The following is a 56,925-nucleotide window of genomic DNA, read 5'->3' as shown; positions in this document are numbered from 1 at the left end:
GTGAGGTTGCCGCGGGCGGCGTGGGTCAGCCCCACGGCGAGCTGGGCGAGGCCGCGCCACAGTTCCCGCTCCTGCTCCGGCCCCGACTTCCAGGCATCCTCGAAGACCTCGTGCGCGTGGAACGGCTTCCCCTCGTCCAGCAGCCGCTGCGCCTCGGCGACGGTCTCCTCCGGCGTGCGGACGACGCCCTCGGGCTGCCGGGGGACGCCGTCGGTCCCGTACGGCAGGGGCCGGCCGAGACCGTCCCGCGGCCGGGCGTTGCGCGCCCGCCCCTCGCTGTCGCGGTCCCGCGCGCCGGCCGGGCTTCCCGTGCTGCCACTGCTTGTGCTGCCCATACGCCGATTGTCCCGCCCAGGCCGTTTTCGGCGCGGCCAGGGGTGTGGGGTACAGTGCTGTTCGCGCGATCACGCGGTTCACCGCGGTGGCGCGCACCGGGACGTGGCGCAGCTTGGTAGCGCACTTGACTGGGGGTCAAGGGGTCGCAGGTTCAAATCCTGTCGTCCCGACAGGAGTCTTCTCCGTAGTCGCAGGTCAGGGCCTTGGATCACAGCATGTGAGACGAGGCCCTTGATCGTTCAGGGCACTCGACACACCGCTTCTCCGCCTCGCCCGACCGCTAGAGAGAGAAATTCGACGTCCCTTTTTGCTGGTCTTTCCCTCGCTCCTCCGGCATGGCGACACTCCGTAGCTGCGAACTGCGTGGATCAGGACCTTTTACGTCTGTCCACGAGGATCCAACTGGCCTCGGCGATGGCTGCCGCCATCAGCAAGGCAAACCCGGCCCATCTGATATTTGTCTCTGCTTCAGTTATGGCACGATTCCCGTACTTCTCGGGTGGTGCGAGGAACCCGCACTGGGCGCCAAAGACCCGTATGATGCTTGACATTGACAAGATGAAAATCGCTGCTCCTGGCCAGCGAATGGTCTCCGGAGCTTGAGCGATGACACCCATCAATGCGATAGAAAATCCCGCAAGAAGCGGGGCCGCGGTGCCAGCCATCGATTCAACGGCCGCGCCCCAACGGGGCCGGTCGTTTCCATCTCTCTAGGGACGGGGATTCCTCAGACATGCACCCTCACCGCTGAAGTGCTTGCATCGAGCCAGCCAGGTGTATCCCAGAGGACCGGAACCTGTTCCCAGCGCTCGCAGTGGCCCTTGGACGGTCATCGCAGACAGCTACTGCTGAGGCGCCTCGCATGCACAGTGAGTAAAGTTTCGTTACGCTGTGCATGACCAGGCCCTCAACGGCCGTACTCGGGACCGCAAGCCTCCCCCTCCGAAGGAGGAAGCATGACCAGCACCCCCTTGCTGTCAGATGAGCAGCGCGGACGCGTGGCACTAATGCTGACCGACATGCTGGAGCTCATCAGCGTCGAAGCGGCGCTTGCAGACGGCTCTCCGGATGAAGAGGCGAAGGCGCGACTTCTCGCGCGGCGTGAGGAGGGAGCGGGTCGAATCGACATGGGCCTAGTGCTCGACATCGCCGACCAGCTCGGCGAGGAGGCATTGCGAAAGGCGGCGGAGCAATACTGCCCACCCGCCGCCCGTATGTCCATGGACGCGCTCCTGAAAGGCGAAGGTGGGATGCTGCCCCTCGTTCGGACTCGGATTGCACGGAGCGACGCTTTCGGGTGCGCCCTCGGGGCGGCCGCTGTTGTGGGAGGCGTTGCTTGCGGCGGAGTGATGGGTGGGTGCGGCGCCGTGCTCGGGATTATGCTGATGGCCGAAAGCTGCTGAGCGCTCAGTCGCCAGTCCGAGGCCTATCGGACCCCACCATCCCAGTGTCGGCCGGTACGAGATCGCACCCGGCTTCCTCCATCTGGGCTCGGGTGTCGTCGATCTGCCGCTCGAGCCGATCGGCTTTCTCCAGCAGGACCCGGCGGGCTTCGGCGAGCGGTTCCGTTTTCGCTTCGTTTAGTACTCGCTTCAGCTCCCTGGCGAGAGCCCTGATCCTCGAGCGAAGGTCCCTGCATTCCACTGGCTCAGGCATATTCCGCCATTCCTTCCGCATCTGCGACCCATCGGTCGGTCTACTCCTGGTAGTCCCCTCGTACGAATCTACGCTTGATGCATTCCGGCGGCATTCCGGCGGTCGTACTGCCTGCGTCTCCCGGCTGACCTCACCCTTCACGGGCCGGGTTGTCCTACTGATGATCAGATAACATCATTTCGGAGCCGTGTCCCGCGACGCCCGCTCACCCTCGTCGACGCGGAACGTCGGGCGGTGGTCACTCGCGGTGATCCTGGTGGTCATGGTGGCGAGCCGGCCGACGGCCAGCGCGATCTCCTGTGCCGCCCGGGCGCGTTCGCTGACCGCCACCCCGAGAAGCAGGGCGGTCAGCGCGGCGGAGCCGTTGAACGCCTGCAGGGTGATCATCTTGGTCAGCAGATCATGCCCGGCGAACGGGCCCGTGTTCTGGGCGGCCGCGATGATCGCGAAGGTCGACACCGCGAGGGCGCAGGGCACCGCTCCGGCGAGCTGGAAGCGGAAGGCCGCCCAGATCAGCAGCGGGAAGGCGACGAACAGCAACGGCGTGGTGCTGGTCTCCAGGAAGCCGACGCAGACAGTGGCCGCGAGCAGCAGGAACCCTTCCGCCCACCGGCCCGGCGAGGCGTTCCCGGGCCAGTGTGCCGAGCGGAGAAGGAGCAGGAGCGGTGTGACCGTCAGGACGCCCATCGCGTCGCCGGTCCACCAGACCGACCACGTCGGCCAGAAGTCGCCGGTGTCCAGCACCCCCGTGAGGACGAGCGTCCCGGTGCCCGTCGTGGAGCTGACCAGCATGCCGGTGAAGGCGCCGAGAAAGATCAGCGCCAGGGCGTCACGGAGGCGGTCCAGCTCGTTGTGGAACCCGGCACGGCGCAGCAGGGCGTACGAGCAGACCGGCGCGAGCGTGTTGCCCGCCGCGATGGCGAGGACGGGCAGGACCGACGGTCCGAGTGAGATGTTGGTCAGGAAGGCGCCGAGCGCGATCCCGGGCCAGACCCGCGGCCCGAGCAGGAGCAGCCCGGCCAGCGCGATGCCGCTGGGCGGCCAGACAGGGGTGACCTGGCCGCGCACCAGCTGCTGGAGAAGTCCGAGCTGGCCCGAGCCGTAGTACAGCGCGGCGACGGCGCAGATCTGCATGGCGACCAAGCCCCCGCGCCGGGGCCAGGCATGCCGTGCGACAGTCATCGGGGGCCTCCGCATCGACATCCCCTCGACCATCATCCACCGGAGCCGACGGAACCTCCACGGCGCCGCCGGGCGTCAGGCGGGCGGGGTGCGCAGGGCGAGGACCGCCATGTCGTCATGGCCGTCGCTGGGATGGTGATCGGCCAGCGCCTGTACGAACTCCTGCAGTGGCAGAGCCGCATGGACGGTGGCCAGCGCGGCGAGCTCGTCCAGGCTCTCGTCGACGGAGCGGGCCGGATCTTCGATCAGCCCGTCGGTGAAGAAGACCAGGGTGGCGCCCATGGGGAGGGCACGGGAGTGGTCGGGGCGGGGTTGCTCCTGGTCGACCCCGAGCGGCAGTCCTGGCTCGGCGGACAGGTATTCCGCCCGGCCGCCCGCGGTGACCAGCAGAGGCGGGACGTGGCCCGCGGTGCTCCAGTGCAGTCGCCAGCCCGTTCCCTCCGGTTCGAGGCGGGCCAGGGCCGTGGTGGTGACGGGGTTGGTGGTGATGGCCTGGAGGGTGCGGTCGAGCCGGGCGAGGACCGCACCGGGCGTACTGCCCCGGTCGAACAGCAGAGCCCTCAGCATGTTGCGTGTGGAGGCCATGGCTGCCGCCGCCTTCAGGTCGTGCCCGACCACGTCACCGATGACGACCGCCACGGTGCCGCCGGGCAGCGGGATGGCGTCGTACCAGTCCCCACCGAGCTGGCTGGGCTCCGCGGCCGGGCGGTAGACGGCGGCGGCGGTGAAAGGCCGCAGGTCGGGCAGCGTGGGCAGCAGCAGCCGCTGGAACTGCTCCGCCCCGACCCGTACCCGTTCGAAGAGGCGCACGTTCTCGATCGCGATTCCGGCGGCACTGGCCAGAGCCGTGACGACGTTCTCGTCGTGGATGTCGAAGGGCTGCCCGTCGCGCCGCTCGGCGAGGTACAGGTCGCCGTAGATCTCACCGCGGACGCTGATGGCGACACCGAGGAGCGTACGCAGACGGGGGTGGCCGGGCGGGAAGCCGACGGAGGAGGGATGGGCCGTGATGTCGTCGAGCCGCAGGGGCGCGGGGTGGCTGATCAGGTGCCCGAGGACACCTCGTCCGCTGGGCAGGGAGGTTCCGGCCAGGGCTGCGCGCTCGTGTCCGGAGAGACCGGCCGTGATGAACTCCTTCAGGCGCTCTCCCGACTCGTCGAGCACGCCCAGTGCCCCGTAGCGGGCGCCGACCAGGTCCATGGCGGTGGTGACGATGCGGTGCAGTACCGCGGTCAGCTCCACCTCCCGGCTGATCGCCACCACGGAGTCCAGAAGGCCCCGCATGCGGTCCATGGCCTCCACCAGGGCCCGCAACTGCTCGTCGATCCGGCCCAGCTCGGTACGCAGGCGCACCTGCAGGTCGGGGAGCTGCGGCTGCCTCGGCTGCTCTCGCCGCTCTCCCGCCATCACGAGCGCCTCGTGGCCTGCTGCCATGTCGCCATGGCGTGCCGTCTCACCTGGTCCAGCTTAGTGCCGGGCCACGGCGACCGGTCGTCGAAGCCGGTGGGCCGAGGGGACGACCCGACGCCGCGCGGCGCGATCGTGGGACCGTGGAGGGAACCGGACATCCGGACCTCCAGAAGGAGCACCGGCCATGACCACCCACCCGGCTCACCCCGCCGCCCGGTCGATCAGGACCACGCCCGAGGGCCTCATGTGGGAGCCCAGCGAGCGCTGGGTGCGCGGCCGCAAGGGCGACGTCACCGTCGTCGACAGCCGGCACCCCGTACTCGTCTGGGAGCCCCACCTGCCCGTGCCGCAGTACGCCTTCCCGCGGGCGGACGTCCGCACCGACCTGCTCCGCCCGGCGAAGAACCCGCCCACCGGCAAGCACACCGGCTCCCGCGTCTTCTACGACCTCGACGCCGAGGGCGAGGTGCGCGAGAACGCGGCCTGGACGTTCCCCGCCGACGACCTGGCCGGCCACATCGCCTTCGAGTGGTTCCTGCGCGCCGACACCGGCCTCGACCACTGGTACGAGGAGGACGAGGAGATCTTCGTCCACCCCCGGGACCCGCACAAACGCGTGGACGCGCTGCCGAGCAGCCGCCACGTCCAGGTCGAGATCGACGGCCGGCTCGTCGCGGACACCCGCGCCCCCGTCCTGCTCTTCGAGACCTCCCTGCCGACCCGCTACTACCTCCCCCGCGCCGACGTCCGCCTCGACCTCTTCGACGCCACCGACCACAGCACCGGATGCCCCTACAAGGGCACCGCCGAGTACTGGTCGTGGCGTGGCGGGGGCGACGTGCCGCCGAACGTCCTCTGGAGCTACCCCGACCCGCTGCCCGCGGTGGCGGCGGTCCGGGGGCGCGTCGCCTTCTTCAACGAGGCCGTGGACATCATCCTGGACGGCGAACGTCTGGAGCGCCCGGAGACACCGTTCAGCCGGATGCTGCGCACGAGGTGACCGGCCCCCTCACGGCCTCACCAGCAACTGGAAGTCGAAGGTGTAGCGCGAGGCCCGGTAGATGTGCGTGCCGTACTCGACCGGGCGCCCGGTGTCGTCGTACGCGGTGCGCTGCATGGTGAGCAGCGCCGCGCCCTCCTCCTCGTCCAGGCGGGCGGCCTCCGCCGCGGTGGCCGAGCGGGCCCCGACGCGCTGCCGGGCACTGTGCAGGGTGATGCCCGCCGACCGCATCATCCGGTACAGGCCCGTCGACTCCAGGCGGGTGCCGGCGAGGTCCAGCAGCGACGCCGGCAGGTAGTTGCACAGCAGGGCGACCGGCTGGCCGTGCGTGTAGCGCAGCCGTTCCAGGGCGGTGACCTCGCTGCCCTCGGCGACGCCCAGGGCGGCTGCCACGTCGCAGGAGGCCGGGACGGCCTCGTTGCGCACGACCTGGGTGGTCGGCCCCTGCCCGGCCGCCTCCAGGTCGTCGTAGAGGCTGCTCAGCTCCAGCGGCCGCTTGACCTGGCTGTGCACGACCTGCGTGCCCACCCCGCGCCGCCGCACCAGCAGCCCCTTGTCGACGAGGGACTGGATGGCCTGGCGGACGGTGGGGCGGGACAGGCCGAGGCGCACGGACAGGTCGACCTCGTTGCCCAGGAGGTCGCCCGGGGCGAGGACCCCGTGCTCGATCGCCGCCTCCAGCTGCTGGGCGAACTGGTGGTACAGCGGTACGGGACTGCCCCGGTCCAGGGTGAAGTCCAGCGAGCTGAGTGCGGGCGCGGGCGCGGTGCGGGCCCGGTCACCGGTCTTCGCCATGGACGAACCCCCCTACGGGTGTCAGGAGTTGCTCGGGAAACCGAGGTTGATGCCGCCATCGGCGGGGTCCGGCCAGCGGGTGGTGATGACCTTGCCCTGGGTGTAGAAGGCGATGCCGTCGTTGCCGTAGATGTGCAGGTCGCCGAAGAGCGAGTCCTTCCAGCCGCCGAACGAGTGGTAGCCGACGGGCACCGGGATCGGGACGTTGACGCCGACCATGCCCGCCTTGACCTCCAGCTGGAAGCGGCGGGCGGCGCCGCCGTCCCGGGTGAAGATCGCGGTGCCGTTGCCCCAGCGGGAGTCGTTGACGATCTTGATGGCCTCTTCGTACGTCTCCGCGCGGACCACGCACAGCACTGGGCCGAAGATCTCGTCCCGGTAGGCGTCCGCCGTCAGCGGTACCCGGTCCAGCAGGGAAACGCCCAGGAAGAAGCCGTCCTCGTGGCCCTCGACCGAGAAGCCCGTACCGTCGACGACCACCTCGGCGCCCTGCTCCGCGGCCGAGGACACGTACGACGCCACCTTGTCGCGGTGCTCGCGGGTGATGAGCGGGCCCATCTCGGAGGCCGGGTCGTCGCCCGGGCCGATCCGCAGGTTCCTCGCCCGCTCGGCGATCCTGCCGACGAGTTCGTCGCCCGTGTCACCGACGGCCACGACCACGGACACGGCCATGCAGCGCTCACCCGCCGAGCCGTACGCCGCGTTGATCGCCTGATCGGCGGCGAGGTCCAGGTCGGCGTCGGGCAGCACCAGCATGTGGTTCTTGGCGCCGCCCAGGGCCTGCACCCGCTTGCCGTGCTCGACGGCCGTTCGCTGGATGTACTTGGCGATCGGCGTCGAGCCGACGAAGGAGACCGCCTCGATGTCGGGGTGTTCCAGGAGCCGGTCCACGGCGGTCTTGTCGCCCTGCACGATGTTCAGGACGCCCTCCGGCAGACCGGCCTCGGCGGCGAGCTCCGCCAGCCTGAAGGACGCCGAGGGGTCCTTCTCGCTGGGCTTGAGCACGAAGGTGTTGCCGCAGGCGATGGCCAGCGGGAACATCCACATCGGCACCATCGCCGGGAAGTTGAACGGCGTGATGCCCGCGACCACGCCGAGCGGCTGGCGGATCGAGGCGACGTCGACCCGGGTGGAGACCTGGGTGGACAGCTCGCCCTTGAGCTGGACGGAGATCCCGCACGCCAGCTCCACGATCTCCATGCCGCGTGCGACCTCGCCGAGCGCGTCCGAGTGCACCTTGCCGTGCTCGGCGGTGATCAGCTCGGCGATCTCGTCGCGGTGGGCGTCGAGCAGCTCGCGGTACTTGAACAGGATCGCCGTGCGCTTGGCGAGCGACGAGACCCCCCAGGACTCGAACGCGGCCTTGGCGGAGGCGACCGCGGCGTCCACCTCGTCGACGGTCGCGAACGCGACCTGCTTCTCCTGGGCGCCGGTGGCCGGGTTGTAGACGGGGCCGAAGCGGCCGGAGCCGCCCTCGACGGGCTTGCCGTCGATCCAGTGGGTGATGGTCTTCATCGTGCGGGGGCCTTTCGTGGAGCCTGTGGCAGCGGGGAGTTCGTCAGCGGGGCGTTCAGAGGTGCCGGCGGCGTCCGGCCACCTGGCGGTCGTAGCGCTCGCGGGCCTGGACGGCGGCCTCGCGGGAGGCGGTCTCGGCGACCGGCACGTCCCACCAGGCCTCGGCCGGAGGAGCGGTCGGCGCCGGGTCGGTCTCGACGTACACGCACGTCGGCCGGTCGGAGGCGCGGGCCGCGGCCAGTGCCTCGCGCAGCTCGCGCACGGTCTTGGCGCGCAGCACGTCCATGCCGAGGCTCGCCGCGTTGGCGGCCAGGTCGACGGGCAGCGGGGCGCCCGTGAAGGTGCCGTCGGCCGCACGGAAGCGGTAGGCGGTGCCGAACCGCTCGCCGCCGGTCTCCTGCGACAGGCCGCCGATGGAGGCGTAGCCGTGGTTCTGGAGCAGCACGATGTTGACGGGCAGGCCCTCCTGGACGGCCGTGACGATCTCCGTCGGCATCATCAGGTAGGTGCCGTCGCCGACCAGCGCCCAGACGGGCGTCCCCGGGGCGGCCTGCTGGACGCCGATCGCGGCCGGGATCTCGTAGCCCATGCAGGAGTAGCCGTACTCCAGGTGGTACTGGCGCGGGCTGCGGGAACGCCACAGCTTGTGCAGGTCGCCGGGGAGCGAACCGGCCGCGTTGATCACCACGTCGCAGTCACCGACGGTCGCGTCCAGCGCGCCGAGCACCTGCGTCTGCGTCGGGACCGCGTTCTCGTCACCGGCGCGGTAGGCGGCCTCGACGACCTCGTCCCAGCGTGCCTTGCCGGCGCGGTACTCCGCCTCGTACTCCGCGCTCACCCGGTCCCCGGAGAGCGCCTCGAGCAGCCTCTCGAGACCGGACCGCGCGTCGCACACCAGGGTGCGCGCGGCCAGCTTGTGCGCGTCGAAGCCCGTGATGTTGAGGTTCAGGAACCGCACCGCCGGGTTCTGGAAGAGCGTGCCGGAGGCCGTCGTGAAGTCGGTGTAGCGGGTGCCGACGCCGATCACCAGGTCGGCGGTGCGGGCGAGTTCGTCACTGACCGCCGTGCCGGTGTGGCCGATGCCGCCGAGGTCGGCGGGGTGGTCGTGGCGCAGCGAGCCCTTGCCGGCCTGGGTGGAGGCGACCGGGATGCCGGTGGCCTCCACGAACGCCTTCAGCGCCGCCTCGGCCTCGCTGTGGTGGACGCCGCCGCCCGCCACGATCAGCGGCCGCTCGGCCGACCGGATCGCCTCGACGGCCGCCGTCAGTTCCACCGGGTCGGGTGCGGCTCGCCGCACGTACCAGACCCGCTCGGCGAAGAACTCCTCCGGCCAGTCGTACGCCTCTGCCTGCACGTCCTGCGGCAGCGCGAGGGTGACGGCGCCGGTCTCGGCCGGGTCTGCCAGGACCCGCATCGCCTGGAGCGCGGAGGGGATCAGCGCCTCCGGGCGGGTGATGCGGTCGAAGTACCTCGACACCGGGCGCAGGGTGTCGTTGACCGACACATCCGCCTCGACCGGGTGCTCCAGCTGCTGCAGCAGCGGGTCGGGGGCGTGCGAGGCGAAGTAGTCGCCGGGCAGGAGCAGCACCGGCAGGCGGTTGATGGTGGCCAGGGCGGCGCCGGTGACCAGGTTGGTGGCGCCCGGGCCGATCGAGGTCGTCACCGCCTGCGCGGACAGGCGGTTCAGCTGCCGGGCGTAGCCGACCGCCGCGTGCACCATGGACTGCTCGTTGCGGCCCTGGTGGAACGGCATGACCTGCTCGCCCGCCTCCAGCAGCGCCTGCCCGACCCCGGCCACGTTGCCATGGCCGAAGATGCCCCAGGTCCCGGCGATCAGCCGGCGGCGCACGCCGTCCCGCTCGGTGTACTGGGCGGACAGGAACCGAACCAGCGCCTGGGCGGTCGTCAGTCTGCGGGTGGGGGCGCTCATGCGGGGGTCTCCGGGGCGGTGTAGAGGGGGAGCCGTGGGTCGGCCGGCTGGTCCGGCCAGGTGTCGCGGATCCAGGCGTGGTCGGGGTGGTCGCAGATCAGCCAGGCCCGCTCGGCCTCCGGGCCGGCCATGACGTTGAGGTAGTACATGTGGTGGCCGGGCGTGGCCATCGACGGTCCGTGCCAGCCGTCCGGGATCAGGACGACGTCACCGTCGCGGACCTCGGCCAGCACGTCGGTGTCCCGGCCCGGGCCGGAGGGGGAGACACGCTGGTAGCCGAGCCCGGGGATGCCGTCGTGGCCGGCGAACTCGAAGTAGTAGATCTCCTCCAGCACGGACTCCTCGCCCGGCCGGTGCTCGTCGTGCTTGTGCGGCGGGAACGACGACCAGTTGCCGCCCGGAGTGATCACCTCGACGGCGATGAGCTTGTCGCACTCGAAGACCCCGGCCGCGCCGAAGTTGTTGACCTGCCGGGAGCAGTTCCCGGTGCCGCGCAGCTCCACGGGCACCTCGGAGGCCGGCCCGTAGCGGGCGGGCAGCCGGCGGGTGCAGCGGGCGCCGGTCAGCGCGAACCGACCGCCGGCGGCGGAGGTCACGGTCGCGCGGGCGTCGCGCGGCACGTACGCGAAGTCGCTGACGCCGCTGAACACGTCCGGGCGGCCGTGGAGTGCGAAGGTCTTCTGGCCGAAGTCGTCAGCGGCGGTGACCGTGCAGCCGCCGCTCAGCGGGACGACGATCCACTCGCTGTCGTCGGTGTCGAAGGTGTGGGTGCCGTCCGGCGGCAGCTCCAGTACCCGCAGGCTGGAGTACCCCCAGCCGGCCTTCTCGGGCGTGACGTCGACGGTGTACGGGCCGCCGAGGGCCTTACCCGCGGGAAGGTGATACGTCATCGTGTGCCTTTCGGATCACAGCGGAGCGACTCACATCTGACCGGTTCACAACAGACCGACGGCCGTGTCCACCGCCTCTTCCACACTGCCCCCGGCCGGGTAGAGCAGCGAGCGCCCGACGACCATGCCCTGGACGGTGGGCAGGCGCAGGGCCTTGCGCCAGCGTTCGTACGCGCCCTCCTGGTCGTCGCCGACCTCGCCGCCCAGCAGGACCACGGGCAGCGTGGACGTCTCCAGGACCTCGGCCATGTCGTCCGGGTCGTCGGTGACGGGCAGCTTCAGCCAGGTGTAGGCGGAGGTGCCGCCCAGCCCGGAGGCGATCGCGACGGACCGCGTCACGGCCTCGGCGGACAGGTCGTTGCGGACCTTTCCGCCCACCCGCCGGGAGATGAACGGCTCGACGAACAGGGGAAGTCTCCGGGCCGCCATGGCGTCGACGGCCCGGGCGGTGGACTCCAGGGTGGTGAGCGAGCCCGGGTCGTCGTAGTCGATGCGCACCAGGAGCTTGCCCGCGTCGAAGCGGAGCCGGGCGATGTCCTCGGCGCGGTGGCCGGTGAAACGGTCGTCCATCTCGAAGCAGGCCCCGGCGAGTCCGCCGCGGTTCATCGAGCCCATGACGACCTTGTTCTCCAGCACCCCGAGCAGGAGCAGGTCCTCCAGGATGTCGGCGGTGGCGAGCACCCCGTCGACGCCGGGCCGCGACAGCGCGACGCACAGCCGCTTGAGCAGGTCGGCGCGGTTGGCCATGGCCAGGCTCCGGTCACCGACCCCGAGGGCGCCGCGCGCCGGGTGGTCGGCGGCCACGATCATCAGCCGGCCGCTGTCGCCGATCAGCGGGCGGCGTACCCGGGCGGCGGCAGCCTCGGCGACGGCCTCGGGGTTCCGGGCTCTGACCGTGGTGAGGTCGGGGATGCCGATGTTCAAGGAAGGCTCCGTTTCAGTGGCTCGCGCCAGGTGACGGCACCCCGGCGAGAAGGTCCTCGATCTCGGACTCGGTGGGCATCGCGGAGGAGCAGGCGAGGCGGGAGGCGACGAGGGCGCCTGCGGCGTTGGCGTGGCGCATGGTCTTCTCCAGGTCCCAGCCGGAGAGCAGACCGTGGCAGAGCGAGCCGCCGAAGGCATCGCCCGCGCCCAGGCCGTTGACCACCTCGACGGGAACCGGCGGCACCTCGGCCCGGCTGCCGTCGCGGTGCACGGCGAGCACGCCCTTGGGGCCCTGCTTGACGACGGCCAGCTCCACGCCCGCCTCCAGCAGCGCCTCGGCGCAGGCCTGCGGCTCGCGCACACCGGTGGCGATCTCGCACTCGTCGAGGTTGCCGACCGCCACCGTGACGTGGCGCAGCGCCTCGCGGTAGTAGGGGCGGGCCTCCTCGGGGTCGCGCCAGAACATCGGGCGCCAGTCGAGGTCGAAGACGGTGATCCCCGACCTGTCGCGGGCCTTGAGGGCGGCCAGGGTGGCGGAGCGGCTCGGCTCCTCGCTCAGGCCGGTGCCGGTGATCCAGAAGATCCGGGCCCCGCGGATCGCGAAGAAGTCCAGCTCGTCCGTGTGGATCTCCAGGTCCGGCGCCTTGGGGCGGCGGTAGAAGTACAGCGGGAAGTCGTCCGGCGGGAAGATCTCGCAGAACGTGATCGGCGTCGGGTACGCGTCGACCGGGGTGACCCAGCGGTCGTCGACGCCGAAGGACCTCAGCTCCTCGTGCAGGTAGGTGCCGAAGGGGTCGTCGCCGGTGCGGGTGATCACCGCCGTGCGACGCCCGAGGCGGGCCGACGCGACCGCCACATTGGCCGCCGAACCCCCCAGAAACTTCCCGAACTTCTCCACTTGTGGAAGTGGGACGCCGGTCTGGTGTGGATAGAGGTCGACTCCGACGCGGCCCATCGTGATCAAGTCGAAATGCTGGGCTGACCCGGCCATGCGCGACCTCCTCGGGAAGCTGGGGATGCGGGTCCGAAGGCGCCCTGACACGGTGGGGACGTGGATCCGTGGACCTGCCGCCTCCCAGGTTTAGGCCCGCGAGGGCGGCGCTGTCAATACTTTGTACTTACATTCGGACCTGCTTGTGAAATGATGTCTTAACAAAGTATTGACAGTGGGCGCGGCAGGGACTTGGATCCCGTGGCATCGCAACAGTCTGCTTGCGGCATCATGATCCGGACTCCGTAAGGCTCCGGGACCACGGATCCCTCGTGATCCCCTCTCCTTTCCCCGCAGTAGCACAGTGAGGTGCCAGGAAAGATGGACCGCTCTTCCCACCCCCGCTCCCGCAGGATCGCGCCCGTCGTCGCCGTCGCCGCGGCGGCGGCCCTGACCCTCGCCGGCTGCTCCAGCAGTTCCGGGGGCAAGAAGTCCGAGGAAGGCGCCGCGAACGCCTCCGCCGGCAAGGCCACCACACCGCGCATGACCGTCGCGCTGGTCACCCACCAGGCTCCCGGCGACACCTTCTGGGACACCGTCCGCAAGGGCGCCGAGGCCGCGGCCGCCAAGGACAACATCAAGCTCGTCTACTCCGCCGACCCGAACGCGGGCAACCAGGCCAACCTGGTCCAGAACGCGATCGACCAGAAGGTCGACGGCATCGCCGTGACCCTCGCCAAGCCGGACGCGCTCAAGGGCGTCATCGGCAAGGCCGAGAAGGCCGGCATACCCGTCGTCGGCCTCAACTCCGGTCTGAGCGACTGGAAGAAGCTCAACCTGCTGGAGTTCTTCGGCCAGGACGAGTCGGTGGCCGGCGAGGCCTTCGGCAAGAAGCTCAACGAGGTCGGCGCCAAGAAGGTCCTCTGCGTGATGCAGGAGCAGGGCAACGTCGGCCTGACGCAGCGGTGTGACGGCGTGGCGAAGACCTTCGAGGGCAAGGTCGACCCGCAGAACGTCAACGGCACCGACATGCCGGCCGTGAAGTCGACGATCACCGCCAAGCTGAAGCAGGACCCGTCCATCGACTACGTCGTCACGCTGGGCGCGCCCTTCGCGCTGACCGCGGTGCAGTCGGTCGGCGACGCCGGCAGCAAGGCGAAGGTCGCCACCTTCGACCTCAACAAGGACCTGATCAAGTCCATCAAGGCGGGCGACATCCAGTTCGCCGTCGACCAGCAGCCCTACCTGCAGGGCTACCTGGCCGTCGACGGCCTGTGGCTCTACAAGAACAACGGCAACTACAGCGGCGGCGGCGAGCAGCCCGTGCTGACCGGCCCGGCCTTCGTCGACAAGTCCAACGTCGACAAGATCGGGGAGTTCGCCGCGAAGGGCACCCGGTGATGAGCATGACCCAGCAGGCCACGCCGGCGGTGGAGACACCGCCGGCCTCCGGCCAGAAGCAGTCCGACGGCCGGACAAGGCAGCGCCCGCCGGCGCTGCGGCTGCTCGCCCGGCCCGAGGTCGGCGTCTTCCTCGGCGCCGTCGCCGTGCTCGTGTTCTTCCTGTTCGCGGCCCCGCCGGTGCGCGACGGCAGCTCGATGGCGAACATCCTGTACCAGTCGTCGACCATCGGGATCATGGCGCTGCCGGTGGCGCTGCTGATGATCGGCGGCGAGTTCGACCTGTCCGCCGGTGTCGCCGTGATCACCTCGGCGCTGACCGCGTCGATGCTCAGCTACCAGCTGACCCTGAACGTCTGGATGGGCGTGATCGTCGCCCTGATCGTGTCGCTCGCGATCGGCGCGTTCAACGGCTGGCTGCTGGTCAGGACCGGCCTGCCGAGCTTCCTGGTCACCTTGGGCACCTTCCTCATCCTCCAAGGTGTGAACCTCGCGATCACCAAGCTGGTCACCGGCAACGTCGCCACCGACGACATCAGCGACATGGACGGCTTCACACAGGCGCAGAAGCTCTTCGCCTCGACGTTCGAGGTCGGCGGGGTCAACGTCAAGATCACCGTGGTGTGGTGGCTGGTCTTCGCGGCCCTGGCCACCTGGGTGCTGCTGCGCACCAAGTACGGCAACTGGATCTTCGCGGTCGGCGGCAACAAGGAGAGCGCCCGGGCCGTCGGCGTCCCGGTGACCTTCACCAAGATCTCCCTGTTCATGCTGGTCGGCTTCGGCGCCTGGTTCGTCGGCATGCACCAGCTGTTCTCCTTCAACACCGTGCAGTCCGGCGAGGGCGTGGGCCAGGAGCTCATCTACATCGCCGCGGCCGTCATCGGCGGCTGCCTGCTGACCGGCGGCTACGGCTCCGCGATCGGCCCGGTCTTCGGCGCCTTCATGTTCGGCATGGTGCAGCAGGGCATCGTCTACGCCGGCTGGAACCCCGACTGGTTCAAGGCCTTCCTCGGCGTGATGCTCCTCGGCGCCGTCCTCATCAATCTGTGGGTCCAGCGCACGGCGACCCGGAGGTGACAGCGATGACCAGCAAAGAACCCGGCACCCACGGCGCCGTCCTTGAGGACACGCCGCCCACGCAGGACCGCCCCCTCGTCGAACTCCGCGGCGCCGGCAAGTCCTACGGCAACATCCGCGCCCTGCACGGCGTCGACCTGACCGTCCACCCCGGCAACGTGACCTGCGTCCTCGGCGACAACGGCGCCGGCAAGTCCACCCTCATCAAGATCATCTCGGGGCTGCACCAGCACACCGAGGGCGAGTTCCTCGTCGACGGCGAACCCGTGCGCTTCTCCACCCCGCGCGAGGCCCTCGACAAGGGCATCGCCACGGTCTACCAGGACCTCGCCGTCGTCCCGCTGATGCCGGTGTGGCGCAACTTCTTCCTCGGCTCCGAGATGACCAAGGGCCCCTGGCCCGTGCGCCGTCTCGACATCGAGAAGATGAAGAGGACCGCGGACGAGGAACTCCGCAACATGGGCATCGTCCTGGACGACCTGGAGCAGCCCATCGGCACGCTCTCCGGCGGCCAGCGCCAGTGCGTCGCCATCGCCCGCGCCGTCTACTTCGGCGCCCGCGTCCTCATCCTGGACGAGCCGACCGCCGCCCTCGGCGTCAAGCAGTCCGGTGTGGTGCTGAAGTACATCGCCGCCGCCCGCGAGAAGGGCCTCGGCGTCATCTTCATCACCCACAACCCCCACCACGCCTACATGGTCGGCGACCACTTCAGCGTGCTGCGCCTCGGCACCGTGGAACTCTCCGCCTCCCGCAGCGACGTCAGCCTCGAAGAGCTGACCAACCACATGGCAGGCGGCGCCGAACTGGCCTCCCTCAAGCATGAGCTGGCGCAGGTCCGCGGCGTCGACGTCGAAGAGCTCCCCGAGGAGGGGGACCTCACCGCTCCCGTAGCCACGTCTTCGGAAGGAAAGTCCTGACATGGCCCTCGCGCTCGACCGCATCCGGGTGGGCTCCGCCCCCGACTCCTGGGGCGTCTGGTTCCCCGACGACCCCCAGCAGGTGCCCTGGGAACGCTTCCTCGACGAGGTCACCGAAGCCGGCTACTCCTGGATCGAACTCGGCCCCTACGGCTACCTGCCCACCGACCCGGCCCGGCTCACCGACGAGATCACCAAGCGGAACCTGAAGGTCTCCGCGGGCACGATCTTCTGCGGACTGCACCGCGGACCCTCCGAGTGGGACTCCACCTGGGAACAGGTCAGCCGCGTCGCCGCCCTCACCCAGGCCATGGACGCGAAGCACCTGGTCGTCATCCCGTCGTTCTGGCGCGACGACAAGACCGCCGAGATCCTCGAACCCCCGGAGCTCACCGTCGAGCAGTGGCGCAACCTCACCACGGGCATGGAGCGCCTCGGCCGCGAGGTGAAGGACCGGTACGGCCTGGACATCGTCGTCCACCCGCACGCCGACACGCACATCGACAACGAGGAGCACGTCGAGCGGTTCCTCGACTCGACCGACTCCGACCTGGTCAACCTCTGCCTGGACACCGGGCACTACGCCTACTGCGGCGGCGACAGCGTCAAGCTCATCGAGACCTACGGCGAGCGAATCGGCTACCTGCACCTCAAGCAGGTCGACCCCGAGATCCTCGCCGACGTCGTCAGGAACGAGATCCCGTTCGGCCCCGCCGTCCAGCGCGGCGTGATGTGCGAACCGCCCGCCGGCGTCCCCGAGCTGGGCCCGGTCCTCACGGCCGCCCAGAAGCTGGGCGTCGACCTCTTCGCCATCGTCGAGCAGGACATGTACCCCTGCGAGCCGGACAAGCCGCTGCCGATCGCGGTGCGCACCCGCAAGTTCCTGAGGTCCTGCGGCGCCTGACGACCCGAAAGGACGGCCATGGCCGAGCGCGCCACCCACACAGCCCTTGGCGTAGCAGTCATCGGGACCGGAAGGATGGGCGCCGACCATGTGCGCCGCATCCACGAAGTCATCAGCGGAGCACGGGTGGTGGCCGTCGCGGACGTCGACGCGGAGCGCGCGAAGGCCGTCGCCGCGCGCGTCGACGGCTGTACCCCCTACACCGACCCGGCGGCCGCGATGGCGGCGGCCGACGTCGACGCCGTCCTGATCGCCTCCCCGGGCCCGGCCCACGAGGCCACACTCCTCGCCGCGTTCGAGCACGATCTGCCCGTCCTGTGCGAGAAGCCGCTCACCCCCGACTCGGCGTCCGCCCTGCGCGTCCTCGAAGCCGAACTGCGCCTCGGCCACCGCCGGGCCCAGGTCGGTTTCATGCGCCGCTACGACCCCGAGTACGTCAAGCTCAAGGCCCTGCTGACGACCGGTCAGCTGGGCCGTCCGCTCATGCTGCACAACCGGCACCGCAACGTCGCCAGCCCGCCCTCCTTCACCAGCTCCATGCTCATCAGCGACTCCGTCGCCCACGAGGCCGACGCGACCCGCTGGCTGCTGGGCCACGAGATCACGGCGGTCACCGTGCTGCGCCCGGCCCCGTCCGCCGGCGCGCCCGGGGGACTGCGTGATCCGCAGTTCGTCGTCTTCGAGACCGACGGCGGCGCCCTCAGCGACGTCGAGATCTTCGTCAACTGCGGCTTCGGCTACCAGGTCCAGGCCGAGGTGGTCTGCGAACGCGGCACCGCCCGCATCGGCGACGGCCACGCCCTGGTCACCAACATGGCCGGCCGCTGGGGCGGCACCATCGCCCAGGACTTCACCGAGCGCTTCGAGACGGCCTACGACCAGGAGATCCAGGCCTGGGTCGACGCCACCCGCCGTGGCGAGGTCACCGGCCCGAGCGTCTGGGACGGCTACGCGGCGGCCGCGGTGTGCGAGGCGGGGGTACGGGCGCTGGACGACGGCGGCCGGGTGGAGATCGCACTGGAGCGGAAACCCGCGCTGTACGCCTGAGCGGGGCCCGGGCACGCATGCCCCGGGCCCAGCTCTGCGTGTGCGTCAGATCCTGGTGCGCGGCCTGACCTCGAACCCGGCCTGGCGGTAACAGGCGGGTTCCCGGCCCTTGCCGTTCATGCCTGCCGTACCTCCTCGATCGTCACGGGACGGTGCTCGTGCAGCGACAGGGTGCACGCGTCGGCGATCCAGCCCGCCTCCAGGGCGTCCTCGATCGTGCAGGGCGACGGGCGCGCGCCGGCCACGACCTCGGTGAAGGCGGTCAGTTCGGCGCGGTAGGCCGCGGTGAAGCGGTCCATGAAGAAGTCGTGCGGGGTGCCCGCCGGGAAGGTCACGCCCGGCTCGACCGAACGCAGCGGCAGCTTGTCCTCCAGGCCGACGGCGATGGAGTCCTCGAAGCCGTGGATCTCCATGCGGACGTCGTAACCACGCGCGTTGTGGCGGGAGTTGGAGACCACCGCGATGGTGCCGTCGTCGAGGGTGAGGATCGCGCCGGTGGTGTCGGCGTCGCCGGCCTCCTTGATGAAGCCGGCGCCGCGGTTGCCGCCGACGGCGTACACCTCGGTCACCTCGCGCCCCGTCACCCAGCGGATGATGTCGAAGTCGTGGACCGAGCAGTCGCGGAAGATGCCGCCGGAGGCGGCGATGTACGCGGCGGGCGGCGGGGCCGGGTCCAGCGTGGTCGAGCGGACCGTGTGCAGTGTGCCGAGCTCTCCGCTCAGCACGGCGGCGCGGGCGTTGACGAATCCGGTGTCGAAGCGGCGGTTGTAACCGATCTGGATCGGCACGCCCTTGTCCCGGACCGCCTTGAGCACCTCGACGCCCTCGCCCATGGTCTTGGCGACGGGCTTCTCACAGAAGACCGGAACCCCGGCCTCGACCCCGGCCAGGATCAGCGCCGGGTGGGCGTCCGTGGCGGCGGCCACCACGATCCCGTCCACGCCGGCCGCCAGCAGGGCCTCCGGCGAGTCCACGACCTCGGCACCGAACCGCTCCGCGGCGGTCTTCGCGGCGTCCGCGAACGGATCGGTGACGACGAGCGACTCGACGGCGTCGAGCCCGGAGAGGGTCTCGGCGTGAAAGGCGCCGATACGGCCGAGGCCGAGAATTCCGATTCGCATGGGGTGTTGCTCCTTGATGCAGGGTGCTGTGCGCCCCATGGGGGCGCGGGGCTGTGCAGATATGCGGCTCCGCCGCGTGGGCGCGATCAACCACAACGGCGCCGCACACGGCCGGCGACGAGCGCGGCCAATCCTCAGTCGAGCCCTCCCAACACGTTCTGGTCCCAATCGATGACCGACCCGGTAACCACCCCGGACCGCTCCGAGAGCAGAAAGACCACGAACTCGGCGATCTCATCCGGCTGGCCCAACTTGCCCATCGGCAGCTTCTCGGCGGCCTGGTCACGCCAGTCGTCCCCGGCCCCGTGGAACGCCCTCTGCGTCGCGTCCTCACCCTCCGTCGCCGTCCAGCCGATGTTCAGCCCGTTGATCCGGACCCGGTCCCACCGGTGCGCGTGCGCCGCGTTCCGGGTCAGCCCGATCAATCCCGCCTTGGCGGCCACGTACGGCGCCAGGAACGGCTGCCCCCCGTGCGCCGACGACGTGATGATGTTGACGACCGTGCCGGGCGCCCCACGCCCGACCATGTCGGAGACGGCGGCCTGCATGGCGAAGAACGGCGCCTTGAGGTTGATCGCGATGTGCTGGTCGAACAGCTCCGGCGAGGTGTCCAGCAGCGTGCCCCGTGACGTCAGCCCCGCCGAGTTGACCAGGCAGTCGATCCGCCCGTACGCGTCGACGACCTCGGCGACGGACGCCTTGGCCTGCTCCGCGTCCGCGAGATCGGCCCGTACGAACATCGCCTTGCCTCCGCCGGCGGCCAGCTCGGCCACCAGCGCCTCACCGGGCCCGGGGCGCCGCCCGGTGACGGCGACGACCGCGCCTTCGCGGACCGCGGCCCGCGCGATGGCCGCGCCGACCCCCTGGCTGCCGCCGTTGACCAGGACGACCTTGTCGTCGAGAAGTCCCATGGAGTCCTCAGCTCTCTCGCCGTTCGCCACCGGCCCGCAGCTCCGCCCGGAGTACCTCCGGCGTCCATCCCTCGCGCAGCGCCCGCCGCACGAGGTCCGCCTGCGACGGCGGGGCCAGACCGCCGGCCGGCGGGTCGCTGTCGAGGTTGGTGGGGAAGGGGTAGCCCTCGGCGCTCGCCGCGATCACGTTCTCCAGCCACGCCTGGTCGGCACCCCGCGCCCTGCGCTCCAGCAGCACGGGATACACGGCGCCCGCGACGGCCTCCCGGTCCACCGTCTCCATCGCGCGCCCGAACGCGGACGACACCTGCAGCAGGTTGGCCATGCGCCGGACGTCCGCCGAGCGGTTGGTGCCGGCGGCGTGGAAGAGGGCCGGGTTGAAGAACACCGCGTCGCCCTTCGCCAGCGGCAGCTGCACGTACCGCGCCTCGAAGTACGCACGGAACTCCGGGAGCCGCCAGGCGAGGTAGCCCGGTTCGTACTTCTGCGAGTGCGGCAGATACATCGTCGGCCCGGACTCCACGGGCATGTCGCAGTGCGCGACCGCGCCCTGCAGGGTCAGCGCGGGGGAGAGGCGGTGCACCTGCGCCGGGTAGGCGGCGGCGACCTCGTTCGGCAGGAAGCCCAGGTGGTAGTCCCGGTGCACGGTCTGTGCCGCAGCGCCCGGGTTGACCACGTTGAGCTGTGAGGTGACCTGGTAGCCCGGGCCCAGCCAGGCCGTCGACACGAGGGCGAGGACGTCGTTGGCGTAGTAGTCGGCGAACACCTCGGCGTCGTACCGGGCCGTCTTCTCCAGCGCGTTCCACACCCGGTCGTTGGCGCCCGGCTCGGCGAAGTGGTCACCGGCCGTGGCTCCCGAGGCGCGCTGCTCGGCGATCAGCGCCTCGAACACGGCGGTGGCGCGGTCCACGACCTCCGGGTCGGGAAACGCCCCGCGGAAGACGACGATGCCGGGGCCGTCGGCGAGCGCCCGCACCAGCTCGGCCTGGACCACGCGGTCGCCCTCGAGGAGGCCGGCGTCGTAGACCGGCACGTTCCGCTCCACGGCGAAGGCGTGCGGGTAGTCGGCGGGGTCCGTCGCCTGCTCGACCAGCGCGCGGAACGCGTCGAGATCGCAGTCCTGCTCGGACAGCCAGGTACGAGGGGTCACGGGGGTGAAGGACATCGTCGTCCCTTCGGGGTCACAGAGCGACGCAGCCCTGTCATTCTTGTCAGTACAAACCCCTCGAACAACCAGCAGCGAGCCATCAAAAACCCCTCAAGGAGCCGACGCATGGGTCACCCCTTCCCGATCCGGGAGATCGCCCGTCAGGCGGGCCTGAGCGAGGCGACCGTCGACCGGGTCCTGAACGGCAGGGGCGGAGTGCGCGAGAGCACCGCACGGGAGGTCCGCCAGGCCATCGCCGACCTGGACCGGCAGCGCACCCAGGTCCGGCTGGTGGGCCGGACGTTCATGGTGGACATCGTGATGCAGGCGCCCGAGCGCTTCACCACGGCGATCCGCGCCGCCCTGGAGGCCGAGCTGCCGTCGCTGCACCCGGCCGTGCTGCGTTCCCGCTTCCACTTCCGTGAGACCGGCCCGGTCGAGGAGCTGGTGCGCACCCTGGACCGCATCGCCCGGCGGGGCTCACAGGGCGTGATCCTCAAAGCCCCCGACGTCCCCGAGGTCACCGCCGCGGTGGGCCGGCTTACGGCGGCCGGCATACCGGTCGTGACGCTGGTGACCGACCTGCCGTCCAGCGCCCGCCTCGCCCGCGTCGGCATAGACGACCGGGCGGCGGGGGCGACGGCCGCCTATCTGACGGGCCAGTGGCTCGGGGAGCGGCCGGGCAACATCCTCACCAGCCTCAGCAGCGGGTCCTTCCGCAACGAGGAGGAGCGCGAGATGGGCTTCCGCGGCGCCATGCGGGCCCGGCACCCCGAACGCACCCTCGTCGAGATCGCCGAGGGGCAGGGCCTGGACGCCACCCAGTACGACCTCGTCCGCGCCGCGCTGGAACGCGACCCGGACATCCGTGCCGTCTACTCGATCGGCGGCGGCAACATCGCCACGCTGCGTGCCTTCGACGACCTCGGCCGCGAGTGCGCCGTGTTCGTCGCACACGATCTCGACCACGACAACACCCGCCTGCTGCGCGAGCACCGCCTGTCCGCCGTGCTCCACCACGACCTGCGTCAGGACGTGCGCGAGGCCTGCCACATCGTCATGCGGGCGCACGGGGCCCTGCCGCCGGCCGGGCCGACCCTGCCGTCGGCGATCCAGGTGGTGACGCCGTACAACATGCCGCCGCAGGCGGCCGTGTGATCCGGCGGCGCGCCCGGGCGTGGGTCCGGGAGAAGGCCCGTCCCGGCCCCTACGGTCGGGCCCATGTGGACCTCGCGCCCGGACGGTGGCCCCGAGCGGCTGGTGACCCTGGTCGACGGCGTGTTCGCCATCGCCATCACCCTGCTCGTCCTGGACATCTCCGTGCCCCGGGACCTGGATCCCGCCGGATACCGCGAGGCCCTGCGGGAGCTGCTCCCGGACCTCGGGGCATACGCGCTGAGCGTCGCGGTGCTCGGGAGCTTCTGGCGCGGCCATCGCGGGATCTTCAAGGAGGTCCGGGAGGTCGACGGGCAGGTGATCGGCATTTCCATCGTCGGCCTCGGCGTCGCCGCCCTCGTCCCCTTCCCGACCCGCCTGCTCGCCGAGTACGGGGACCAGTCCGTGTCGGTCGCCGTCTACGCGGGTGCGGTCGCCGCGCTCGGCGGCTGCCATCTCGCGGTGGCCGCCGTCCTGGCCAAGCGCCCTTGGCTGCGCCACGACCGACCCACCGAGTCGGCGAGCGCCCTCTACCTCCTCGACAGCGCCGTGATCGTGGTGGTCTTCCTCGTCACCGTCCCGCTGGTCTTCGCGACCGGCCCCGTCATCATGTGGCTGTGGCTCATGCTCATCCCGGCGAAGGTCTACCTGGGCAGGCGGCTGCAGAACCCCCGTTGAGGGAGCGGCGTCACCCCTGCGCGGCCACCTCCACCCACGTTCCGCCGCGCGCCGAACGCGCCATGGCGTCCAGCGCGGCCGCGCTGTGCACGGCGTCCGTGACCGTCGCCCCGTGCGGGGTGCCCTCGGCGACGGAGCGGAGGAAGCGGTATGCCTCGATCACCTTCAGGTCGTCGTACCCCATCGCGTTCGCCGCGCCGGGCTGGAACGCGGCGAACTCCCCGTGCCCCGGCCCGACGTACACCGTGGTGACGGACTGGTCCTGGTACGTCGTGCCGCGGCTGACGCCCAGCTCGTTCATGCGGCGGAAGTCCCAGAACACCGCGCCCTTGGTGCCGTGCACCTCGAAGCCGTAGTTGTTCTGCTCGCCGACCGAGACCCGGCAGGCCTCCAGGACACCGCGCGCCCCGGAGGCGAAGCGCAGCAGGCAGCTGACGTAGTCCTCGTTCTCGACCGGGCCGAGTTCACCACCGAGGGCGCGGCTGTGGCCGGCCGTCGCACCGCTCGGCCGGGCCCGCTCCGGGAGGAAGACCGCCGTGTCCGCGGTGAGGGACGCGATGTCGCCGAGCAGGAACCGGGCCAGGTCCGCACCGTGCGAGGCGAGGTCCCCCAGGACCCCGCTGCCGCCCCGCTCCCGCTCGTACCTCCAGGTCAGGGCGCCCTCGGGATGAGCCGCGTAGTCGCTGAACAGCCGGATGCGGACATGCGTGACCGTGCCGAGCTCGCCGGAGGCGATCAGTTCGCGGGCCGCCTCGACGGCGGGAGCGTTGCGGTAGTTGAAGCCGACGGTGCCCTGCACCCCCGCCTTGGCCACCGCGTCCGCGACCGCGCCGGCGTCCTCGGCGGTCAGACCGACCGGCTTCTCGATCCAGATGTGCTTGCCGGCCTCGGCCATCGCGACGCCGATCTCGCGGTGCAGGAAGTTCGGCGCGGTGATGCTGACCGCCCGCACCCGCGGGTCGGCGGCCACCTCGCGCCAGTCCCGCGTCGTCGAGGCGAACCCGAACCGCTCGGCCGCCTCCTCCGCCCGGCCCGGCACCTCCTCGGCGACCGTCACCAGCTCCGGAACGAGGGGCAGCCGCGGATAGTGGTGCCGCACGCGTGCGTACGCCTGCGTGTGCACCCGTCCCATCCAGCCGAAACCGATGACGGCGACGCCGAGCGTGTCCACCATGAGAGCCCCTCTTTGGACCGTTCCATGACCTGTCCAGCCCACCCTGAGCGGCGTTTCCGCCAGCTGTCAACCCTTTGACAAGCGCCTGGCCCGCATGGAACGGTCCACTCATGAGGCCGCCGACCATTCGTGACGTCGCCGAACGGGCCGGCGTCTCCAAGTCGCTGGTCTCCCTTGTGCTGCGTGGCTCCGGCCAGGTTCGCCCCGAGAAGCGGGAGGCCGTGCTGCGTGCCGCCCGGGAGCTCGGCTACCGGCCCAACGCCGCCGCCCGCAGCCTCAGCGAACAGCGCACCCTCCCCCAAGCTCTCGGCTCCGCTCGAGCAGGGGGGACCCCCATGGTCGGCGTCCTCCTCGACGACCTGCGCAACCCCTGGTTCGTGGACCTTCTCGATGGCCTGAACTCCCTGCTGCACGCGGGCGGCCTGCGCATGCTGCTGGCCGACGCCCGCCTCAGCCGCCGCACCGGCCAGGACCCGGCCGATCCGCTCCTGGACCTCGGCGTGGACGGCCTGGTCGTGGTCGGCACACTGCCCGAGCCGGCGGCCCTCGGCACGGTCGCGGACCGGATGCCCGTCGTCCTGGCGGGCACCCGCGAGCCGGTGCCGCCCGGGGTGGACCAGGTCGCGGGCGACGACGAGAGGGGCGCCCGGCTGGTCACCGAGCACCTCATCGGCCTCGGCCACCGCCGCATCGCCCACCTCGCGGGGTACGGGGCCGTCGGCGAACTTCGCCGCCGCAGCTTCGAGGCGGCCATGCGGGAACGCGGGCTGGCCGACCGGGCCGTCGTCGAGACCGGCGACATGACCGAGGAGGGGGGCTACCGGGCGGCCGTCCGTCTCCTCAGCCGGCCCGACCGCCCCACCGCCGTCTTCGCCGTCAACGACATCACCTGCGTCGGCGCCCTGTCGGCGGCCGGGGAACTGGGCCTGCGCGTCCCGCACGACGTGTCCGTCGTCGGCTACGACAACACGAGCATCTCCCGCCTGCGTCACCTGTGGCTCACCACGGTGGACAACGCCGGACACGAGGTCGGGCGCCGGGCCGCCCGCTTCCTCCTGGACCGGTTCGAGCGGGCCGGGGGAGAGGGCCGGCTGCACCTGGCGGCGCCGACGCTGGAGATCCGGGGCACGACGGCACCGCCCTCCTGACTCCGTCCGTCTCAACCCGTTTGCCCAGGTAGGGAGTTACCGGCAACGTCGCGTATTGTTTGCGGCATATGCCCGGACGTCGACCCGAAGGGGGACGAGGACGTGGAGGACGTGGACGGGACTCGGCGCCGGCGGGGTGCCGGACTGACCGGAAGTGCCGTCACGGCGCTGCTGGCCGTCGCGGCCGGTGCCGGTCATGCGGCCACGGCGGAGATCCCCTGGTGGGCCGTGCTCGCCGTCGCCGTCTCGACAGCAGGCCTCGCCGGCCGGACCGGAGCGGGGATCGGCCGCCGCCGGGGGCCGCGGGGCTGAGCCCGCCCCCCCATGCGGTAGGGTTGACCTGCGTGATCAAGCGGTTCACCCGCGCGAGACGCATCGGGACGTGGCGCAGCTTGGTAGCGCACTTGACTGGGGGTCAAGGGGTCGCAGGTTCAAATCCTGTCGTCCCGACTTGTGAGGCAGCAGGTCGAAGGCCGCACCGGAGAACTCCGGTGCGGCCTCTCCGTTTCACGGCCGGGACCCGCCGCTGCCGAGTCAGCGGGACACGGCGTCCACGAGGCCGGCCAGCGCGGCGGCGAGCCGCTCCAGGCCGGGTCCGGCGGGGCCGCCCGGCTCGGTCATGTACGTGTCCCGGCGGATCTCCACCATGAGCGCCTCGACCCGCGGGTCGCTCCCGTAGAACTCCAGCGGTACGTAGGCCCCGCTGAACGGGCTGTCGAGCTCCGTCTCCCCGAACGCCGTCCGCGCGGCCTCCAGCAGCCCGTCACTGGTGTGGAAGGGGTCGGTGCCGAGACACACCGGCGGCCGGGGCCCCTCCCCGTGCAGCTCGTACGGCAGCCGCGCGCTGGGATACGAGTGCACGTCGATGACGACCGCCCGCCCGGTGGCCGCCAGACGCTCCCGCACGGCCTGTGTCATCGCCCTCGCGTACGGCAGGAAGTACCGCTCGACGAGCGGCCCGGCCTCGACGTGCCCGGGCCGCAGCACCTCGCCGTGCGTGGTGTGCGTGTACACCGCGCCCATGCCGACGGCCCGCATCTCCTCCCGCTCGTCGGGGAACCGCTCGGGATCGACCACCAGCCGCGACAGCCGGTTGACGAACCGCCACGGCGTGACGCCGGCCAGGCCCGCCGCCACCTCGGCGATCCGAGCCGTGTGCGCGTCGGTGATGTGGTCCAGCTCCCGGGCGAGTTCCTCGTCGTCCAGGACGATGTCCGCCCGTACGGACGGCGGGATCTCCCGCGCCGCGTGCGGCACGTGCAGGATCACCGGGGAGCGCCCGGCGCCGGGCAGGACGCCGAAGGAGTGCGGGGCGTCGGTCATGCGGCGGCTCCACGGGACGTGATCAAGGGGCGCCCTCGGGGCCCCGGCCGGTTTGGAGACGACCCCGCCCCGACCGGACACTATGCCGGTCGGGGCGGGTTCGCATGCCCTCGGGCGGGTCGACCGCCCCGGGGCCGACGGCGTCAGCTCAGGGACGCCAGGGCGCCGTTCCACGTCGCGGACGGGCGCATGACCTCCGCGGCCTTCGCCGGGTCGGGCTGGTAGTAGCCGCCGATGTCGGTCGGCTTGCCCTGCGCGGCGATCAGCTCGTCGACGATCTTCTGCTCGTTGGCGGCGAGCGTCTCGGCGAGCGGCGCGAAGGCCTTCGCCAGCTCCGCGTCGTCGGTCTGCCGGGCCAGTTCCTGCGCCCAGTACAGGGACAGGTAGAAGTGGCTGCCGCGGTTGTCGATGCCGCCGACGCGCCGGGTCGGGGACTTGTCCTCGTTGAGGAAGGTCGCCGTGGCCCGGTCGAGGGTGTCGGCCAGGACCTGGGCGCGGGCGTTGCCCGTGACCTTGGCGTACTGCTCGAAGGACGGCACCAGGGCGAAGAACTCACCGAGGGAGTCCCAGCGCAGGTAGTTCTCCTTGACCAGCTGCTGCACGTGCTTCGGCGCCGAGCCGCCCGCGCCCGTCTCGAACAGGCCGCCGCCCGCCATCAGCGGCACGACCGACAGCATCTTGGCGCTGGTGCCCAGCTCCAGGATCGGGAACAGGTCGGTCAGGTAGTCGCGCAGCACGTTGCCGGTGACCGAGATGGTGTTCTCGCCCCGGCGGATGCGCTCCACCGACAGCTTGGTCGCCTCGACGGGGGACAGGATCCGGATGTCCAGGCCCTCGGTGTCGTGCTCCGTCAGGTACTGCTCGACCTTGGCGATCAGGTTGGCGTCGTGCGCGCGGGTCTCGTCCAGCCAGAACACGGCCGGGTCGCCGGTGGCACGGGCCCGGGTGACGGCCAGCTTCACCCAGTCCCTGATCGGGGCGTCCTTGGTCTGGCAGGCGCGGAAGATGTCACCGGCCGAGACGGTCTGCTCGATGAGCGCGGTGCCGCCCGCGTCGACCAGGCGGACCGTGCCCGTGGTGGCGATCTCGAACGTCTTGTCGTGGCTGCCGTACTCCTCGGCCTTCTGCGCCATGAGGCCGACGTTCGGCACCGAGCCCATGGTGGAGGGGTCGAAGGCGCCGTTGGCCTTGCAGTCCTCGATCACGGCCTGGTAGACGCCCGCGTAGGAGGAGTCCGGGATGACCGCGAGGGCGTCGTGCTCCTGCCCGTCCGGGCCCCACATGTGGCCGGAGGTGCGGATCATGGCCGGCATGGAGGCGTCGATGATGACGTCCGACGGCACGTGCAGGTTCGTGATGCCCTTGTCGGAGTCGACCATCGCCAGCTCCGGGCCCTCGGCGAGCTCGGCGTCGAAGGAGGCCTTGATCTCGGCGCCCTCGGGCAGCGAGTCCAGGCCCTTCCAGATGCCGCCCAGACCGTCGTTCGGGGTCAGGCCGGCCGCGGCGAGCTTGTCGCCGTACTGCGCGAACGTCTTCGGGAAGAAGGCGCGCACCACGTGGCCGAAGACGATCGGGTCGGACACCTTCATCATGGTGGCCTTCAGGTGCACCGAGAACAGCACGCCCTCGGCCTTGGCCTTGGCGACCTGAGCGGTGAGGAACTCGCGCAGCGCGGCGACGCGCATCACCGAGGCGTCGACGACCTCGCCCTTCTGCACGGGTACCGACTCACGCAGCACGGTGGTGGTGCCGTCGTCGCCGACCAGCTCGATGCGCAGCGCGCCGTCCTCGGCGATCACCACGGACTTCTCGGTGGAGCGGAAGTCGTTCTGGCCCATGGTCGCCACGTCCGTCTTGGACTCGGAGGTCCAGGCGCCCATGCGGTGCGGGTGGGACTTGGCGTAGTTCTTCACCGAGGCGGGGGCGCGGCGGTCCGAGTTGCCCTCACGCAGGACCGGGTTCACGGCGGAGCCCTTGACCTTGTCGTAGCGGGCGCGGATCTCGCGCTCCTCGTCGGTCTTCGGGTCGTCCGGGTAGTCCGGCAGCGCGTAGCCCTGGCCCTGGAGCTCGGCGATCGCGGCCTTGAGCTGCGGGATGGACGCCGAGATGTTCGGCAGCTTGATGATGTTGGCGGCGGGCGTCTTGGCCAGCTCGCCGAGCTCCGCGAGGGCGTCCGGGATGCGCTGGTCCTCGGTCAGGTACTCCGGGAACAGGGCGATGATGCGCCCGGCCAGCGAGATGTCGCGGGTCTCGACGGCGACACCCGCCTGCGAGGCGTACGCCTGGACCACCGGCAGGAAGGAATACGTTGCCAGGGCCGGGGCCTCGTCAGTGTGCGTATAGATGATGGTCGAGTCAGTCACCGGGTGCTCCGCTCCGCGTCTGCAACATTGCTCGACATCAAGATATCTCCTGATCGACCTCGTCTCGACAGGGGTCCGCGACCGGTTTCGGTGACATCCGACCTGCCGTGACCGGGTGACCACGGGGCGTCGCCGACGGCCGCCCGCCCAGATGGTCCGGATCATGGTCGGCGACGCGCTGAACCCGTGAGGCCTCAGTCGAACCGGGCGGTGGTCATCTCTCCCGCTTCGATCCCGCCGGTCCGCTGCTGCGGGATGACGGCCGCGCCCTGCTGGAGCGCCACCGTCCGGGTCGGGGCGGGGATGCGGATGCCCTCGGCGCGGTAGCGCTTGTGCAGGCGTTTGATGAACTCGTGCTTGATCCGGTACTGGTCGCTGAACTCGCCGACGCCGAGGATGACGGTGAAGCCGATGCGGGAGTCGCCGAAGGTGTGGAACCGGATGATCGGCTCGTGGTCCGGCACGGCGCCCTCGACCTCGGCCATCGTCTCGGCGATGACCTCGTTGGTCACCCGCTCCACGTGCTCCAGGTCGCTGTCGTAGGCGACACCGACCTGGACCAGGATGGTCAGCCGCTCCTCGGGGCGCATGAAGTTGGTCATGTTCGCCTTGGCGAGCTGACCGTTGGGGATCACGACGAGGTTGTTGGACAGGTTGCGGATCGTCGTCTGCCGCCAGTTGATGTCCTCGACGTAGCCCTCCTCGTTGCTGCTGAGCCGGATGTAGTCGCCGGGCTGAACCGTCTTCGAGGCGAGGATGTGGATGCCCGCGAACAGGTTGGCCAGCGTGTCCTGAAGCGCCAGCGCCACCGCCAGACCGCCGACGCCCAGAGCGGTGAGCAGCGGGGCTATGGAGATCCCCAGCGTCTGGAGCACCACCAGGAAACCGATCGCCAGGACCAGGATCCGGGTGATGTTGACGAAGATCGTGGCCGATCCGGCGACACCGGAACGGGACTGGGTGAACGTGCGCACCAGGCCGGTCACCACCCGTGCCACCGACACCGTCGCCACGAAGATGAGCAGCACCGTCAGCGCCTGGTTGGTGTGGTGCTGCACCGTCCGGGTCAGCGGCAGCACCGCCGCCGCGCCCGCCACGCCGCCCACGACCGCGGCCCACGGCACCACGGCCCGCAGCGCGTGCACGATGACGTCGTCCCCCGTCCAGCGGGTGCGGTCGGCGTGCCGGCCCAGCCAGCGCAGCAGCATGCTCAGCGCGAAGGCCGCCAGCAAGCCCGACGCCAGGGCGATACCGGCGAAGACGAAGTCGTCCACGGTGAGCGCGCGGTTCACCGGTCGCCTCCCGGGAGAAGTGCTGCGGCGAACTCTGTCGCCGACGGCCGGATGTGAAGTGTCGTCACGTCGTCACCTGCTCGGTTTCCGGGATGTCCGTATCGCGCCCGACCGCCCTGACCTGCGATGGGCACGGTCGTTCATCCTGCCGCATCCCGAGCGCGGTTTCGTACCGGAGACCGGGGCGAGCGGAGGGTGAGTTGCTGCACATGACGCGCCGTCAGCGCTCCGGCGCACAGATCTCGCCGCTCAGATCACCTTCAGCCGGACGAGCGCCCCCAGCGTCAGCGCCCCCGGCAGCAGCGGCAGCCAGACGGTGATGACCCGGAAGGCCATCACCACGGCCGTGGCCACCGCGGCCGGGCCGCCCGCCGCCACCAGTGCCACGACCAGTGCCGCCTCCACCGAGCCGATCCCGCCCGGGGTGGGCACCAGCGCGACGGCGACCGTCGCCGCCAGGTAGGCCACCGCCATGTGCGCGGGCGGCACCGGCAGCCCCAGCGCCTGCCCCACCAGGACCAGTACGGAGGCCTGCAGCGCCGGGAAGGTGAGCGAGCCGCCCCACAGGGCCAGGGCGCGGGCCGGCCGGGTGTGCACCGAGCGCGCCTCGCCGAGTGCCGTCCGCAGGAAGGACACCAGGGCGGAGCGCACCCGTGGGACGAGGGCCAGTACCGCCACCGCGACGACGAGCACCGCGCCGGCACCGGCCAGCAGCGGGCCGAACGCCCCCTCGGGCAGCAGCGTGCCGAGCCGCAGCGCGTCCGGGAACGCGATGAGCAGGGCGCCGAGCAGGGCGACCCGGCCCACGCTCTCCGCCAGCAGGTACAGCGCGAGGGCGGCCGAGGAGCGGGCCAGGGGCAACCCGCACACCGTCATGAACCGCAGGTTCACCGCGCTCGCGCCCAGCCCCGTCGGCAGCAGGTGGTTGGCCGCGCCCGCGGCGAACTGCGTTGCCAGCAGCCGCCGTCCGGGCAGGCGTTCGACGACCGCGCCCTGGCGGGTGCAGGCGGCGGCGACCCAGGTCAGACAGGTCGTGCCGGCAGCCGCCAGCAGCCACGGCCACTCGGCGGTGGCCAGATGCGTGAAGCCCTCGGCGAGTACCGACCGGTGGCGCACCGCGACCACGGTGACGAGCAGCAGCGGAAGCAGACACAGGATCTGACGCAGGCGGCGGACCGGGAGGCGACGGGTGAGTCGTCGCGGGCGGAGTTCGGGGAGTTGTACCGCTGTCACATCCGCAGAGGCTTCCCACGCCCCGCCAACGGCGGGTTGCGGGAGCGGGGACGGCGCCTTACGCGCGGACAGCGGCTGTGAGGAGAGCGTCATCGGGGCCTTTGGGGGACGGAGAGAGGGGGAGCGGGGAGAAGGGGGCCGGAGAGGGGGATCGGGCTGATTGTGCGGTATGCCGGGGGCGATACGCGAGCGCCTTGACCTCAAGGTTGCTTGAGGTTCTACCTTCACTGCCATGAGCATGGAGACCACAGCGTGGACACAGCTGCACAGCGTCATGAACGCCGAGCAGGAGCGCCGCCCCTTCGCCTTCGCCACCCTGCGCCGCATCGGTGCGTTCGCCCGACCGCACCGGCGCCGCATCGCCCTCTTCGTCCTGCTCGGCGTGGGCACCGCCCTGCTCGCCGTGGCGACGCCCGTCCTGGCCGGACGGGTCGTGAACGTGATCGTCTCGGCCGGGGACGAGGGCACCGTCGTACGTCTGGCCCTGCTCATCGCGCTGATCGCGGTGGCGGAGGCGGCGCTCGGCATCCTCGGCCGGAGGCTGTCCGCGACGCTCGGGGAACACCTCATCCTCGACCTGCGGACCGCCGTGTTCGACCATGTGCAGCGCATGCCGGTCGCGTTCTTCACACGCACTCGTACGGGCGCCCTCGTCTCCCGTCTCAACAACGACGTCATCGGCGCCCAGCGCGCGTTCAGCAACACCCTGTCCGGAGTGGTCAGCAACCTCGTCACGCTGCTGCTCACGCTCGCCGTGATGCTCACGCTGTCCTGGCAGATCACCCTGCTGGCGCTGGTGCTGCTGCCGGTGTTCGTGATCCCGGCCCGGCGCATGGGCAGCAGGATGGCCCGTATGCAGCGGGAGGCGGCGACGCTGAACGCGGCGATGGGCACCCGCATGACCGAGCGCTTCTCCGCACCCGGCGCCACCCTGGTCAAGCTCTTCGGGCGCCCGGAGGAGGAGTCGGCGCAGTTCGCGGAGCGGGCCCGCCGGGTCGCGGACATCGGCGTCCGGACGGCGACGGCCCAGGCGGCCTTCATCACCGCCCTCACCCTGGTTTCCGCCCTGGCCCTGGCGCTGGTCTACGGCCTGGGCGGTTACCTCGCCCTGAGCGGCACCCTGGACCCCGGCGCGGTGGTGGCGCTGGCACTGCTCCTGACCCGGCTGTACGCACCCCTGACCGCGCTGGCCGGCGCCCGTGTCGAGGTGATGAGCGCCCTGGTCAGCTTCGAGCGGGTCTTCGAGGTCCTCGACCTCCGGCCGCTCATCGAGGAGAAACCGGACGCCCGCCCGGTACCCGAGGGGCCCGTGGCGATCGAGTTCGACGACGTCCGCTTCGCCTACCCTGCCGCGGACAAGGTCTCCCTGGCCTCCCTGGAGGAGGTCGCCTCCCTGGACAGGCGCGGCGGCGACGAGGTCCTGCACGGCATCTCCTTCCGCGCCGAGCCGGGCCAGACCGTGGCTCTCGTCGGCTCCTCCGGCGCCGGCAAGTCGACCGTCGCGCAACTGCTGCCGCGCCTCTACGACGCCGACGAGGGCGCGGTACGCGTCGGCGGGATCGACGTCCGCGACCTGAGCGCGCGGTCACTGAGGGAAACCCTCGGCATGGTCACCCAGGACGGGCACCTCTTCCACGACACCGTCCGCGCCAACCTCCTCCTGGCCCGCCCCACGGCCACGGAGACCGACCTGTGGGACGCCCTGCGCCGCGCCCGGCTCGACGACCTCGTACGGTCCCTGCCCGACGGCCTCGACACCGTGGTCGGCGAACGCGGCTACCGCCTCTCCGGCGGTGAACGCCAGCGCATGACCATCGCCCGGCTGCTGCTGGCCCGGCAGCGCGTCGTCATCCTCGACGAGGCCACCGCACATCTCGACAACACCTCCGAGGCCGCCGTCCAGGAAGCACTCACCGAAGCCCTCGAAGGCAGGACCGCCATCGTGATCGCCCACCGGCTCTCCACCGTCCGGGCGGCCGACCAGATCCTGGTCGTCGAGGCCGGCCGGATCGTCGAACGCGGTACGCACGAGGAACTGCTGGCGGCGGGGGAGCGGTACGCGGAGTTGTACCGGACCCAGTTCGGCGGGGCGGCGAGTCCGGCGGCGGAAAGGGTGTGAACGGCTCCGGGCACCCGTACGTACCCCTTCGTGAGTACTCCTGCCCTGCCCGCCAGGGCAGGGCAGCCCGCACTCGGAGAGGCGACGTGTCCCAGCAGCAACCGCACGCACGATCCACCGACCGGAACCCGTCGTGTACCCACCGGCTGCGCGCCGCGGCGCTGGCCGGCGCCCTGGCCGTGCTCCCCCTGGTCGCCGCCTGCGGCGGTGGTGACGACGCGAAGCCGGCCGGCAGCGGCAGGACGGCGACGCCGGGCACGTCCGCCGCTCCCGCCGCCGGAGTCGTCGCGCCGGCGAAGGTGGAGGTGATCGCCGGCCTGGCCGGATGCAAGGTGAAGATCCGCACCGAGGCGGACGAACTGCGCGAGGGCGTCTGCCACACCGAGAAGGGCGACTTCCTCATCACCACCTTCCCGGAGGAGAAACTCAAGGAGACCTGGCTGGAGTCGGCCAGCGTGTACGGGGGCAAGTACCTCGTCGGCATGCGCTGGGTGGTCAGCGCCAAACCGGAGATGCTCGAGCCGCTCCGCGCGAAACTCGGCGGCATCGTCCGCCAGTTGCAGGGCATCGGCCCCACCGCGAACGCCTCCTGACGTCACGCGCGGCCGCCGCGTGCCGCGTACCTCTGGATTTCCTCAAGGGGAGATTGAAGGCGCCACGCCCGGGGGCATGGTCCGGGCACCTGGTGCGCTCGCCCCGGGGAAAGGGGGACGTGATCGTGATCGCTTTGGTCGTGGTGTTGGTCGTGGTGGCCGCCGCACTGGGCGTGGCCGTGCTGTGTGCCGTGCTCGTGCGCCGGGCGTGGCGGCGTGCCTGGGACGATCTGGGGCGGCAGGCCCACGGGTACGGGGCGTGGCCGGCACGCAGTGGTCCGGGTGCGGCATCGGCGACAGGAAGTACGGGCACCTTCTCCGGCGATTCGTCCTGGTATGCCGCGAGCGATGCCTGCGACAGCTCGCCGTCCGGCTCTTCCTGCGGCGGTTCCGCCTCCTGCTCCGGCGGCAGTTCGTCGTCCTGCGGCAGTTCCTCTTCCTGCGGTAGTTCGTCGTCGTGCGGTAGTTCGTCGTCCTGCGGCAGTTCCTGCTGACTGACGTGGGGGGCCGGGCGGCCCCCCACCTCGTGGCTCGAAGAACCTCGCGGCTCACGCGGTGTGGATCTCCAACGCGGCCCGCACGGCGGACTCCACGGCTCCCTCGATCCACGCCGGCTTGACGGACGTGTGGTCCCCGGCGAAGTGCAACGGCCCTTCACGCACGGGGATGGCGGGCAGCAACTCCGTGTGCTGCCCCGGCAGGAGCACGGACGCCTCCCCATAGGCGTAGGGGTCGCGCAGCCAGCTCTGGGTGCGGCCCGCGCCGGTGTAGAAGACCTCGATGCGCTGGCCGTAGACCTGCTGGAGGCCGCACAGGGCGTGCGGATACCGCGCCTCGTCGTCCAGGGAGTCCCAGCGCAGCGCGTCGTCCGCCCAGCTGTAGGACGCCAGCACCACACCTCCCGCACTGCCCGCGACCGGGTGGGACGGGTGGAACATGAACCGGTTGGCGTTGTCCGACACCGAGCCGCCGCCCACGACGTCCACCGCTTCCGGCTGGTCGCGCACGATCGCGCGGTTGGCGGCGTAGTGGGTGCGCTGACCCGCCGTGATGTGCCCGTCCGGCACGGAGGGGTGGGCGCCGAGCAGGCTGCCGTCCGCGGCGGCGCGCCCGGTGCGGTAGGCGTCGTACAGGCCCGGTTCGACGGCGTTCAGCTCGCGCTTCCAGTCGGCCTCGCCGAACTCCCACCAGCGACGGCTGAACTCCAGCAGCACCTTGGTCGCGCTGTCGTAGTGCAGCTCGCTGACCGCGCGGCGCTTGCCGTACGACAGGGGCGGGGCGATCTGCACGTGGCGCAGGCCGGAGAAGGGAACCGTGACCACGGCGACGTCGGCCGTGAACTGCTCGCGTACGACGGGCCCGTCGCGGCCCTCGGACACGGTGTCCACCCACACGTGCGGGCCCTTGCCCCGGACGTGCGTGGTGTCCGGCGAAGGACGGTCCGGGTGGTGGTACTGGATGCGCGTGACACGGCGGTCGAAGCGCACGTCCTCCCGCACCCGTTCCAGGAGGGCGTCCGGCAGTACGGCGGTGCCGCCCTCGAGCTCGTAGAAGGGCGTGTCGGGGCTGATGAGGGAGGAGCCGATGAAGCTGTGGATGAAGGACAGCGGGAGGCGTGAGGTGAGGTTCTCCAGGGTGCCGATCAGGTCGATGGTCCGCTCGTCGAAGCCGGCGTGCTCGGTCAGGAAGCGGTACATCGACCAGTCACCGAACCGCTGCACCACCCGGGCCCAGCCCCGCAGCCGCTCCGGGAGCGGCTTGCCGACCCGCTTGCCGTCGCGGCCCACGTAGCTGAACTCGTCACGCACCGGGTCCAGCACGGAGCGCAGGATGGCGGCCGCGGGGGTGTCCCAGTGGGCCTTCGGCACGCCGAACGACCGGTTCACGCGCCGGGGTGCGCGGGCGTACTCGTCGCGTCGTACGCGGATGCCGTTGACGTGGATCCAGGTGCGGCCCGCGGGACGCCCCTCGTTGTCGACGTCGACGTAGTGGAAGCGCCGTTTCTCCAGGCCGAACTGGTCGATCAGCTCCATCACCAGGGGGTGGCTGCCCGGGATGCGCATCGCGCCCGCCTCGGCGTACTGGCGGGGATCGGCGAAGGGCTGCTCGGCGCGTTCGTGACCGCCGCTGCGGAAGGTCTTGATGCGTCCGCCCGCGCGGTTGCCGTTGGCCTCCAGCACCGTCACCCGGTGCCCCGCCTTCTTCAGCAGCCAGGCGGCGACGAGACCGGCCGGACCGGCGCCGATCACCAGCACGTTCCTGGGGCGGGCCCGTCGCCCGGTCGGCAGGCCCTTCCGCAGGACACGCTCGTAGCGCGGAACCAGGGGGCGGTCGTCGGAGTCCAGTACGAGGAGGGCACGGGCGACGGCGAGGCACCGGTCGAAGTCGGCGCCGCGGCCCTTGCCCGCCGCAGTCGGTGCGGCCGGTGCCGCCGGTGCGGGCAGAGCCGCGGCGACACCGCCGGTGAGGGCCGTCGCCGCCGTGGCCGCGCCGGCCGCCGCCGCGAAGCCTCTCCGGGAGAAACCGCCGTCCGAGCGCGCCACCGAGTGATCTTCAGTCATGGCGGTCTTTGTACTGGCGGTCGTGACCGGGCGTCCGCCCTTCGCTCCGGCGTTGACTCGAAGGAGCGAAGACGGTGACAAACCCTGACGTCACAGCGGGTCCGCCGCAGGGGAGCGATCGGGAAACCCGAAGGGATGAAGGCCGAGGCAAACCCCGCCGGCCGCCGCGACCGATCCTCCACACTGCCCCTTGCGTGTCCACATCCGTGCTCTCCGAGTGCGGGCGACGGAGGGGGAAGGGTGGTGCAGCGGCGCACTCCGTTCGGTGACAAGGCCCGTTACTGGTTCGACAGCACGCTGGCCCGCGGCTCCTCCGCTCTCGTCGGCTGGATGGCACTGGTGTGCCTGGCCATCGTCGTCCCGGCCAGCGCGGTGCTGGTGTGGACCGACCCCGAGGCGCCGGCGCCCCTCACGGGCCGGCTGGCGCAGGTATGGCGCCTCACCGGGGAGACACTGCGGCTGGGCGGCGCGACGGGCGCGCCGCTGCGCGTGACGATGTCGGTGCTGCTCGCCCTGGTCGCCCTGCTGTACGTCTCCACGCTCGTCGGGTTGATCACGACGGCGCTGACGGAGCGGCTCACCGCCTTGCGGCGAGGCCGTTCCACCGTGCTCGAACAAGGGCACGCGGTGGTCCTGGGGTGGTCGGAGCAGGTCTTCACGGTGGTGAGCGAGCTGGTGGCCGCGGGCGCCAACCAGCGGCGGACGGCGGTGGCCGTGCTGTCCGACCGGGACAAGACCGCCATGGAGGAGGCCCTGAACACGAAGGTGGGCCCCGTCGGCCGCACGCGGCTGATCTGCCGCAGCGGCCCCACCACCGACCCGGCCGTGCTCACCCTCACCAGCCCGGCCACGGCCGGTGTCGTGCTGGTCCTGCCCCGCGACGAGCCGGACGCCGACGCCGAGGTGGTCAAGACGCTGCTGGCGCTGAGGGCGGCCCTGGCCGCGGAGACATCCCGGCCGCCCGTCGTCGCCGCCGTCCGGGACGACCGTTACCGCCTGGCCGCCTCGCTGGCCGCCGGACCGGGCGGCGTCATCCTGGAGAGCGACACCGTCACCGCCCGGCTGATCGTCCAGGCCGCGCGCCGCCCCGGGCTCTCCCTGGTCCACCAGGAACTCCTCGACTTCGCCGGCGACGAGTTCTACCTCGTCACCGCGCCGGACCTGGCCGGCCGGCCGTTCGGCGACGCCCTGCTGTCCTACCCGACGTCGAGCGTCGTCGGGTTGATGCGCGCGGAGACCCCTCTGCTCAACCCGCCGCCGCAGACGACCGTAGCCCCGGACGACCTGCTCATCGTCATCTCCCGCGACGACGACACGGCCTGGCCGGCCGACTGCGCGGAGCTGGTCGACAAGTCGGCGATCGCGTCCGGCCCTTCCGCGCCCGCTCGGCCGGAGCGGGTTCTCCTGCTGGGCTGGAACCGCCGGGCACCGCTCATAGTCGACCAGTTGTGCCGCCGCGCCCGTCCCGGATCAGCCGTCGACGTGGTGGCGCACGACGGTGAGGTGACCGTCCGGCAGGTGAGCGAGGCCGACGCGCGCAGCGGCAGCGACCTGACCTTGACCATGCACCACGGAGACGTCACCCGCCCCGAGACCCTGCGACGCCTGGACGTGCACTCCTACGACAGTGTGATCGTGCTCGGCCAGGACCCCGCTCCGGGGGAGCGGCCGGACGACCCGGACAACCGCACCCTCGTCACCCTGCTGCTGCTCCGTCAGCTGGAGGAGGCCACCGGCCGCGAACTGCCCGTCGTCACCGAGCTGATCGACGACCGCAACCGGGCGCTGGCCCCGATCAGCCCCGGAGCCGACGTGATCATCAGTGGCAAGCTCATCGGCCTGCTCATGGCACAGATCTCGCAGAACCGGCATCTGGCCGCGGTGTTCGAGGAACTGTTCTCCGCCGACGGCACCGGCGTGCGCATGCGGCCGGCCACCGACTACGTCCTGCCAGGCCGTGAGACGTCCTTCGCCACGGTCGTGGCCGCGGCACGGGATCGCGGCGAATGCGCCATCGGTTACCGAAGCCGCGACAGCGCCCCGACGACTCCCGGCCCCGGCGTGCGGATCAATCCGCCCAAGAGCGAGCGGCGCCGCTGGACGGCCGGGGACGAGGTCGTCGTCGTCAGCGCGGACTGACGCTCTTCCATCGTGGCTTGGGCTGTTGTCCGACGGACACACCCTAGGGGTGGCCTTCTGCGGGCTGCGGTTCGAACGTGAAATACGCACTCAGGCAGTGGGGCTCGTCCTCGCCGAAGGACACCGTGCGGCGAGGAAGGTTGCTTCAGATCCTGCTCAGTCAGCGCTCCGCCAGTCGTTGCGGACCACATACGGGATCTTGAGACCACGAGCAGCCGATGGCAGGCTCATGCCGCATGATCGATGACTTCGCGAAGGACAACCTGCACGGGAGACTGCGGCGGGACCGCAGGGCGCTGCTCTGGAAACTCGACGGCTTGTCCGAATACGACGCCCGCCGGCCTCTGACAGCGACCGGGACCAACCTTCTCGGTCTGGTCAAACATGTGGCCACCGTCGAGGCCAGGTACTTCGGCGAGGTCTTCGACCGCCCTTCCCCGGAACCGCTGCCCCGGTGGCAGGACCACGACGGCAGCGATCTGTGGGCGACCGAGGACGAGACCCGCGACCAGATCATCGGGTTCTACCGGCGCACGTGGGAACACTCGGACGCGACGATCAGTGAGCTTCCCCTCGACGCCCCCGGACATGTGCCGTGGTGGCCGGAGCCCTATGCGGACACGAACCTGTTCGCCGTCATGGTCCATGTCCTCGGCGAGGCCATCCGGCATGCCGGGCACGCCGATATCCTGCGCGAGGGCCTCGACGGCCGGACCGGGGTGCGCGCCGAGAACGAGAAGCAGGTCGACGAGGAAGCCCGTGCGGCCTACTGCGCGAAGATCGAGCAGGCCGCCAGGTCGGCCGCACCGATCAAGGCTTGAGGCCGGCCGGTGGAGCGACGCCCGTCGCCGCTCCGCCGTCGCAGCCGCCTTCTTGGTGCCATCCGTCTTCTGCCTGGCCCGGCAACCGACGACCAGCGTGCTGCCACCCTCCTGGTCCGACGAGTTGACCACCGGCCGGCCGCGCGCCGAACTCGCCCCTCTGCTGCCGGCCCGCGCCTGTCCCTACCCGTCCGACGACGCCCGTTACGCGGTCCGGCCCGGAACCTATACTCCCCAGCGTGCCATCCAACGGGGAGTTGTCGCCGCACGACAGTCCGCTCCGGTTCGCCATGCTCGGTCCGCTCCGGGCCTGGAGCGGCGACATGCGGCTCGACCTCGGTCCGGTGCGCCAACAGGCCTTGCTGACGGCGCTGCTGCTGCGGCCGGGCACCACCGTCAGCCGGCAGCAGCTGCTCGATGGTGTATGGGGCCCGGAGCCGCCGGGCACCGGTGCCAAGGTCATCCCGGTCTATGTGCACCAGCTGCGCCGGCGTCTCGACCCGGAATCAGCAAATGCCTCCAGGTCCGTCATCGTGACCGACCGGGGTGGCTACCGCTTCGACGCGCGAGGCGTCCGGACGGACGTGGCCCGACTGCGGGACATCGTCGAAGAGGCCCACAGCGCCCGGGATTCCGGTGATCTGGCCGCCGCGGTGAGTGCGTGGTCCGCCGCTTTGAACCTGTTCCACGGTGAACCCCTGTCAGCGCTCCCCGGGCCGTTCGCCGAGGCGGAGCGTCTACGGCTGTCGGAGTACAGGCTCGTGCTGGTGCGGGACAAGGTGGAGTGCCAGCTTCGGCTGGGCCGGCAGGCCGAGGTCGTCGCGGAGCTCTTCGCTCTGTCCGCGACGCACCCCCACAACGAGTCTGTGGCCGCCCTGTTGATGCGCGCCCTCTACGCCGCCAACCGGCAAGCCGACGCGCTGTCCGTCTTCACCAAGACGCGCCGCCGTCTGGTGGAGGAACAGGGAGCGGAGCCGGGCGGTGAACTGCGTCGGGTGCACGAAGCAGTGCTACGCGCTGATGAAGCTCTCCTCGTCGGCGCACCCCCGCCGGCAAGCCGATCGACGGACCGGCGGCCGCCGGCCGCGTGCCCCCTTCGGCGCCTGCGGGACGAACTACCGGTCGACGTCAGCGGGTTCACCGGGCGCAGCCCCGAGCTGGACGCGCTCCTCGCGCCGGTGGACGAGCAGGCGGTGACAGTCCGTGCGGTGGACGGCATGGCCGGAGTCGGCAAGACCGCGCTCGTGGTGCGCGCCGCGCGGGCGCTACGCGACCGTTTCCCGGACGGCTGCCTGTTCGTGGACCTGGGCGGTCACCGGCAGGGACGGGAACCGGCTGTGCCGGAGCGCGTGCTGCGCCGATTGCTGCGGGCGGTCGGCGGCCTCACGGAAGGCGACGACGATCCTTCGGGGGACGTCGAGGGCCTGGCGGCGTCCTGGAGAGCGGCTACCGCCTTCCTCCGGCTCATGGTGGTGGTCGATGACGCACGCGCCGCGCAACAGGTTCGTCCACTGCTGCCCGCCGGTCCGGGCAGTCTCGTGCTGGTGACCAGCCGCCGGCGGCTGACCGGGCTCGACGTCGATCGCAGGATTTCGCTGGCCCCGCTGGAGACGGACGAGGCGGAGGCCTTGCTGACCGGTGCCGTCGGCGGCACCGGGTCCGGTCCGGAGCGTGCCGCGGTGCATGAACTGGCCCGCCTGTGCGACCGGCTGCCGCTGGCTCTGCGGGTCGTCGGGGCCCGGATGCAGAGCCGCCCGCTGTGGGCGCTGGAGCGCATGGTGGTCCGGCTGGCCGACGACGAGCACCGTCTCGCGGAACTCGCGGTCGAGGACCGCAGTGTGGAGGCGGCCTTCCAGATCTCCTACGATCAGCTTCCCGACGCGCAGCGCCGGGCGTTTCGCGTACTGGGCCTCTCGCCCACCGTGAGTTTCGATCGGCTGACCATGGCCGCCCTGCTCGGCGTCACCCCGTCCGCCGCCGAGCGCGCCCTGGACAGCCTGGTCGAGGCGAGCCTCGTCCAGGAGGCCGTCACGGGACGCTACCGCCTGCACGACCTGGTCGCGGTCTACGCCCGGCGCGTCGCCGCCGCGCACACAGCAGAGGCCGCCGCGGCGCGGGCCGGGGTCTTCCGGCTCTACGTGGCAGCCGCCCGCCGTGCGAGCGACTGGGGCCCCGTCGCGTTCCCCACCGGTCCGAGGGCCGACACGGCGCCCTTCGCCCACGGGGAGGAGGCGACGGCATGGCTGGACGCGGCGGGCGGTGAACTGGTCGACGTGGTCGCCCAGGCGGCGGCCGTGGGCCACGTGGACGACGCCGGCCGGCTCGCCGAGGCATTGTGCGACTACTTCACCCGGCAGGGCCGGTACCACGAGTGCCGGGCCGCCGTGGAGATCGTGCTGCCGCTCACGGAGCAGCTCACCGACCAGCGCCTGGTCTCCCAACTGCGCACCTGCATGGGCATAGCGTACGGGCTGCAGGGACACCACGGGCAGGCGCGCCGCTGGCTGGGCGAGGCGCTGCGGATCAGCCGCCGCGCCGGAGATGTCCTCGAGCAGGCACGGGCTCTGGGTTCCCTCGGCATTTTCGCGAACGCCGCGGGGCAGCCGGCCGAGGCCGCCACGCTCCTGGACGAGTCCGCCGACCTGTCCCGGGGGGTGGAGGACGACTGGCTCGCCGTGATGTACCTGGCCAATGTGGGCGCCGTCCACCATCAGGTGGGAGAGAAGGACAAGGCGCTGGAGTGCTACACGGCAGCGGTCGGTCTCGCCGAGAGGATCGGCAGGCCCCGGATCCTGAGCAAGACGCTCTTCCGTCTGGGTACGCTCCAGCTGGACCGCGGGCACCACGTGCCGGCCGCCGACGCGCTGACCAGGGCAGCCCGACTCGCCGAGCGGGTAGGGGACACCCCCCTCTTCGCCGCGGTCCTCGGCAGACTCGCCGCCGCGGAGGAGTGCCTGGGCAACCCGGCCGGAGCGGCCCGCCTCCACGCCGAGGCACGCGCGGCGGTCGGCGGACGGACCGGCGCCGGGCTGAAGGCCGAGATCCGTAACCGCCTGGGCTGGCCCCAGGCCGCGGCGGAGGACCTCCTCCAGGCACGCGACCGGTTCGAACGGGCCGTCGCCCGCCCCCGCACGGCATCCGGTGAACTCGCGTAAGCCCGCATACCTCACAAACGGCTGTTCCTCATCTCCCTGCCGCACCGCTGCCTCCGCGTCCGGCCGATGAACCGGGATTTCATCCGCATTTCAACGCCCCTGGCCAGCATGGACTCATCGCTCACTGCGTGTGAGCCGCGCCCGCATCCACAACGAAGAGGACACATATGGGGCTGCTACATGCCTGGCGTATGCAGAAACTCGTTTCGGACGCCAGAACCGCCTATCGCAGAGGCGACGCGTCCTTCCTCGCCGGGTTCGACATCGACAGCCGAGCCAGGGTGTCCATGAAGGCGATCCGCAAGGAGATCGACAAGATCATCACGGCCGTGGAGCCGATCGGCTGGGAGTGCGTCAGCGTCCAGCCGTTCCTCGCGTCGGTTCAGATCGACTTCATGCGCCGAGAGTGAGCACGAACCCGGAGACCTCCCCCACGCACGAAGCGAGCCCCCGAACAGTCGGAAGCGAAGGAGACCAACGATGACCACGCGAAACGCCGGCACGCCCTGGGGAATCACCCGCATGGCACCGTATGCCGAGACGCGGCCGGTTCCGCTGCTCACTGCGGTGATCGACCCGGAGACCCAGATCGCAGTCGTGATCGACGAACACGGCCAGGCGGTCGAGCTCCACCACCAGACGAGCAGCGGCACGTCGAGCTCCACGAGTACCAGCTGCGCCGACAGCTATGACTCGGACAGTTCGTCGGACTCCGACCACGACTGATGACGACACGCCCGGTCGGGCCGGTGCTGGTACTGACCGGCCTCCACGACGTGACCGCCGATGTGGTCCTGCGCATCCTCGCGGAACACCGGGTCCCGGTGGTCCGTCTCGACCCCGGCACAGACCTGCACAAAGGTGCCGCGCTCACCGCCACGTACCGTACCGGTGATCAGCGCGGCACCCTGCGCACGCCGACCCGCGAGCTCGACCTCACCGAGGTGCGCTCCGTCTGGACACGCCGTCCCTCCCCCTACCAGGGGCCGCCCGGACTGGGCGACCAGGAGCGCCGGTTCGCTGCCTCTCAGTCCCTGTGGGGCGTCGGCGGCATCCTGGCGTCGCTTCCCGGAGCCCACTACGTCAACCACCCGTGGAACAACCGGGCGGCCGAGCACAAGCCGGCCCAGCTGGCCACCGCGCAGCGCAGCGGCCTGTCCGTCCCGTCCACGCTGATCACCAACGACCACGAGCAGGCCCGCGAGTTCGCCGCCCAGCACTCCGGTGGCGTGGTCTACAAGCCGTTGTGGAACACGCCCTGTGCGATCGACGGCACGCCACAACAGGTATGGGTTCGCGAAGTGCGCCCGCACGAGATCACGCCCGCCGTGGCCGTCTGCCCGCATCTGTTCCAGGCCAAGGTGGAGAAGGCGTTCGACGTGCGACTCACAGCTGTCGGCAGCCGGGTGTTCGCGGTCCGCATCGACAGCCCGGACCTGGACTGGCGGCGACGGCAGTCCCGCATGGAGTGCGCGCCGATCGCCGTCCCCGCCGGGATCGCGCGCTCGGTGTCCGTGTACCTCGACACCTTCCGACTGGTCTTCGGCGCCTTCGACTTCGCCGTCACGCCCGCCGGCGACTGGTACTTCCTCGAGTGCAACCCCAACGGACAGTGGGCGTGGCAACCCGACCCGGTGACCGACTCGATCGGCCATGCCATCGCCGACGAACTGCGAAGGCCCTTGGAGTGTGAGCCGGCCCGTGCCGGCGACGGTGCGCAGGCGCGGCCGCGGCAGCCGGGGCCGCTGTGGTCCACGACGTCCATGTAACAGGCAGGTCCGCGACCGAGGCGACAACTCGGCTCAATCTGGCAGCCGTTGTCATCGAGGTTCTCTGCTACTTCAACTACCAAAGCAAACGTGTGCAGTTGACCGGTAAATGAGGATACCGAACTTGGGTTCAAGGGAAGCCCAACGTCTCCCGGACTTCAACTATTAAGCGGCAATAAGAAGTTGACAGGGCAACACAAAAAAACGCCGTCTCGGATTCCTTGAGTGGCAGAAGAGGCGTGCCGCAGGTACCGTCTTTTGCAGAAGCAGAACTCCCCCTCAGGAACGGGAGATGCGGCATGACCGTCACACGCGAAACAAGCACCGACAACGCCGTGTTTCAGCTCGTTGCAAACGAGTTCAGCAAGGCGCTGGCCGATGGCATCAAGAAGGCCCTCGAAAAACTCCAGGACCCTGCGGCCTTCGACCATATGTTCCAGGAAAAGGTACGCGAGCAAGGCCTTGAAGGAATGCCGGATTCGAGGAGTGCCTTCAGCGGCTTCTGGAAACTGTACAGAGGCTGCGCTGTGGACATCGGCTGGCTGAATGACTCGGGAGAGGCTCCCCGTTCTGCCATGATCGTGAAGGAGCTCAAGGCCCCCCAGAGCGCTCTGGAGGATCTGGGCGACGGCCCTGCGGCAAGGTGGGGCATCGGCATCGGCTTCGGTCCCATTCAGGTCGGATTCCACACCTAGACGAGCCTCTCCGATGGGCTCAGTGGTCCCAGGCGGTTGGCGAGCGGCTGACCGCCTGGCCGACGTGGAAGTTGTGCAACATGACATCGCCCAGCGTCAAGAGGCCTTGGGCGACGCGGACGGCGACGCATTCGATGTGGGTCCGCCGGGTCTTTCCGGGTTGTTGATGGACGGCCGGAGCAGGGGGAAGTCCTGTTCCCACTGGGTCCGCTCGAACGGCTCGGATCCCATGGTATGTCAAGGGCTCCGTGGAGGACGTGGCGGTTCCTTAGAACGCATTCTGGCGTAGTGCCAACGGCTCATGGAGGCGGGATGGCTACCACACACGAACAAGCAGCAACAGCACGAGACCACTATGACGGGTTCCGGAGAGTCGTCGAAATCGTGAGCGACGCGCATGCGCGAGGGCTCGCACATATCCTTCGGAAGCTCGCGGACCCGGATTTCTTCAGGTCGACAGTCACGGCCATGGCGGATTCGCGAGACCTTCCACAGGCGGCCGTGGACGACATACCGGCCCTCTTCAACGACTTCTGGGCGCTGATCATGGGCGTGAACACGGAGATCAAATGGCTGAACCATTCCGGGGTTCCCGTCCGCTCCGGTGCGTATGTGTCGGAGCCCATCACCCCCACCCGTGAGCAGCCGTCTGCTGACGGTCCTGCCACAAGGGCCGGCATCGTCCTTCACTCCTACTTCAGCCTCTAGGCCCTGGCAGACAGAGGAGTGACGAATGTGGGTACCGGGGTGTACTTCTTCCGCGCTGACCGATATCTGCGCTACGACCGCGGCGACGACCTGGCCGGTAGCCCCCTCCCGGTCACCGGGAACTGGCCAGGGCTCGCCGAGGTGGGCTTCGCCCGGCCCGATGCTGCGATCAACCTCGAGGTCGGCAAACTGTATTTCTTTCGAGGTGCGAAGTACGCGCGTTACGACGTCGCCACCGATCGCACCGACCCGGGCTACCCACTCGCCATCGCGGGCAACTGGCCCGGACTCGGTGAGGCCGGATTCGCCAGCGGTGTGGACGCGGCGGTCAACTGGGGCAACGGCAAGGTCTTCTTCTTCAAAGGACCGAAGTACCTGCGTTACGACGTCGCCACCGATCGCACCGACCCGGGCTACCCACTCGCCATCGCGGGCAACTGGCCCGGACTCGGTGAGGCCGGATTCGATGCGTCGGTACGTGCGGTCGTCGACCTGTTCGACGGGCGCTCGGTGTGGCTGCCGAATGCCGAGCGCATCCCGGCCACGAAGACGGGTCCGAAGTACCTCCCGCTCCCCTGGCGTGGTGTCCTGCACACAACCGAGGGACCCACTATCGCCGGCGCCCTACAGACTTTCATCGCTACCAACTTCTGGCCCACCCTCACCATCGAGCCGAAGACGCTTCGCGTGGTCCAGCACTACTCCCTGAACGCCGGTGCCCGGGCGCTGTCGGACCAGGCGACCCCAGAGAACGCCGCCCGGTGCGTGCAGATCGAAATCGTGGGGTTCGCCGCACAGACCCCGACTTGGGCATCGGAGCACCTGGCCTTCATCCGGGAGGTCGTCCGCGACATCGAGTCCCTCGTCCCGATTCCCCGGATGTCGGGCCGTACGTTTCTGGATGCGGCAGGAGTCGGCTCCAACCCCGGCAACCGCATGTCGGTAGCGGAATGGAAGCGGTTCTCCGGCTGGTGCGGGCACCAGCATGTTCCCGGCGAGACCCACTGGGACCCCGGCGCCATCGACATCGACATAGTGCTTGGCTGATTACTTCGCGCCACCGACGGAGCGCACGTGTACCTGGAGGGACGACTGGGCTGCTCGCCCCTCGGCCTGAGGGGCACTCTTCATGACCTGGCCGGCGTCGTTCCGCCCGCCCTGCCGGGTCCCGTGGGTTTCCGTCGATCGTGCGACGGGGACCCGACGCCGGTGGTGGCATACGGAGCGGAGCAGCGGGTGCGCCTGCCGGCGCTGCGGGCGGGCTGGCTGACGCAGACATTCGTCCACTGGCCGTTCCGGCCTGCCACGGTCCAGGCGCTCCTGCCCGCGGGACTGGTCGTGGACGAGTACGAGGGGTCCGCCTGGGTGGGGCTCACCCCCTTTGTCATGGCGGACGTGCGACCCCCCGGTGTTCCCGCCTCGCTGCCCGGCCTGCCGACGTTCGCGGAGACCAACCTGCGCACGTACGTACGGCACCGTGACGGCCGGGACGGGCTCTGGTTCCTGTCCATCGAGGTCGCCTTCCCCCCGATGGTGGCGGCCCGAGCCATCGGCGCACCGTACAACCCGGGCACCCTCGACGTGTCCACGGACGGGGACACCGTCTCGTACTCCGGTTCCCGATGGCTCGGTGACGCCTCCTATCGCCTGGTCGTCCGGCCTGGAGACCCGATCGAGCCGACGGAGCGGGACGTGTGGCTGACCTCGCGCTGGCGGGCGTACACCCGCAGGCTCGGCATGCTCTGGGAGACGCCCGTCGAGCACGAGCCGTGGCCACTGGCCGGCGCCGGTGTCGAGGTACTGGAGGAGACGCTGACCGCCGCAGCGGGCCTGCGGGAAGCCCCCCTCGGTGAGCCCCTGGCGCACTTCTCGGAAGGAGTCAGGCATGTACGGCTCGGGCCCTCCAGGCCGTGCGTCCCGAAGCGTGTGTCCAAGCCTTCCTGACTCACCTCGACGGCATCGCGGCGCCGTCCCGCGACGCCCGCGCGTGCGCTTCGACGGCTGGATCGCGGGGCTGGGCACCTCCTCCGGCACACGGATCGTGCTCGGACACTGGCAGGGGTCGCCCTTCGAAGCGTTCAGTGACGTGATGCTGGAGCGGGCCGACGGGGACAGGCTGCTGCTGGCCCCCACGCGGGAGACGGCGGACTTCATCAGCGGCACCTACGTCTTCGACACGGTCCGTGTCGTCCCGGTCGAGGTGAGCATCACGGACCACGCCTGGACCGTCACCGCCGGACCCCTCGACCTGCGTTTCACCACCGGCCGGCGAGGGCTTCTGGGCCTCGCGCTGCGGACCGTGCCCGGCGCGCTCGCCCGCCGTCCGGCATGGAGCGCGCTGACGGACCTGCCCGCCCGCCTGCTGCTGCCCGGCGTGCGCACCCGCGGCAGCGCCGGGCAGGGCCGCCGGGAGTGGTACGGCGCCCGGGACCTGCTGCCGATCCGTGCCGTCTCGGCCGCCTACGAGGGCGCGGACCTCGGTGCGATGGCACCCGTCGAGCCGCCCGTGCGCTTCGGGTTCGGTTCGGCACCGAGAGCCCCTGCCGTCACCCGCGTCACGACGACGGTCGAACTGTGCCCGGAGTGAGGGCGCCCGGGCAGCGGTACCCGGCTGGAAGCCCCCGTCACTCGGATCGTCGCGTTCACGCCCCGTAGGCATGCCTGCGGGGCAGGGGTCCGACGTGGGCACGGCGGCCGGGGCGGACGGCGGCGTGGCGCTGCCCGGGGCCCGCGCCGTCGCGGGCGGCCAGGGCGTCGGCGACGGCACCCGTGGCGAAGGCGTAAAGGCCTTGTGCAGCAGGTCCACGACGAGTTCCTTGCGGGGCCAGGTCTGCGGTGGGGCGCCGACGCCCGTCGCGTTCTCCCGAAATCTGGTCGTTGGTGAGGCGGACGACGGCGAACTTGGCGGAGGCGACCGGTCCGCGCAGTCCGGCCTGGGCCATGACCGACCGGAGCACCCCGAGGAGAGCGGCCTGGCCGTAGTGCATGCCCCAGTTGACGGGCAGCGGCTGGGGGCCGGGTCGTTCGGGCAGACCGGTCAACCCGTCCGCACCAGCGGCTGCCGGCGGTGTCCGTTGGCGAGTACCCCGACGCGGCGCGGCGCCTGTGACACGGCGGTCCTCCTCCGTGCGCTCCCGGCTGCTCGCCCTGGGTGATCACCTGCGCCGTTCGGCCCCGCGCGGGTCGCGGCCGCCCGTCACCAGGGACAACCTGGACGAAGCCCGGGTGCCCGCTGCCTGCGGGCCGACGCCGCTTCGGGATCGCACCGCAAGGGAGACTGTCTTGACCGACGCCACGCCCCGCCTCGACGACGCCGGCGAGAACGACGACGTCGTGGCATTGCTGATGCGGCAGCACAACCACATCCGTGATCTCTTCGCCGAGGTCGAGAACGCCACCGCCGACGACCGGACGGAGGCGTTCCGCAGGCTCGTCCGCCTGCTGGCCGTCCACGAGACCGCCGAGGAGGAAGTGGTCCACCCGGCAGCCCGCCGTCTCCTGCAGGACGGTGAGCAGGTGGTCGACGACCGTCTCGGAGAGGAGAGGGCCGCGAAGGAGAAGCTGAGCCGACTCGATGACATGGACCCCCACGACCCCGGCTTCATGCCCGCCTTGCGGGAACTGCGCGCGGACGTGCTGCAGCACGCGGCCTCGGAGGAACAGTACGAGTTCCCCGGGCTGCGCGAGAAGGCCGGAGCGCAGCAGCTGTCCATGATGGCCACGGCGGTCCGTGCCGCCGAGGCCATGGCGCCCACCCGCCCGCATCCGGGAGTGGAGACCGCGGCGGAGAATGTCGCCGCCGGACCCGTGGCGGCCGTGATCGACCGGTCTCGTGACGCCGTCCGCAAGGCGATGGGCAAGGACAGCTGACCGGATCGGGACACAGTGGCCCACACCGGCCCGTGCCCGAGCAGCTCAGCGCCGCGCTCGTCCCGGACCCGGACGACCGTCGGCGGATCCGCATGGCGTGAGCATCGGACGTCGGGGAAATACAGGTCAGAGGCTTGATAGCCCCGCTTGGGTCAGCAAACGGTCAGCATCGGGCGTGGGAGGGTCCCAGCGGGTGTCCTTCTCGTCCACTGCGCCGGCGCCATGGGCCTCGGCTTCGGCACCGTCGTCATTCCCGACACCGAGACCGAAGCCGCCTCCACTGCGGCGGCCTCCGCGTGACCTGCTGCGTCTTGCGAGGCCTGGGCGAGGGGTTCCGGGGAGCGGTGCAGGAACGCCTGCGCGAGCAGCAGACCCGCCGCACGAAGGCGCTTCCCGGTGCGAAATACTCTCCCGATGAGTTCACGCACTTCCCCGGTCAGCCAGCCGGTCACGATACGGAGGGCGGTCGCGCGGGATGCCAAACGGCTCACGCGGCTCGTGCGTGGCTCAGGCGCCTATGAGGGGAAGTACGCAGCCGCAGTCGCGGGCTACCGGGTCGGTCCTGATTACATCGAGGCCCACCGCACCTTTGTGGCCGTCGGCGCCGACGAGCACGGAGGCCGGGTCCTCGGGTTCTACTCGCTCGTTCTTGCCCCACCGGAGCTCGACCTGCTGTTCGTCGCCGACGAAGTGCAAGGACGGGGTATTGGACGGCTGCTTGTGGCGCACATGCAGTCCGAGGCCCGTGCTGCCGGGATCGACCGTCTCAGGGTCGTGTCGCACATTCCCGCCGAGGACTTCTACCACCGCGTCGGTGCAGTGCGGACCGGGACCGTGCTCGCGAACCCGCCCGCCGTGCCGTGGGACCGTCCCGAATTCGAGTTTCACATTCCTTCGGAATGACGCGGTGTGCCGGTTCGCAGGGCATCGGCTTCGCCTGCATGGTGGCCGGCTCGCAGGAGCCGCTGGGCGCCGCGGTCCCGAAAGGCGGCCCTGAAGCGCGGCGACAGGGCCGTCGCCCGCAGCACCGACTCCCTCGCGGACCTGCCGGCCGCCCGCGGCGAGGTGATCCGCCTCGTTGAGCCCGGCGGCTTCGCCACCGGTCCGGTCCGGGCGTGCCCGACCTCGATGCTCGCGGGGCCGCCACCGGAACGCGGACCGTGCCGCCGGGCCGCGGCTCAGGCGTCGATGATGACGGGGATGATGAGCGGCTTGCGACGGTGGGTGCGGAACGCCCAGTTCGCCACGGCGCGGGCGAGGAGCTGTTCGAGTTGGCGCGCGTCCCCGACGCCTTCCTCGGCCGCGGTGGCCAGGGTCTTCTCGATGACGGGGATGACCGGCTCGAAGGTGGTGTCGTCGTGGACGAAGCCGCGGGCCAGGAAGTCGGGGGCCTCGGCGAGGGCGCCGGTGTCCGCGTCGACGATCGCCACCACCGTGACCACGCCTTCGGCGGCGAGGGTGAGGCGGTCCTTGAGGGACGCTTCGGTGGCGCCGCCGACTTCCATGCCGTCCACGTAGACGTTGCCGGCGGGGACCTTGCCGGTGATGGACGCCCGCCCGTCGACCAGGTCGACGACGACGCCGTCCTCGGCGATGACGACCCGTTCGGGGTCGACACCGGTACGGATGGCGAGGTCGCCGTTGGCCCGCAGGTGGCGCCATTCGCCGTGCACAGGCATGACGTTGCGGGGTTTGACGATGTTGTAGCAGTAGACGAGTTCGCCGGCGCTGGCGTGCCCGGAGACGTGCACCTTGGCGTTGCCCTTGTGGACCACGTGGGCGCCCCACCGGGTGAGTCCGTTGATCACCCGGTAGATGGCGTTCTCGTTGCCGGGGATCAGGGAACTGGCGAGCAGGACGGTGTCGCCCTTGCCGATGCGGATCACGTGGTCGCGGTTGGCCATCCGTGACAGCGCGGCCATCGGTTCGCCCTGGGAGCCGGTGCACACCAGAGTGACCTTGTGGTCCGGGAGCTTCTCCAGCTCCTTCGTGCTCACGACCAGACCGGAGGGGACCTTGAGATAGCCCAGGTCACGGGCGATGCCCATGTTGCGGACCATGGAGCGGCCGACGAAGGCGACCTTGCGGCCGTGCTGGTGGGCGGCGTCCAGGACCTGCTGGATGCGGTGCACGTGGCTGGCGAAGCTGGAGACGATGACCCGGCGCGGCGCGGTGCGCATCACCTGCTCGATCGCCGGGTTCAGCTCCAGCTCGGAGGTGGTGAATCCGGGCACTTCGGCGTTGGTGGAGTCGGTGAGGAACAGGTCCACGCCCTCCTCGCCGAGGCGGGCGAAGGCGCGCAGATCGGTGATGCGGTCGTCGAGAGGGAACTGGTCCATCTTGAAGTCGCCGGTGTGCAGCACCATCCCGGCCTGGGTGCGGATCGCGACCGCGAGGCTGTCGGGGATGGAGTGGTTGACCGCCACGAACTCGCAGTCGAAGGGCCCGAAGCCGCGCCGGTCGCCCTCCCGCACCCGCACCGTGCGCGGCCGGATGCCGTGTTCTTTGAGCTTGGCCTCCAGAAACGCCAGCGTCAGCTTGGAGCCGACGAGGGGAATGTCGGACCGCTCGCGCAGCAGGTACGGCACGCCACCGATGTGGTCCTCGTGGCCGTGGGTGAGTACCACGGCCACGATGTCGTCCAGCCGGTCCCGGATCGAGGTGAAGTCCGGCAGGATCACGTCCACGCCGGGCTGGGTCTCCTCGGGGAACAGCACGCCGCAGTCGACGATGAGCAACTTGCCCGCGTGCTCGAAGACGGTCATGTTGCGGCCGATCTCACCCAGGCCGCCCAGGGCGATGACCCGCAGCCCTCCTTCGGGAAGGGGCGGTGCGGCTTTCAGCTGGGGGTGCGGATGACTCATACCCTGACGGTACCCGGAGAGGGGGACAGGGTGATCCATTGCCTGTGCGATCTCCTTTTCCCGACGGAGCGGGGCACCCGCAGCGTGCCTCGGCACAACCGGCGACCTACGTCGGATCGAAGAGGCCGCGGCCAACAAATGCTGCGTACCATGTTTAAGTCCAAGATCTAGCGTTTGGGTGTTTTCGCAGGTCAGGGACCTGATTGCCGCCTCCAGGTCAGCAAACGGTCAGCATCAGGCCGGACGGCTTCCGGCTTGCTGACCTGCACCGCGGCAAGGGAGCCTGCTGCCCCGCCCTGCGACTATTCCCGGCGCGGGGACGGATCTGGCGGGAAAGCCAGGCCGGTGACGGTGCCGGCCTGGACGATCGGGCCGTGCTGGGTGCCGCCGGAGACGGTGTTGTGCACCGTGGCTGGGCGGCTCGCTGCGGCGGCCGCCAGTCGGCGCAGCGACGCCCCGAGAGCACTCAGTTCCTCGCCGGTGAGCGCCCCGGCTTCCACCAGCCCGCAGAGACGAGTCTGCCACTCGGCCGCGATGCCGGACACGGCGCGCTCGTCCACCGCGGTGCCCGTGAGGAGCAGCCGCGCACGCGCGTCGTCCAGGCTGGTGATCGCGACGGTGTCCGCGCCCGCACGTGCCAGGAACCGGCCCATCAGTGCGCGGGCGTGAGTCCAGGAATCGGTGACCATGAGGGAGACCAGGGTGGCGGCCCCCGATGCCGCCATCGCGGCCAGTTCTGCGTCCATCGCGTCCTCCTGGATGCGCAGGGATGAAATGTCCCGGTCGACGGTCAGACCGTGTCGGCCGGCGGCTCGGGGTCGGGCGCCGGTTCCGCTCCGATCTCGGGAGCGGGAGGTCTCGGCGGGTCGAATCGACGTAGGAGGTCCTCCGCTGTCTCGTGGCGGTTGTGCTGCTCGACGAGCTGTGAGAACTGTCGGGCCAGCATCGCCCGCCGGTCGTCGTCCTCCGTGAAGCCCATAGCTTCGAAGAACCCCGACAGGTGGTCTGCAGCCGAGGGCTCACGGGCTGGGAGATCGGCAGACTCTGTGCCGATGTCCGGCGTCCAGGGTCCTCCTGGCCGGTTCGGCAGCATCTCGAGCAGGCGCTCGGGGATGTCGGTGTCGTTGGCAGCGGAGGTCAGCTGCGCCAGCAAGGGGAGGTCGGCCACGGTCTTCGCCACGTGCTCGTCGTTCCTGGTGAGCCACCACACGACGGCGCTGCCGGTGTCCTTGAGGGCGTCCTCGCCCAGATACCGGCGCTTGCTCTGCTCGTACTTGCGCTGGTGCTCCCAGACCGCCTCGTCCTTGCGCACGCTGGCGAGCCGATCCAGACGCTCCTGATCCTCGTCGGGCAACGTGAGGTTGATGTCCTCGGCCATCGCCCGGAGGTGGCCCGTGGAATCCGGGCACATGCGGCTGAGGGCGCCACCGAGTTCGTGCTGAAGGAACGAGGCGTGGCCGGGTTCCCGCTTCTCGGCAATCGCGCGGGCCCGGCTGAGGACCGCGTCGACGGCGAGGCCGGCCGGGTTGACGACCGTGCCGCGCCCCGGACCGTCGGCGAAGCACCACCGTACGGTCGCCGAGAAGACGAAGTGGTAGTCGTCCCAGAGGCTCGGGAGCGCGACTCGGTTGACGCGGTACTCGGTTCGCTCCACCGGGGCAGCCGTGAGCTGCTCCTCGAAGCTGACCGGCACCGGGCCGCGGCGCTGCGAGGCGACCCGGAAGGTCACCGCGGGCAGCCCGAGAAGAAGCGCGGCCAGCGCCGGCCAGGTCCAGCCGGGCCATCGCTGCACCAGGCCGACGATGGTCAGCAGCAGGCCGCACATGACAGTGAGGAACACGGTCGTCGTCTTGCGTGCGGTCGTCATGATCGCCCCCTTCTGGCCGATGCCGACGGGGCGGCAGGACCGAGGTTCTGTGCCACGCCGATCTTGTGGAGCAACAGGTCGGTCGTCTCGGTGGAGTGGGCGCCGGCGCCCGGAGAAGCGAACTCCGCCTGGCGCGCGGACGCGTACAGCGCGGCGAACGCCGCGCCCCGGTCCTCACCGCATCGGTCGGCGGCAGCGACCAGCAGGTCGAGGAGGACCTCCCCCCGGTCACCGGCGCCCTCGGCCGCCCAGTGCAGCCAGCTCTGTACCTCTGCCCGTGATGCCACGCATCGGCCTTCCGGCCGCGACACCGCGTGGGTCAGCACGGCACGCCAGCACGTGATCAGCGAGCGTCGTACACCGTCCTCGTCGACCAGGGCGCGAGTGGTGACGGAGCGGTCCGTGAGCGGCTCCGGATCGCTGACGCGCAGAAAGATGGCCAGGTCGGTCGGTGCGAGGTCGCCGCGTGCCAGCCGGTCGAGCAGCCTTCGGCGTAGCCGTCGGCTGCCGGCCACCAGGTCGCACAGGGCCTGCAGCGCATGGGCCGTGCCGCGCTCACGCCGGGCGAGATGGTGCAGCCGGATCAGGGCGTGGTCCGGATGGTCCAGCGCGAGGACGTCGGCGCAGACCTGGACCAGCACCTGGGCGAACTCACCCGTCAGCCGACGGTACGCGCACCACTGGTAGATCCGCTCGCGGAAGTCCCTGCCATGGGCGGGGTCCGCGAGACCGCAGGTGAGCGCCTGAACCGCGGCCTCCGACCGGGCTCTGCCCGCTCCCTGTGCGCTCCACCGTTCGGCGAGCGCGGCGAGCGCGTCGGGCCGCCCGGTTCGCAGAAACTCACCCGCCAGCCGGGCCACCAGTCCGTCGCGGATGTCCGGCACGAGATGCGGGTCGCTCGACTCGACGACCCGCGCGACCCACGCGCCGAGGTGCGGCCGCAGGTCGGGCATGTGGTCCCAGAAGTGGGCGCGGACGGCGGAGTCGTAGTCCAGCTCGGTGAACCGCACGCGACCGTCGGGCCCGGGGCGGGCCGAGATCTCCGACAGCCGCTGGGCGAGGTCCTTGCGCTGGAGGAGCGGAGTCTCCTCCTCGGGGGCCCCGACCGTGCTCAGCAGAAGTGCGGCCGCCCGGTGGACGACGTCGGCGTGCGCGCCGTGGAGCATGGACACGGCGACCATCAGGGCGCGTTGGGAGGCGTCGGGCAAACCGGCGACGCGGTCGGCGACTTCGGCGTGGCGCCCGGCACGCGCACGTTTCGCGGCCGCGCACCACTCGGGGAATCCCTCGCGGGGCCCGGCCGTTTCGCGGGCACGGCGTATGCGGTCGGCGAAGTCGGCGATCTCCCGCATGGGTTTGCGTTCGCTCAGGAACTCGTCGACAGTGACGTCGTTCCGGAGAAACTGCTCGCACGGCACGCCGTGGGCGCGCAGGTGTCGTCTGAGAACCTCCATGGGGAAAGCTGGCGGTCCAATCTCGACACGGAAGTGCTGCAGGTCGGGATCGAGGGCCCCTTCGTGCGGCATGACGACGACGAGATGGGCCCGCCGCTCGCGCACCGTCTGGCGCAGGGCGGGAAGGCCGCCCCGGGCCGCATGCCACAGACCGGCCTCCGCGGTGGACAGGTCGAGCAGCAGCCGGTCGCCCGGGTCGACGAAAGCCGGGTCGTCGTACAGCGGCAGCTCGTCCAGCTCGGCGGGCAGGAGTTCGCGGAAGGCGCCGCCGGGACGGTGGTGTTCGCGCAACAGTACGCGAGCCGTGGCCGAGCGGCCGCTGCCGGGAGCACCGTCGAGGATGACGGTGCCCGTCTCCTCGAGTGTGTTGCGTGCCCTTCCCATGTTCACCGGAGCGACTAACACCCTTCGGGTCCAGCGCAGTTGGTCGTCGGGAAGCTGCCGGAAGACCGGCTTTCGGGGTTCGTGGGCAGCGGAGCCGAGGTTGACGTAGATGTGGCCGTCGCCCGTGTGCGTGACGCCCCGCGTGCTCTCGACCCGGGTGGTGTGTTCTCTGCTCACCGTCGGTCGTCCTGGGGCCGCTCCGGCTCCCCGAACCGCTGGTGGACGTCCCCGTGGTGGTCGCCCTCGGTGTACGTCGTCCCGGTGCCCGAGATGTAGCGGTCGCCCGACACATGGCGTGAGTTGTTGTAGATGCTGCCGCTGCCCGTGTGGACCGCGCCGTGGGAGTTCTTCACGATCGTGCCGCCGACGTCACCGCTGAAGTCGCCCGCTTGGACGGACGTTCCACTCACGTCCCCGATCGAGTTGTGCACGCTGGTCGACTTCGGCGACGGCTCGCCGGGCTGGAT

Annotated in this window: 50 protein-coding genes, 2 tRNA genes and 1 pseudogene (2 of these 53 cut by a window edge); 29 read left to right on the top strand and 24 right to left on the bottom strand. The window is 70.8% G+C overall.

Annotation, left to right across the window (positions count from 1 at the left end; all coding sequences use genetic code 11):
* On the bottom strand, window positions 1–335 hold the 5' portion of the coding sequence (locus IE212_RS05045; RefSeq protein ID WP_190196461.1) for a DUF309 domain-containing protein. It extends 205 nt beyond the left edge of the window; only the first 335 of its 540 coding nucleotides appear in the window; the start codon lies at window positions 333–335; the stop codon falls past the left edge of the window.
* Between the two features lie 97 nt (window positions 336–432).
* Here IE212_RS05045 and IE212_RS05040 point away from each other — a divergent pair.
* Both IE212_RS05040 and IE212_RS05035 read left to right on the top strand, forming a co-directional pair.
* Window positions 433–506: transfer RNA gene (locus tag IE212_RS05040), tRNA-Pro, on the top strand.
* A gap of 786 nt (window positions 507–1,292) precedes the next feature.
* On the top strand, window positions 1,293–1,739 hold the full coding sequence (locus tag IE212_RS05035) for a hypothetical protein (protein ID WP_190196460.1): 447 nt from the start codon (window positions 1,293–1,295) through the stop codon (window positions 1,737–1,739).
* Between the two features lie 427 nt (window positions 1,740–2,166).
* Here IE212_RS05035 and IE212_RS05030 read toward each other — a convergent pair whose 3' ends face one another.
* Both IE212_RS05030 and IE212_RS05025 read right to left on the bottom strand, forming a co-directional pair.
* A complete protein-coding gene (locus tag IE212_RS05030) occupies window positions 2,167–3,174 on the bottom strand; it encodes an MASE1 domain-containing protein (RefSeq protein ID WP_190196459.1) in 1,008 nt (335 codons plus the stop codon).
* A 75-nt stretch (window positions 3,175–3,249) separates the two neighbouring features.
* Complete coding sequence (locus tag IE212_RS05025) at window positions 3,250–4,608, bottom strand: PP2C family protein-serine/threonine phosphatase (RefSeq protein WP_229864059.1); 1,359 nt, start codon at window positions 4,606–4,608, stop codon at window positions 3,250–3,252.
* Between the two features lie 160 nt (window positions 4,609–4,768).
* Between IE212_RS05025 and IE212_RS05020 the strand changes: the two genes are divergently transcribed.
* Complete coding sequence (locus IE212_RS05020; protein WP_190196458.1) at window positions 4,769–5,584, top strand: DUF427 domain-containing protein; 816 nt, start codon at window positions 4,769–4,771, stop codon at window positions 5,582–5,584.
* 9 nt (window positions 5,585–5,593) lie between these two features.
* Here the strand turns inward: IE212_RS05020 and IE212_RS05015 are convergent, their stop codons facing one another.
* Genes IE212_RS05015 through iolC form a run of 6 tightly spaced genes read right to left on the bottom strand, consistent with a single transcriptional unit; the run spans window position 5,594 to window position 12,629 of the window.
* Window positions 5,594–6,379 (bottom strand): GntR family transcriptional regulator, encoded by a 786-nt coding sequence (locus IE212_RS05015; RefSeq protein ID WP_190196457.1) that lies wholly within the window; start codon window positions 6,377–6,379, stop codon window positions 5,594–5,596.
* A 21-nt stretch (window positions 6,380–6,400) separates the two neighbouring features.
* Window positions 6,401–7,894: a CoA-acylating methylmalonate-semialdehyde dehydrogenase gene (locus IE212_RS05010; RefSeq protein ID WP_190196456.1), complete on the bottom strand. Its 1,494-nt coding sequence runs from the start codon at window positions 7,892–7,894 to the stop codon at window positions 6,401–6,403.
* Window positions 7,895–7,949: 55 nt separating this feature from the next.
* Window positions 7,950–9,824, bottom strand: a complete 1,875-nt coding sequence (gene iolD, locus IE212_RS05005) for a 3D-(3,5/4)-trihydroxycyclohexane-1,2-dione acylhydrolase (decyclizing) (RefSeq protein WP_190196455.1) — start codon at window positions 9,822–9,824, stop codon at window positions 7,950–7,952.
* The gene (iolB, locus tag IE212_RS05000) at window positions 9,821–10,714 is read right to left on the bottom strand and encodes a 5-deoxy-glucuronate isomerase (protein WP_190196454.1); all 894 of its coding nucleotides are present in this window, start codon (window positions 10,712–10,714) and stop codon (window positions 9,821–9,823) included. Before iolB ends, iolD begins: the two co-directional genes overlap by 4 nt.
* Before the next feature lie 45 nt (window positions 10,715–10,759).
* Complete coding sequence (locus tag IE212_RS04995) at window positions 10,760–11,638, bottom strand: Cgl0159 family (beta/alpha)8-fold protein (protein WP_190196453.1); 879 nt, start codon at window positions 11,636–11,638, stop codon at window positions 10,760–10,762.
* Between the two features lie 13 nt (window positions 11,639–11,651).
* On the bottom strand, window positions 11,652–12,629 hold the full coding sequence (gene iolC / locus IE212_RS04990) for a 5-dehydro-2-deoxygluconokinase (RefSeq protein ID WP_190196452.1): 978 nt from the start codon (window positions 12,627–12,629) through the stop codon (window positions 11,652–11,654).
* A gap of 321 nt (window positions 12,630–12,950) precedes the next feature.
* Between iolC and IE212_RS04985 the strand changes: the two genes are divergently transcribed.
* The 5 genes from IE212_RS04985 to IE212_RS04965 are packed head-to-tail and all read left to right on the top strand — an operon-like array spanning window position 12,951 to window position 17,914.
* A complete protein-coding gene (locus IE212_RS04985) occupies window positions 12,951–13,970 on the top strand; it encodes a sugar ABC transporter substrate-binding protein (RefSeq protein ID WP_190196451.1) in 1,020 nt (339 codons plus the stop codon).
* Window positions 13,970–15,046 carry an ABC transporter permease gene (locus tag IE212_RS04980; RefSeq protein WP_190196450.1) on the top strand — a complete coding sequence of 359 codons (1,077 nt, stop codon included), beginning with the start codon at window positions 13,970–13,972 and terminating at the stop codon, window positions 15,044–15,046. Before IE212_RS04985 ends, IE212_RS04980 begins: the two co-directional genes overlap by 1 nt.
* A gap of 5 nt (window positions 15,047–15,051) precedes the next feature.
* Window positions 15,052–15,963 carry an ATP-binding cassette domain-containing protein gene (locus IE212_RS04975; RefSeq protein ID WP_190196449.1) on the top strand — a complete coding sequence of 304 codons (912 nt, stop codon included), beginning with the start codon at window positions 15,052–15,054 and terminating at the stop codon, window positions 15,961–15,963.
* 1 nt (window position 15,964) lies between these two features.
* Window positions 15,965–16,867, top strand: coding sequence for a sugar phosphate isomerase/epimerase family protein (locus IE212_RS04970; protein WP_190196448.1), 903 nt, complete (start codon window positions 15,965–15,967; stop codon window positions 16,865–16,867).
* 18 nt (window positions 16,868–16,885) lie between these two features.
* Window positions 16,886–17,914, top strand: a complete 1,029-nt coding sequence (locus tag IE212_RS04965; protein WP_190196447.1) for a Gfo/Idh/MocA family protein — start codon at window positions 16,886–16,888, stop codon at window positions 17,912–17,914.
* Between the two features lie 116 nt (window positions 17,915–18,030).
* Here the strand turns inward: IE212_RS04965 and IE212_RS04960 are convergent, their stop codons facing one another.
* The 3 genes from IE212_RS04960 to IE212_RS04950 form a co-directional block, all read right to left on the bottom strand.
* A complete protein-coding gene (locus IE212_RS04960; RefSeq protein ID WP_190196446.1) occupies window positions 18,031–19,035 on the bottom strand; it encodes a Gfo/Idh/MocA family protein in 1,005 nt (334 codons plus the stop codon).
* A 134-nt stretch (window positions 19,036–19,169) separates the two neighbouring features.
* Window positions 19,170–19,946 (bottom strand): SDR family oxidoreductase, encoded by a 777-nt coding sequence (locus IE212_RS04955; RefSeq protein WP_190196445.1) that lies wholly within the window; start codon window positions 19,944–19,946, stop codon window positions 19,170–19,172.
* Between the two features lie 7 nt (window positions 19,947–19,953).
* Window positions 19,954–21,111 (bottom strand): phytanoyl-CoA dioxygenase family protein, encoded by a 1,158-nt coding sequence (locus IE212_RS04950; protein ID WP_190196444.1) that lies wholly within the window; start codon window positions 21,109–21,111, stop codon window positions 19,954–19,956.
* A gap of 108 nt (window positions 21,112–21,219) precedes the next feature.
* On the opposite strand from IE212_RS04950, the gene IE212_RS04945 reads away from it, so the two are divergent.
* Together IE212_RS04945 and IE212_RS04940 are read left to right on the top strand one after the other, a co-directional pair.
* Window positions 21,220–22,251 (top strand): LacI family DNA-binding transcriptional regulator, encoded by a 1,032-nt coding sequence (locus IE212_RS04945; protein ID WP_190196443.1) that lies wholly within the window; start codon window positions 21,220–21,222, stop codon window positions 22,249–22,251.
* A gap of 63 nt (window positions 22,252–22,314) precedes the next feature.
* A complete protein-coding gene (locus tag IE212_RS04940; RefSeq protein ID WP_190196442.1) occupies window positions 22,315–22,926 on the top strand; it encodes a TMEM175 family protein in 612 nt (203 codons plus the stop codon).
* A gap of 10 nt (window positions 22,927–22,936) precedes the next feature.
* Here the strand turns inward: IE212_RS04940 and IE212_RS04935 are convergent, their stop codons facing one another.
* The gene (locus IE212_RS04935) at window positions 22,937–24,100 is read right to left on the bottom strand and encodes a Gfo/Idh/MocA family protein (protein WP_190196441.1); all 1,164 of its coding nucleotides are present in this window, start codon (window positions 24,098–24,100) and stop codon (window positions 22,937–22,939) included.
* A gap of 110 nt (window positions 24,101–24,210) precedes the next feature.
* Here IE212_RS04935 and IE212_RS04930 point away from each other — a divergent pair, with 110 nt between their 5' ends.
* The 3 genes from IE212_RS04930 (at window position 24,211) to IE212_RS04920 (ending at window position 25,698) form a co-directional block, all read left to right on the top strand.
* Window positions 24,211–25,248, top strand: a complete 1,038-nt coding sequence (locus IE212_RS04930) for a LacI family DNA-binding transcriptional regulator (RefSeq protein WP_190196440.1) — start codon at window positions 24,211–24,213, stop codon at window positions 25,246–25,248.
* A gap of 102 nt (window positions 25,249–25,350) precedes the next feature.
* Window positions 25,351–25,560, top strand: coding sequence for a hypothetical protein (locus tag IE212_RS04925; protein ID WP_190196439.1), 210 nt, complete (start codon window positions 25,351–25,353; stop codon window positions 25,558–25,560).
* 64 nt (window positions 25,561–25,624) lie between these two features.
* Window positions 25,625–25,698: transfer RNA gene (locus IE212_RS04920), tRNA-Pro, on the top strand.
* An 84-nt stretch (window positions 25,699–25,782) separates the two neighbouring features.
* Here the strand turns inward: IE212_RS04920 and IE212_RS04915 are convergent.
* The 4 genes from IE212_RS04915 to IE212_RS04900 all read right to left on the bottom strand — a co-directional run bounded on the left by IE212_RS04915 (window position 25,783) and on the right by IE212_RS04900 (window position 31,375).
* Window positions 25,783–26,571 (bottom strand): N-formylglutamate amidohydrolase, encoded by a 789-nt coding sequence (locus IE212_RS04915; RefSeq protein ID WP_190196438.1) that lies wholly within the window; start codon window positions 26,569–26,571, stop codon window positions 25,783–25,785.
* Between the two features lie 143 nt (window positions 26,572–26,714).
* Entirely contained in the window at window positions 26,715–28,934 is a 2,220-nt protein-coding gene (locus IE212_RS04910; protein ID WP_190196437.1) for an NADP-dependent isocitrate dehydrogenase, read from the bottom strand.
* A gap of 194 nt (window positions 28,935–29,128) precedes the next feature.
* On the bottom strand, window positions 29,129–30,226 hold the full coding sequence (locus IE212_RS04905; protein ID WP_190196436.1) for a mechanosensitive ion channel family protein: 1,098 nt from the start codon (window positions 30,224–30,226) through the stop codon (window positions 29,129–29,131).
* A 249-nt stretch (window positions 30,227–30,475) separates the two neighbouring features.
* Entirely contained in the window at window positions 30,476–31,375 is a 900-nt protein-coding gene (locus IE212_RS04900) for a lysylphosphatidylglycerol synthase transmembrane domain-containing protein (protein WP_190196615.1), read from the bottom strand.
* A gap of 322 nt (window positions 31,376–31,697) precedes the next feature.
* Here IE212_RS04900 and IE212_RS04895 point away from each other — a divergent pair, with 322 nt between their 5' ends.
* From IE212_RS04895 to IE212_RS04885, 3 genes are all read left to right on the top strand, one after another.
* The gene (locus tag IE212_RS04895) at window positions 31,698–33,578 is read left to right on the top strand and encodes an ABC transporter ATP-binding protein (protein WP_190196614.1); all 1,881 of its coding nucleotides are present in this window, start codon (window positions 31,698–31,700) and stop codon (window positions 33,576–33,578) included.
* Window positions 33,579–33,664: 86 nt separating this feature from the next.
* Window positions 33,665–34,171: a hypothetical protein gene (locus IE212_RS04890; RefSeq protein WP_190196435.1), complete on the top strand. Its 507-nt coding sequence runs from the start codon at window positions 33,665–33,667 to the stop codon at window positions 34,169–34,171.
* Between the two features lie 259 nt (window positions 34,172–34,430).
* The gene (locus tag IE212_RS04885; protein ID WP_190196434.1) at window positions 34,431–34,619 is read left to right on the top strand and encodes a hypothetical protein; all 189 of its coding nucleotides are present in this window, start codon (window positions 34,431–34,433) and stop codon (window positions 34,617–34,619) included.
* Window positions 34,620–34,719: 100 nt separating this feature from the next.
* Here IE212_RS04885 and lgoX read toward each other — a convergent pair whose 3' ends face one another.
* Window positions 34,720–36,732 (bottom strand): L-glutamate oxidase LgoX, encoded by a 2,013-nt coding sequence (gene lgoX / locus IE212_RS04880; RefSeq protein ID WP_190196433.1) that lies wholly within the window; start codon window positions 36,730–36,732, stop codon window positions 34,720–34,722.
* Between the two features lie 240 nt (window positions 36,733–36,972).
* Here lgoX and IE212_RS04875 point away from each other — a divergent pair, with 240 nt between their 5' ends.
* From IE212_RS04875 to IE212_RS04825, 11 genes are all read left to right on the top strand, one after another.
* A complete protein-coding gene (locus tag IE212_RS04875; RefSeq protein ID WP_190196432.1) occupies window positions 36,973–38,871 on the top strand; it encodes a CASTOR/POLLUX-related putative ion channel in 1,899 nt (632 codons plus the stop codon).
* 236 nt (window positions 38,872–39,107) lie between these two features.
* Window positions 39,108–39,692, top strand: coding sequence for a DinB family protein (locus tag IE212_RS04870; protein ID WP_190196431.1), 585 nt, complete (start codon window positions 39,108–39,110; stop codon window positions 39,690–39,692).
* 239 nt (window positions 39,693–39,931) lie between these two features.
* Window positions 39,932–42,847 carry an AfsR/SARP family transcriptional regulator gene (locus IE212_RS04865; protein ID WP_190196430.1) on the top strand — a complete coding sequence of 972 codons (2,916 nt, stop codon included), beginning with the start codon at window positions 39,932–39,934 and terminating at the stop codon, window positions 42,845–42,847.
* A 191-nt stretch (window positions 42,848–43,038) separates the two neighbouring features.
* A complete protein-coding gene (locus IE212_RS04860) occupies window positions 43,039–43,257 on the top strand; it encodes a hypothetical protein (RefSeq protein ID WP_190196429.1) in 219 nt (72 codons plus the stop codon).
* 70 nt (window positions 43,258–43,327) lie between these two features.
* Window positions 43,328–43,573, top strand: coding sequence for a putative ATP-grasp-modified RiPP (gene tgmA / locus IE212_RS04855; protein WP_190196428.1), 246 nt, complete (start codon window positions 43,328–43,330; stop codon window positions 43,571–43,573).
* On the top strand, window positions 43,573–44,616 hold the full coding sequence (tgmB, locus tag IE212_RS04850; protein ID WP_190196427.1) for an ATP-grasp ribosomal peptide maturase: 1,044 nt from the start codon (window positions 43,573–43,575) through the stop codon (window positions 44,614–44,616). The genes tgmA and tgmB overlap by 1 nt, the downstream gene beginning before the upstream one ends.
* A gap of 299 nt (window positions 44,617–44,915) precedes the next feature.
* On the top strand, window positions 44,916–45,311 hold the full coding sequence (locus IE212_RS04845; protein WP_190196426.1) for a hypothetical protein: 396 nt from the start codon (window positions 44,916–44,918) through the stop codon (window positions 45,309–45,311).
* A 468-nt stretch (window positions 45,312–45,779) separates the two neighbouring features.
* Entirely contained in the window at window positions 45,780–46,019 is a 240-nt protein-coding gene (locus IE212_RS04840) for a hypothetical protein (protein ID WP_190196425.1), read from the top strand.
* Between the two features lie 27 nt (window positions 46,020–46,046).
* Window positions 46,047–47,066, top strand: a complete 1,020-nt coding sequence (locus IE212_RS04835; protein ID WP_190196424.1) for a hemopexin repeat-containing protein — start codon at window positions 46,047–46,049, stop codon at window positions 47,064–47,066.
* A gap of 162 nt (window positions 47,067–47,228) precedes the next feature.
* On the top strand, window positions 47,229–47,963 hold the full coding sequence (locus IE212_RS04830) for a YqjF family protein (protein ID WP_190196423.1): 735 nt from the start codon (window positions 47,229–47,231) through the stop codon (window positions 47,961–47,963).
* 43 nt (window positions 47,964–48,006) lie between these two features.
* On the top strand, window positions 48,007–48,606 hold the full coding sequence (locus IE212_RS04825; RefSeq protein WP_190196422.1) for a hypothetical protein: 600 nt from the start codon (window positions 48,007–48,009) through the stop codon (window positions 48,604–48,606).
* A gap of 55 nt (window positions 48,607–48,661) precedes the next feature.
* Here the strand turns inward: IE212_RS04825 and IE212_RS04820 are convergent.
* Window positions 48,662–49,060, bottom strand: a pseudogene (locus IE212_RS04820) (hypothetical protein).
* 241 nt (window positions 49,061–49,301) lie between these two features.
* Here IE212_RS04820 and IE212_RS04815 point away from each other — a divergent pair.
* Window positions 49,302–49,889 carry a hemerythrin domain-containing protein gene (locus IE212_RS04815; RefSeq protein ID WP_190196421.1) on the top strand — a complete coding sequence of 196 codons (588 nt, stop codon included), beginning with the start codon at window positions 49,302–49,304 and terminating at the stop codon, window positions 49,887–49,889.
* 414 nt (window positions 49,890–50,303) lie between these two features.
* Window positions 50,304–50,792 carry a GNAT family N-acetyltransferase gene (locus IE212_RS04810; RefSeq protein WP_190196420.1) on the top strand — a complete coding sequence of 163 codons (489 nt, stop codon included), beginning with the start codon at window positions 50,304–50,306 and terminating at the stop codon, window positions 50,790–50,792.
* A 275-nt stretch (window positions 50,793–51,067) separates the two neighbouring features.
* Here the strand turns inward: IE212_RS04810 and IE212_RS04805 are convergent, their stop codons facing one another.
* From IE212_RS04805 to IE212_RS04785, 5 genes are all read right to left on the bottom strand, one after another.
* The gene (locus tag IE212_RS04805) at window positions 51,068–52,753 is read right to left on the bottom strand and encodes a ribonuclease J (protein WP_190196419.1); all 1,686 of its coding nucleotides are present in this window, start codon (window positions 52,751–52,753) and stop codon (window positions 51,068–51,070) included.
* 302 nt (window positions 52,754–53,055) lie between these two features.
* Window positions 53,056–53,499, bottom strand: coding sequence for a hypothetical protein (locus IE212_RS04800; protein WP_190196418.1), 444 nt, complete (start codon window positions 53,497–53,499; stop codon window positions 53,056–53,058).
* A 44-nt stretch (window positions 53,500–53,543) separates the two neighbouring features.
* Window positions 53,544–54,620: a hypothetical protein gene (locus IE212_RS04795; protein ID WP_190196417.1), complete on the bottom strand. Its 1,077-nt coding sequence runs from the start codon at window positions 54,618–54,620 to the stop codon at window positions 53,544–53,546.
* Window positions 54,617–56,635 carry a hypothetical protein gene (locus IE212_RS04790; RefSeq protein WP_190196416.1) on the bottom strand — a complete coding sequence of 673 codons (2,019 nt, stop codon included), beginning with the start codon at window positions 56,633–56,635 and terminating at the stop codon, window positions 54,617–54,619. Before IE212_RS04790 ends, IE212_RS04795 begins: the two co-directional genes overlap by 4 nt.
* Window positions 56,632–56,925, bottom strand: the end of a protein-coding gene (locus tag IE212_RS04785) for a toll/interleukin-1 receptor domain-containing protein (RefSeq protein WP_190196415.1). It continues 465 nt past the right edge of the window; only the last 294 of its 759 coding nucleotides appear in the window; its start codon lies beyond the right edge, outside the window; it ends in the stop codon at window positions 56,632–56,634. Before IE212_RS04785 ends, IE212_RS04790 begins: the two co-directional genes overlap by 4 nt.

Origin of the sequence: Streptomyces djakartensis, assembly GCF_014651075.1 — a bacterium.
Classification (GTDB): domain Bacteria; phylum Actinomycetota; class Actinomycetes; order Streptomycetales; family Streptomycetaceae; genus Streptomyces; species Streptomyces djakartensis.
Note: the sequence above shows the minus strand (reverse complement) of the source record. Positions and strands in the feature narration are given on the sequence as shown.

Bases quoted from the DNA above. Each gene is read 5' to 3' on its own strand.
- IE212_RS05035 (WP_190196460.1), top strand. From the start codon at position 1,293: ATGACCAGCACCCCCTTGCTGTCAGATGAGCAGCGCGGACGCGTGGCA.
- IE212_RS05030 (WP_190196459.1), bottom strand. From the start codon at position 3,174: ATGACTGTCGCACGGCATGCCTGGCCCCGGCGCGGGGGCTTGGTCGCC.
- IE212_RS05025 (WP_229864059.1), bottom strand. From the start codon at position 4,608: ATGGCAGCAGGCCACGAGGCGCTCGTGATGGCGGGAGAGCGGCGAGAG.
- IE212_RS05020 (WP_190196458.1), top strand. From the start codon at position 4,769: ATGACCACCCACCCGGCTCACCCCGCCGCCCGGTCGATCAGGACCACG.
- IE212_RS05015 (WP_190196457.1), bottom strand. From the start codon at position 6,379: ATGGCGAAGACCGGTGACCGGGCCCGCACCGCGCCCGCGCCCGCACTC.
- IE212_RS05010 (WP_190196456.1), bottom strand. From the start codon at position 7,894: ATGAAGACCATCACCCACTGGATCGACGGCAAGCCCGTCGAGGGCGGC.
- iolD (WP_190196455.1), bottom strand. From the start codon at position 9,824: ATGAGCGCCCCCACCCGCAGACTGACGACCGCCCAGGCGCTGGTTCGG.
- iolB (WP_190196454.1), bottom strand. From the start codon at position 10,714: ATGACGTATCACCTTCCCGCGGGTAAGGCCCTCGGCGGCCCGTACACC.
- iolC (WP_190196452.1), bottom strand. From the start codon at position 12,629: ATGGCCGGGTCAGCCCAGCATTTCGACTTGATCACGATGGGCCGCGTC.
- IE212_RS04985 (WP_190196451.1), top strand. From the start codon at position 12,951: ATGGACCGCTCTTCCCACCCCCGCTCCCGCAGGATCGCGCCCGTCGTC.
- IE212_RS04980 (WP_190196450.1), top strand. From the start codon at position 13,970: ATGAGCATGACCCAGCAGGCCACGCCGGCGGTGGAGACACCGCCGGCC.
- IE212_RS04975 (WP_190196449.1), top strand. From the start codon at position 15,052: ATGACCAGCAAAGAACCCGGCACCCACGGCGCCGTCCTTGAGGACACG.
- IE212_RS04970 (WP_190196448.1), top strand. From the start codon at position 15,965: ATGGCCCTCGCGCTCGACCGCATCCGGGTGGGCTCCGCCCCCGACTCC.
- IE212_RS04965 (WP_190196447.1), top strand. From the start codon at position 16,886: ATGGCCGAGCGCGCCACCCACACAGCCCTTGGCGTAGCAGTCATCGGG.
- IE212_RS04960 (WP_190196446.1), bottom strand. From the start codon at position 19,035: ATGCGAATCGGAATTCTCGGCCTCGGCCGTATCGGCGCCTTTCACGCC.
- IE212_RS04955 (WP_190196445.1), bottom strand. From the start codon at position 19,946: ATGGGACTTCTCGACGACAAGGTCGTCCTGGTCAACGGCGGCAGCCAG.
- IE212_RS04950 (WP_190196444.1), bottom strand. From the start codon at position 21,111: ATGTCCTTCACCCCCGTGACCCCTCGTACCTGGCTGTCCGAGCAGGAC.
- IE212_RS04945 (WP_190196443.1), top strand. From the start codon at position 21,220: ATGGGTCACCCCTTCCCGATCCGGGAGATCGCCCGTCAGGCGGGCCTG.
- IE212_RS04940 (WP_190196442.1), top strand. From the start codon at position 22,315: ATGTGGACCTCGCGCCCGGACGGTGGCCCCGAGCGGCTGGTGACCCTG.
- IE212_RS04935 (WP_190196441.1), bottom strand. From the start codon at position 24,100: ATGGTGGACACGCTCGGCGTCGCCGTCATCGGTTTCGGCTGGATGGGA.
- IE212_RS04930 (WP_190196440.1), top strand. From the start codon at position 24,211: ATGAGGCCGCCGACCATTCGTGACGTCGCCGAACGGGCCGGCGTCTCC.
- IE212_RS04915 (WP_190196438.1), bottom strand. From the start codon at position 26,571: ATGACCGACGCCCCGCACTCCTTCGGCGTCCTGCCCGGCGCCGGGCGC.
- IE212_RS04895 (WP_190196614.1), top strand. From the start codon at position 31,698: ATGGAGACCACAGCGTGGACACAGCTGCACAGCGTCATGAACGCCGAG.
- lgoX (WP_190196433.1), bottom strand. From the start codon at position 36,732: ATGACTGAAGATCACTCGGTGGCGCGCTCGGACGGCGGTTTCTCCCGG.
- IE212_RS04870 (WP_190196431.1), top strand. From the start codon at position 39,108: ATGATCGATGACTTCGCGAAGGACAACCTGCACGGGAGACTGCGGCGG.
- IE212_RS04860 (WP_190196429.1), top strand. From the start codon at position 43,039: ATGCAGAAACTCGTTTCGGACGCCAGAACCGCCTATCGCAGAGGCGAC.
- tgmA (WP_190196428.1), top strand. From the start codon at position 43,328: ATGACCACGCGAAACGCCGGCACGCCCTGGGGAATCACCCGCATGGCA.
- tgmB (WP_190196427.1), top strand. From the start codon at position 43,573: ATGACGACACGCCCGGTCGGGCCGGTGCTGGTACTGACCGGCCTCCAC.
- IE212_RS04845 (WP_190196426.1), top strand. From the start codon at position 44,916: ATGACCGTCACACGCGAAACAAGCACCGACAACGCCGTGTTTCAGCTC.
- IE212_RS04840 (WP_190196425.1), top strand. From the start codon at position 45,780: ATGGCGGATTCGCGAGACCTTCCACAGGCGGCCGTGGACGACATACCG.
- IE212_RS04810 (WP_190196420.1), top strand. From the start codon at position 50,304: ATGAGTTCACGCACTTCCCCGGTCAGCCAGCCGGTCACGATACGGAGG.
- IE212_RS04805 (WP_190196419.1), bottom strand. From the start codon at position 52,753: ATGAGTCATCCGCACCCCCAGCTGAAAGCCGCACCGCCCCTTCCCGAA.
- IE212_RS04800 (WP_190196418.1), bottom strand. From the start codon at position 53,499: ATGGACGCAGAACTGGCCGCGATGGCGGCATCGGGGGCCGCCACCCTG.
- IE212_RS04795 (WP_190196417.1), bottom strand. From the start codon at position 54,620: ATGACGACCGCACGCAAGACGACGACCGTGTTCCTCACTGTCATGTGC.